The organism is Rhizobium sp. H4 (assembly GCF_003013335.1).
Taxonomy (GTDB): domain Bacteria; phylum Pseudomonadota; class Alphaproteobacteria; order Rhizobiales; family Rhizobiaceae; genus Rhizobium; species Rhizobium sophoriradicis.
Genome location: NZ_PSOW01000016.1, coordinates 1 through 55,037 on the forward strand (window position 1 = coordinate 1; position 55,037 = coordinate 55,037).

At 61.9% G+C, this 55,037-nt stretch carries 59 protein-coding genes and 1 pseudogene; 33 read left to right on the forward strand and 27 right to left on the reverse strand.

Annotated elements, in window-relative coordinates:
* Nucleotides 1-104: pseudogene (locus C4N04_RS22885) on the forward strand (IS5/IS1182 family transposase); the annotation flags it as partial.
* 293 nt (nt 105-397) lie between these two features.
* Here C4N04_RS22885 and C4N04_RS22890 read toward each other — a convergent pair.
* The 5 genes from C4N04_RS22890 to ccmA form a co-directional block, all read right to left on the reverse strand.
* Complete coding sequence (locus tag C4N04_RS22890; RefSeq protein WP_038691844.1) at nt 398-1,003, reverse strand: DsbE family thiol:disulfide interchange protein; 606 nt, start codon at nt 1,001-1,003, stop codon at nt 398-400.
* Nucleotides 1,000-1,167: a heme exporter protein CcmD gene (ccmD, locus tag C4N04_RS22895; protein ID WP_009991495.1), complete on the reverse strand. Its 168-nt coding sequence runs from the start codon at nt 1,165-1,167 to the stop codon at nt 1,000-1,002. The genes C4N04_RS22890 and ccmD overlap by 4 nt, the downstream gene beginning before the upstream one ends.
* 3 nt (nt 1,168-1,170) lie before the next feature.
* Nucleotides 1,171-1,932 (reverse strand): heme ABC transporter permease, encoded by a 762-nt coding sequence (locus C4N04_RS22900; protein ID WP_038691842.1) that lies wholly within the window; start codon nt 1,930-1,932, stop codon nt 1,171-1,173.
* A gap of 46 nt (nt 1,933-1,978) precedes the next feature.
* Entirely contained in the window at nt 1,979-2,638 is a 660-nt protein-coding gene (ccmB, locus tag C4N04_RS22905) for a heme exporter protein CcmB (protein ID WP_038691840.1), read from the reverse strand.
* Between the two features lie 242 nt (nt 2,639-2,880).
* Nucleotides 2,881-3,528, reverse strand: coding sequence for a heme ABC exporter ATP-binding protein CcmA (gene ccmA / locus C4N04_RS22915; RefSeq protein ID WP_106797112.1), 648 nt, complete (start codon nt 3,526-3,528; stop codon nt 2,881-2,883).
* Between the two features lie 262 nt (nt 3,529-3,790).
* Between ccmA and acnA the strand changes: the two genes are divergently transcribed.
* The 3 genes from acnA to C4N04_RS22930 all read left to right on the forward strand — a co-directional run bounded on the left by acnA (nt 3,791) and on the right by C4N04_RS22930 (nt 8,147).
* The gene (acnA, locus tag C4N04_RS22920) at nt 3,791-6,481 is read left to right on the forward strand and encodes an aconitate hydratase AcnA (protein ID WP_038691836.1); all 2,691 of its coding nucleotides are present in this window, start codon (nt 3,791-3,793) and stop codon (nt 6,479-6,481) included.
* A 235-nt stretch (nt 6,482-6,716) separates the two neighbouring features.
* The gene (locus C4N04_RS22925; RefSeq protein WP_106797113.1) at nt 6,717-7,457 is read left to right on the forward strand and encodes a thioredoxin family protein; all 741 of its coding nucleotides are present in this window, start codon (nt 6,717-6,719) and stop codon (nt 7,455-7,457) included.
* A gap of 288 nt (nt 7,458-7,745) precedes the next feature.
* On the forward strand, nt 7,746-8,147 hold the full coding sequence (locus C4N04_RS22930; protein WP_009991293.1) for a DUF2794 domain-containing protein: 402 nt from the start codon (nt 7,746-7,748) through the stop codon (nt 8,145-8,147).
* A 6-nt stretch (nt 8,148-8,153) separates the two neighbouring features.
* On the opposite strand, the gene C4N04_RS22935 is transcribed toward C4N04_RS22930, so the two are convergent.
* The 4 genes from C4N04_RS22935 to C4N04_RS22950 form a co-directional block, all read right to left on the reverse strand.
* On the reverse strand, nt 8,154-8,714 hold the full coding sequence (locus C4N04_RS22935) for a GNAT family N-acetyltransferase (RefSeq protein ID WP_106797114.1): 561 nt from the start codon (nt 8,712-8,714) through the stop codon (nt 8,154-8,156).
* 109 nt (nt 8,715-8,823) lie between these two features.
* Entirely contained in the window at nt 8,824-9,552 is a 729-nt protein-coding gene (locus C4N04_RS22940) for a Bax inhibitor-1/YccA family protein (protein WP_077992203.1), read from the reverse strand.
* 180 nt (nt 9,553-9,732) lie between these two features.
* Nucleotides 9,733-12,276, reverse strand: a complete 2,544-nt coding sequence (locus C4N04_RS22945) for an ABC transporter permease (RefSeq protein WP_106797115.1) — start codon at nt 12,274-12,276, stop codon at nt 9,733-9,735.
* Entirely contained in the window at nt 12,273-12,980 is a 708-nt protein-coding gene (locus tag C4N04_RS22950) for an ABC transporter ATP-binding protein (protein WP_038691826.1), read from the reverse strand. Before C4N04_RS22950 ends, C4N04_RS22945 begins: the two co-directional genes overlap by 4 nt.
* 71 nt (nt 12,981-13,051) lie before the next feature.
* Between C4N04_RS22950 and C4N04_RS22955 the strand changes: the two genes are divergently transcribed.
* Entirely contained in the window at nt 13,052-13,696 is a 645-nt protein-coding gene (locus C4N04_RS22955; protein ID WP_038691824.1) for an arylesterase, read from the forward strand.
* A gap of 68 nt (nt 13,697-13,764) precedes the next feature.
* The gene (thpR, locus tag C4N04_RS22960; RefSeq protein ID WP_004676889.1) at nt 13,765-14,358 is read left to right on the forward strand and encodes an RNA 2',3'-cyclic phosphodiesterase; all 594 of its coding nucleotides are present in this window, start codon (nt 13,765-13,767) and stop codon (nt 14,356-14,358) included.
* On the opposite strand, the gene C4N04_RS22965 is transcribed toward thpR, so the two are convergent.
* A complete protein-coding gene (locus tag C4N04_RS22965) occupies nt 14,265-14,765 on the reverse strand; it encodes a low molecular weight protein-tyrosine-phosphatase (RefSeq protein WP_096769710.1) in 501 nt (166 codons plus the stop codon). The genes thpR and C4N04_RS22965 overlap by 94 nt on opposite strands.
* A 35-nt stretch (nt 14,766-14,800) precedes the next feature.
* Between C4N04_RS22965 and C4N04_RS22970 the strand changes: the two genes are divergently transcribed.
* Both C4N04_RS22970 and C4N04_RS22975 read left to right on the forward strand, forming a co-directional pair.
* On the forward strand, nt 14,801-15,106 hold the full coding sequence (locus C4N04_RS22970; protein WP_038691822.1) for a 4a-hydroxytetrahydrobiopterin dehydratase: 306 nt from the start codon (nt 14,801-14,803) through the stop codon (nt 15,104-15,106).
* A 94-nt stretch (nt 15,107-15,200) separates the two neighbouring features.
* Complete coding sequence (locus tag C4N04_RS22975; RefSeq protein WP_038691820.1) at nt 15,201-15,593, forward strand: YkvA family protein; 393 nt, start codon at nt 15,201-15,203, stop codon at nt 15,591-15,593.
* Between the two features lie 14 nt (nt 15,594-15,607).
* Here the strand turns inward: C4N04_RS22975 and C4N04_RS22980 are convergent, their stop codons facing one another.
* Entirely contained in the window at nt 15,608-16,168 is a 561-nt protein-coding gene (locus tag C4N04_RS22980) for a sigma-70 family RNA polymerase sigma factor (RefSeq protein ID WP_106797116.1), read from the reverse strand.
* A gap of 336 nt (nt 16,169-16,504) precedes the next feature.
* Here C4N04_RS22980 and C4N04_RS22990 point away from each other — a divergent pair, with 336 nt between their 5' ends.
* The 5 genes from C4N04_RS22990 (at nt 16,505) to C4N04_RS23020 (ending at nt 21,688) form a co-directional block, all read left to right on the forward strand.
* Nucleotides 16,505-17,014, forward strand: a complete 510-nt coding sequence (locus C4N04_RS22990; protein ID WP_038691818.1) for an invasion associated locus B family protein — start codon at nt 16,505-16,507, stop codon at nt 17,012-17,014.
* Nucleotides 17,015-17,620: 606 nt separating this feature from the next.
* Nucleotides 17,621-18,850, forward strand: coding sequence for a 23S rRNA (adenine(2503)-C(2))-methyltransferase RlmN (gene rlmN, locus C4N04_RS23005; protein ID WP_039622678.1), 1,230 nt, complete (start codon nt 17,621-17,623; stop codon nt 18,848-18,850).
* A 93-nt stretch (nt 18,851-18,943) separates the two neighbouring features.
* The gene (locus C4N04_RS23010; RefSeq protein ID WP_106797117.1) at nt 18,944-19,897 is read left to right on the forward strand and encodes an ABC transporter substrate-binding protein; all 954 of its coding nucleotides are present in this window, start codon (nt 18,944-18,946) and stop codon (nt 19,895-19,897) included.
* Nucleotides 19,898-20,018: 121 nt separating this feature from the next.
* Entirely contained in the window at nt 20,019-20,897 is an 879-nt protein-coding gene (locus tag C4N04_RS23015; protein WP_096762043.1) for an ABC transporter permease, read from the forward strand.
* Nucleotides 20,894-21,688, forward strand: a complete 795-nt coding sequence (locus tag C4N04_RS23020) for an ABC transporter ATP-binding protein (RefSeq protein ID WP_039622672.1) — start codon at nt 20,894-20,896, stop codon at nt 21,686-21,688. The genes C4N04_RS23015 and C4N04_RS23020 overlap by 4 nt, the downstream gene beginning before the upstream one ends.
* 69 nt (nt 21,689-21,757) lie before the next feature.
* On the opposite strand, the gene C4N04_RS23025 is transcribed toward C4N04_RS23020, so the two are convergent.
* Both C4N04_RS23025 and C4N04_RS23030 read right to left on the reverse strand, forming a co-directional pair.
* On the reverse strand, nt 21,758-22,399 hold the full coding sequence (locus C4N04_RS23025; protein ID WP_038691812.1) for a LysE family translocator: 642 nt from the start codon (nt 22,397-22,399) through the stop codon (nt 21,758-21,760).
* 162 nt (nt 22,400-22,561) lie between these two features.
* A complete protein-coding gene (locus tag C4N04_RS23030; protein WP_096762120.1) occupies nt 22,562-23,413 on the reverse strand; it encodes an SDR family NAD(P)-dependent oxidoreductase in 852 nt (283 codons plus the stop codon).
* A gap of 175 nt (nt 23,414-23,588) precedes the next feature.
* On the opposite strand from C4N04_RS23030, the gene C4N04_RS23035 reads away from it, so the two are divergent.
* Both C4N04_RS23035 and C4N04_RS23040 read left to right on the forward strand, forming a co-directional pair.
* Nucleotides 23,589-24,812, forward strand: coding sequence for an argininosuccinate synthase (locus C4N04_RS23035; protein WP_096769811.1), 1,224 nt, complete (start codon nt 23,589-23,591; stop codon nt 24,810-24,812).
* A gap of 181 nt (nt 24,813-24,993) precedes the next feature.
* Nucleotides 24,994-26,292 (forward strand): mechanosensitive ion channel domain-containing protein, encoded by a 1,299-nt coding sequence (locus C4N04_RS23040; protein WP_106797118.1) that lies wholly within the window; start codon nt 24,994-24,996, stop codon nt 26,290-26,292.
* A gap of 62 nt (nt 26,293-26,354) precedes the next feature.
* Here the strand turns inward: C4N04_RS23040 and C4N04_RS23045 are convergent, their stop codons facing one another.
* Together C4N04_RS23045 and C4N04_RS23050 are read right to left on the reverse strand one after the other, a co-directional pair.
* Nucleotides 26,355-27,566: an adenylosuccinate synthetase gene (locus tag C4N04_RS23045; RefSeq protein WP_106797119.1), complete on the reverse strand. Its 1,212-nt coding sequence runs from the start codon at nt 27,564-27,566 to the stop codon at nt 26,355-26,357.
* Between the two features lie 56 nt (nt 27,567-27,622).
* Complete coding sequence (locus C4N04_RS23050) at nt 27,623-28,525, reverse strand: hypothetical protein (protein WP_096769704.1); 903 nt, start codon at nt 28,523-28,525, stop codon at nt 27,623-27,625.
* Between the two features lie 165 nt (nt 28,526-28,690).
* On the opposite strand from C4N04_RS23050, the gene C4N04_RS23055 reads away from it, so the two are divergent.
* Nucleotides 28,691-29,359: an NUDIX hydrolase gene (locus C4N04_RS23055; protein WP_010061317.1), complete on the forward strand. Its 669-nt coding sequence runs from the start codon at nt 28,691-28,693 to the stop codon at nt 29,357-29,359.
* A 63-nt stretch (nt 29,360-29,422) separates the two neighbouring features.
* On the opposite strand, the gene C4N04_RS23060 is transcribed toward C4N04_RS23055, so the two are convergent.
* Entirely contained in the window at nt 29,423-30,391 is a 969-nt protein-coding gene (locus tag C4N04_RS23060; RefSeq protein ID WP_106797157.1) for a DMT family transporter, read from the reverse strand.
* A 280-nt stretch (nt 30,392-30,671) separates the two neighbouring features.
* On the opposite strand from C4N04_RS23060, the gene C4N04_RS23065 reads away from it, so the two are divergent.
* The gene (locus C4N04_RS23065; protein ID WP_106797120.1) at nt 30,672-31,586 is read left to right on the forward strand and encodes a LysR family transcriptional regulator; all 915 of its coding nucleotides are present in this window, start codon (nt 30,672-30,674) and stop codon (nt 31,584-31,586) included.
* Nucleotides 31,587-31,712: 126 nt separating this feature from the next.
* On the opposite strand, the gene C4N04_RS23070 is transcribed toward C4N04_RS23065, so the two are convergent.
* Nucleotides 31,713-31,940, reverse strand: a complete 228-nt coding sequence (locus tag C4N04_RS23070) for a DUF2798 domain-containing protein (protein WP_038691800.1) — start codon at nt 31,938-31,940, stop codon at nt 31,713-31,715.
* 252 nt (nt 31,941-32,192) lie between these two features.
* On the opposite strand from C4N04_RS23070, the gene C4N04_RS23075 reads away from it, so the two are divergent.
* The 3 genes from C4N04_RS23075 to C4N04_RS23085 all read left to right on the forward strand — a co-directional run bounded on the left by C4N04_RS23075 (nt 32,193) and on the right by C4N04_RS23085 (nt 33,978).
* Nucleotides 32,193-32,600 (forward strand): organic hydroperoxide resistance protein, encoded by a 408-nt coding sequence (locus C4N04_RS23075; RefSeq protein WP_106797121.1) that lies wholly within the window; start codon nt 32,193-32,195, stop codon nt 32,598-32,600.
* Between the two features lie 93 nt (nt 32,601-32,693).
* Nucleotides 32,694-33,134: a DUF6130 family protein gene (locus C4N04_RS23080; RefSeq protein WP_077992174.1), complete on the forward strand. Its 441-nt coding sequence runs from the start codon at nt 32,694-32,696 to the stop codon at nt 33,132-33,134.
* Between the two features lie 202 nt (nt 33,135-33,336).
* Nucleotides 33,337-33,978, forward strand: coding sequence for a LysE family translocator (locus C4N04_RS23085; RefSeq protein ID WP_039622665.1), 642 nt, complete (start codon nt 33,337-33,339; stop codon nt 33,976-33,978).
* A gap of 1 nt (nt 33,979) precedes the next feature.
* Here C4N04_RS23085 and C4N04_RS23090 read toward each other — a convergent pair whose 3' ends face one another.
* On the reverse strand, nt 33,980-34,411 hold the full coding sequence (locus C4N04_RS23090; RefSeq protein WP_077992172.1) for a hypothetical protein: 432 nt from the start codon (nt 34,409-34,411) through the stop codon (nt 33,980-33,982).
* Between the two features lie 206 nt (nt 34,412-34,617).
* On the opposite strand from C4N04_RS23090, the gene C4N04_RS23095 reads away from it, so the two are divergent.
* The 4 genes from C4N04_RS23095 (at nt 34,618) to ppa (ending at nt 40,074) form a co-directional block, all read left to right on the forward strand.
* Nucleotides 34,618-36,705 carry a M3 family metallopeptidase gene (locus tag C4N04_RS23095; RefSeq protein WP_077992166.1) on the forward strand — a complete coding sequence of 696 codons (2,088 nt, stop codon included), beginning with the start codon at nt 34,618-34,620 and terminating at the stop codon, nt 36,703-36,705.
* Nucleotides 36,706-36,862: 157 nt separating this feature from the next.
* Nucleotides 36,863-38,683, forward strand: coding sequence for a translational GTPase TypA (typA, locus tag C4N04_RS23100; RefSeq protein WP_038691791.1), 1,821 nt, complete (start codon nt 36,863-36,865; stop codon nt 38,681-38,683).
* Nucleotides 38,684-38,881: 198 nt separating this feature from the next.
* On the forward strand, nt 38,882-39,388 hold the full coding sequence (locus C4N04_RS23105) for a GNAT family N-acetyltransferase (RefSeq protein ID WP_009988773.1): 507 nt from the start codon (nt 38,882-38,884) through the stop codon (nt 39,386-39,388).
* A gap of 149 nt (nt 39,389-39,537) precedes the next feature.
* Entirely contained in the window at nt 39,538-40,074 is a 537-nt protein-coding gene (gene ppa, locus C4N04_RS23110; protein ID WP_009993316.1) for an inorganic diphosphatase, read from the forward strand.
* A gap of 4 nt (nt 40,075-40,078) precedes the next feature.
* On the opposite strand, the gene C4N04_RS23115 is transcribed toward ppa, so the two are convergent.
* Nucleotides 40,079-40,390, reverse strand: a complete 312-nt coding sequence (locus C4N04_RS23115) for a DUF167 domain-containing protein (RefSeq protein ID WP_096762036.1) — start codon at nt 40,388-40,390, stop codon at nt 40,079-40,081.
* Complete coding sequence (locus C4N04_RS23120) at nt 40,387-40,677, reverse strand: YggT family protein (RefSeq protein WP_009993319.1); 291 nt, start codon at nt 40,675-40,677, stop codon at nt 40,387-40,389. Before C4N04_RS23120 ends, C4N04_RS23115 begins: the two co-directional genes overlap by 4 nt.
* Nucleotides 40,678-40,817: 140 nt before the next feature.
* Between C4N04_RS23120 and C4N04_RS23125 the strand changes: the two genes are divergently transcribed.
* Nucleotides 40,818-42,059 carry an MFS transporter gene (locus C4N04_RS23125; protein ID WP_106797122.1) on the forward strand — a complete coding sequence of 414 codons (1,242 nt, stop codon included), beginning with the start codon at nt 40,818-40,820 and terminating at the stop codon, nt 42,057-42,059.
* A gap of 30 nt (nt 42,060-42,089) precedes the next feature.
* Here C4N04_RS23125 and C4N04_RS23130 read toward each other — a convergent pair whose 3' ends face one another.
* The 6 genes from C4N04_RS23130 to hemC form a co-directional block, all read right to left on the reverse strand.
* Entirely contained in the window at nt 42,090-42,839 is a 750-nt protein-coding gene (locus tag C4N04_RS23130) for a glutamine amidotransferase (protein WP_199852497.1), read from the reverse strand.
* Nucleotides 42,826-43,311, reverse strand: coding sequence for a TerB family tellurite resistance protein (locus C4N04_RS23135; protein ID WP_010056848.1), 486 nt, complete (start codon nt 43,309-43,311; stop codon nt 42,826-42,828). Before C4N04_RS23135 ends, C4N04_RS23130 begins: the two co-directional genes overlap by 14 nt.
* A 17-nt stretch (nt 43,312-43,328) precedes the next feature.
* Nucleotides 43,329-44,936: a heme biosynthesis protein HemY gene (locus C4N04_RS23140; protein WP_106797124.1), complete on the reverse strand. Its 1,608-nt coding sequence runs from the start codon at nt 44,934-44,936 to the stop codon at nt 43,329-43,331.
* 4 nt (nt 44,937-44,940) lie between these two features.
* Nucleotides 44,941-46,209 carry a COG4223 family protein gene (locus C4N04_RS23145; RefSeq protein WP_199852498.1) on the reverse strand — a complete coding sequence of 423 codons (1,269 nt, stop codon included), beginning with the start codon at nt 46,207-46,209 and terminating at the stop codon, nt 44,941-44,943.
* Nucleotides 46,210-46,277: 68 nt separating this feature from the next.
* Entirely contained in the window at nt 46,278-46,985 is a 708-nt protein-coding gene (locus C4N04_RS23150; RefSeq protein ID WP_106797126.1) for a uroporphyrinogen-III synthase, read from the reverse strand.
* Between the two features lie 7 nt (nt 46,986-46,992).
* Entirely contained in the window at nt 46,993-47,922 is a 930-nt protein-coding gene (gene hemC, locus C4N04_RS23155; RefSeq protein WP_077992151.1) for a hydroxymethylbilane synthase, read from the reverse strand.
* A 72-nt stretch (nt 47,923-47,994) separates the two neighbouring features.
* Between hemC and tsaD the strand changes: the two genes are divergently transcribed.
* The 5 genes from tsaD to C4N04_RS23180 are packed head-to-tail and all read left to right on the forward strand — an operon-like array spanning nt 47,995 to nt 51,470.
* Nucleotides 47,995-49,092, forward strand: a complete 1,098-nt coding sequence (gene tsaD / locus C4N04_RS23160; RefSeq protein ID WP_096762031.1) for a tRNA (adenosine(37)-N6)-threonylcarbamoyltransferase complex transferase subunit TsaD — start codon at nt 47,995-47,997, stop codon at nt 49,090-49,092.
* Nucleotides 49,089-50,072, forward strand: coding sequence for an NAD(P)H-dependent glycerol-3-phosphate dehydrogenase (locus C4N04_RS23165; RefSeq protein ID WP_096762030.1), 984 nt, complete (start codon nt 49,089-49,091; stop codon nt 50,070-50,072). Before tsaD ends, C4N04_RS23165 begins: the two co-directional genes overlap by 4 nt.
* A gap of 10 nt (nt 50,073-50,082) precedes the next feature.
* A complete protein-coding gene (locus C4N04_RS23170) occupies nt 50,083-50,376 on the forward strand; it encodes a YciI-like protein (protein ID WP_106797127.1) in 294 nt (97 codons plus the stop codon).
* Between the two features lie 2 nt (nt 50,377-50,378).
* Nucleotides 50,379-50,810, forward strand: a complete 432-nt coding sequence (locus C4N04_RS23175) for an EVE domain-containing protein (protein ID WP_038691769.1) — start codon at nt 50,379-50,381, stop codon at nt 50,808-50,810.
* A 6-nt stretch (nt 50,811-50,816) separates the two neighbouring features.
* A complete protein-coding gene (locus C4N04_RS23180; protein WP_106797128.1) occupies nt 50,817-51,470 on the forward strand; it encodes a methyltransferase in 654 nt (217 codons plus the stop codon).
* On the opposite strand, the gene C4N04_RS23185 is transcribed toward C4N04_RS23180, so the two are convergent.
* On the reverse strand, nt 51,467-51,973 hold the full coding sequence (locus C4N04_RS23185) for a hypothetical protein (protein ID WP_106797129.1): 507 nt from the start codon (nt 51,971-51,973) through the stop codon (nt 51,467-51,469). The genes C4N04_RS23180 and C4N04_RS23185 overlap by 4 nt on opposite strands.
* Nucleotides 51,974-52,389: 416 nt before the next feature.
* On the opposite strand from C4N04_RS23185, the gene sdhC reads away from it, so the two are divergent.
* Genes sdhC through sdhA form a run of 3 tightly spaced genes read left to right on the forward strand, consistent with a single transcriptional unit; the run spans nt 52,390 to nt 55,025 of the window.
* Nucleotides 52,390-52,785, forward strand: coding sequence for a succinate dehydrogenase, cytochrome b556 subunit (sdhC, locus tag C4N04_RS23190; RefSeq protein WP_038691763.1), 396 nt, complete (start codon nt 52,390-52,392; stop codon nt 52,783-52,785).
* A gap of 10 nt (nt 52,786-52,795) precedes the next feature.
* Nucleotides 52,796-53,176 carry a succinate dehydrogenase, hydrophobic membrane anchor protein gene (gene sdhD, locus C4N04_RS23195; RefSeq protein ID WP_010020712.1) on the forward strand — a complete coding sequence of 127 codons (381 nt, stop codon included), beginning with the start codon at nt 52,796-52,798 and terminating at the stop codon, nt 53,174-53,176.
* Between the two features lie 7 nt (nt 53,177-53,183).
* Complete coding sequence (sdhA, locus tag C4N04_RS23200) at nt 53,184-55,025, forward strand: succinate dehydrogenase flavoprotein subunit (RefSeq protein ID WP_106797130.1); 1,842 nt, start codon at nt 53,184-53,186, stop codon at nt 55,023-55,025.
* The last annotated feature ends 12 nt before the right edge of the window (nt 55,026-55,037 follow it).

Consider the following 55,037-nt stretch of genomic DNA (forward strand, 5'->3'; position numbering starts at 1 on the left):
GCCTGTCGCTCATCCGCTATCGCGGCCTGGCCAAGGCCGAAGCCCAGGTGTTGATGACCGCGATCGCCTTCAATATGCGCCGCTGGGTGACGCTGACCAGCTGACCCAAGGGGCGGACTCCGTCCAGCTGCCTGCCAAATCATCAAATTCAGCCACCATCACCCCGCCACACACCGAAGCGGGGCAAGCACAGATGACGGCAATCGCCTGACCCAAGCTGCAACGCCGGTTATGTAACAGTCCCCACAAGGGGGAGGGGCTAACTCGGCGCACTGTATGGCGCCAGGCAGCAACCTCTCTGCGGATGAAACGGTGAGTGGGATATGTCGGAAGCGGCATATAAGTCCCTCCCCCTTGTGGGGAGGGGTTGGGGAGGGGTCTTCTCCCGGAATGAAACTTAAGAAACCGGCTTTCCCAGCGCCTTTTCCATCGCCGGAAACAGCCCTTCGTTCAGGCTGATATCGTCGAAGGGGCCGACGCGTTTGTAGAGGATCGTGCCGTCGGGGGCGACCAGATAGCTTTCCGGAATCCCGTAGACGCCCCAATCGATCGCCGCCTTGCCGTTCGGATCGACGCCGATCGCTCGATAGGGATTTCCGAGTTCGCCTAGGAAACGCAGGGCGCTATCGTTCTTGTCCTTGTAGTTGATAGCGACGATATTCAGCCGCCCGTCCTTCGCCAGTTCCTTCAAGATCGGATGTTCGTCCCGGCAGGGCAGGCACCAGGAGGCGAAGACGTTGACCAGGGTCAGCTTGCCTTTGATGGCGGCATCGGTCAGCGCCGGCAGGTTGGCGCCCTCAAGCGGCGGCAGGTTCAGCGCCGGCGCCTTGGTCCCGATCAGGGCGGAGGGGATTTCGGCGATGTTCTTGCCGTGGAAATCCTGGTCATAGAGCATCTTTGCGGCCGTCGCGGCAATGCCACCGAAGACGATGAGCGGCAGAAGCGCCAGCGCATAACGGCCAAGCCCGCGCGCCCGGGCCGTGGTTTCGGGCGCCTCGCTCATTCGCCGTCCCCCGCGCGCGCCGAGCGGCGGCGAATGCCGGCGGCTTCGAGCGCCGCGAGTTCGCGGCGCCGCGCCCGGCCGTCGGCCCAGGTCCACAGCGTGACGGCGACCGTGACCAGCGCTGCGAATCCGTAAGAGGCGTAGACATAGAAGGCGTGCGTCACCGGCTATTCCTCCCGGCTCGCCATGCGGGCGGCGAGACGGCGCTGGGCGGCGATGCGGCGGCGCCAGATCTCGTTTCTCATTGCCATGACGTGCAGCGTGAAGAAGAGCAGCGTGAAAGCGATCGCCATGACGAAGAGCGGACGCAGAAATTCCGGATCGATCGCCGGCCCATCGAGGCGCATCACGCTGGCCGGCTGATGCAGCGTATTCCACCAGTCCACAGAGAATTTGATGATCGGGATGTTGACGAAGCCGACGAGGATGAGCACGGCGGAAACACGCGCGGCCTTCGATGGATCGTCGATGGCGCGGCTGAGCGCAATCAGGCCGAGATACATCAGAAAGAGAACGAAGACCGAGGTCAGCCGCGCGTCCCAGACCCACCAGGTGCCCCACATCGGCTTGCCCCAGAGCGAGCCGGTGACGAGCGCCAGTAAGGTGAAGGCGGCGCCGAGCGGGGCTGCGGCCTTGGCCGAGACATCGGCCAGCGGATGGCGCCAGACCAGCGTGCCGATCGCAGAGCAGCTCATGACCGTGTAGCACATCATCGAAAGCCAGGCCGAGGGCACGTGGACATACATGATGCGCACGGTCTCGCCCTGCTGGTAATCGCCTTCGGTCGCAAAGCTCAGATAGAGGCCGGCCGCGAAACAGAGGGCGGTCATGCCGGCCAGCCACGGAAGGGCGCGCGCCGCCAGCGCCAGAAACCGCGTTGGGTTGGCGAGATCGCTAAATTTGCGGATGGCTAGGCTCGTTTCGCTCATGCCGCTTCCTTACCTTGATCCGGCTAGTCCCGCAATCGAATGACATTCAATCCGACGTGTTTCGCAGCGCGAGCGCAGCGGCGGCCGGGCCGATCACCGCGAAGAACAGCGTCAGCGCTGCCAGGATGAGGAAGGGTGGCAGGAAGGGGGCGGGATCCTCGACCGCGGCATAGGTGGCGCTGACGCCGAAGATCAGCACCGGGATGGTCAGCGGCAGTACCAGGATCGAGACCAGCAGGCCACCGCGCGGCAGGGCGACGGCAACGGCGGCGCCGACGGCGCCGATGAAGGTGATGGCCGGCGAGCCGACAAGCAGCGTCAGCATGGTGGCAGCAATCGCCGTCTCGTCCATGTTCATGAAGAGCCCGAGCAGCGGTGAGGCGATCACCAAAGGCAGGCTGGTCGCCGTCCAGTGGGCGAAGCATTTGACCAGCACGGTGAGGACAAGCGGTGTTTCCTGCATCAGCATCAGGTCGAGCGACCCGTCGTCGCGCTCGGCCTGGAACAGGCGGTCGAGGCCGAGAAGGGCGGCAAGCAGCGCGCCGATCCAGACGATGGCTGGGCCGATGCGCGAGAGCAGCTTGAGATCCGGGCCGACGCCGAACGGGATGACGGCGACGATCGTGAGGAAGAACAGCACGCCGATCAGCGCGCCGCCGCCGGCGCGGATGGAGAGTTTGAGATCGCGGAGGAAGAGGGCGGTCATCTAGGGGCGGCTCTCTACATGTGTGATGGATGGTGCGGCACCCCCCTCTGCCCTGCCGGGCATCTCCCCCACAAGGGGGGAGATCGGCTGGGGGCGCCCTCTTGCCCCAATCAAACGCCACGGATGGCGACAGCCGCTCGGCGCACGACCAAGATTTCGCGGGGCCGGTGCATCTTGCCGATCTCCCCCCTTGTGGGGGAGATGCCCGGCAGGGCAGAGGGGGGTAGCGACATCGCAAACCATCATCCCCACACCCCCTGATCCACGCCGGCAAAGCCCGTCATCTTCAATTCCTGCATATTCTTCAAGCCCAGGGGCTGATGCGTCGCCGCCAGCGCGATGCCGCCTTTTGCCAGATGCGCTTCGATCAAGCCGGAAAGCAGCCGGTCGGCGCTGGCGTCGAGTGCCGCCGTGGGTTCGTCGAGGATCCAGATGGGGCGGTGGGCGACCAGCAGCTTTGCGAAGGCGAATCGGCGCTGCTGGCCGGCGGAGAGATAACCGAAGGGAAGGTGGGTTATTCCCGAAAGGCCGACGGCTTCGGCTGCCTCCTCAGGGGATAGGCCGGCAGGCGCTTCCGTTTCGTCAAGAAAGGCGCGCCAGAAATCGAGGTTCTCTGCAACCGTAAGTTCATTCTTCATCGCATTTCGATGGCCAAGGTAGTGGCTGACCTCGCCGGGATGCCGGCCCTCCCGGCTGCCGTCGCCATGAAAGATGACAGTGCCCTTTTCCGGCCTCAACAGACCGGCGACAACGCGCAGCAAAGTGGACTTTCCGGATCCATTTCTCCCCGTCAGCACAAGCGCCTCGCCGGCTGCCAAGTGAAAGGAAAGATTAACGAAAATCAAATCGTCACCGCGCCTTGCGGCCAGATTTTCGGCGGTGAGATGCATGCATCGGTTCTTTCTTCGTTGCGGCCTGCGGAGGGGTCAAAAAATGTCCGATTTTGCTCGGTTCCGGGTATGGCAAGTTTTTAGGAAATTATCTATAAGACCTGCAACCACGCCAGCGGTCGGCGTGAATTTCATCCTTGCGCCGAACTTGGAGCGTCTGCTCCACGTGCGGACAGCGGAAATGGCCGTACCCGCATCCTGATGTGCATTAAGTGCATAGGCGTTCGCACGACTGTGTTGGCTATCAGAAACGGGGTCTCTCGTGTCTAAATCTCTTGACAGTTTCAATTGTCGTTCCACGCTTTCCGTTGGTGGAAAGGACTATGTCTATTACAGCCTGCCCAAGGCTGAGGCAAACGGTCTGCCCGGCGTCTCGAAGCTGCCCTATTCGATGAAGGTGCTGCTCGAAAACCTGCTGCGCTTCGAAGACGGTCAGTCGGTCACCAAGGAGCATATCCTGGCCGTCGCCGAATGGCTGAACAATAAGGGCGCGGTCGAAAACGAGATTGCCTATCGCCCGGCGCGCGTGCTGATGCAGGACTTCACCGGCGTTCCCGCGGTCGTCGACCTTGCCGCCATGCGCGACGCGATGGTGTCGCTCGGCGGCGATCCCGAGAAGATCAACCCGCTCGTTCCAGTCGACCTCGTCATCGACCACTCCGTCATCGTCGATGAATTCGGCACGCCTCAGGCTTTCGCCAAGAACGTCGAGTTGGAATATCAGCGCAACGGCGAGCGCTACCGCTTCCTAAAGTGGGGCCAGCAGGCCTTCAAGAATTTCCGCGTCGTGCCTCCCGGCACCGGCATCTGTCATCAGGTCAATCTCGAATATCTCGGCCAGACCGTCTGGACCAAGGAAGAGGACGGCGAGACGATCGCCTATCCCGATACTTGCGTCGGCACCGACAGCCACACGACGATGATCAACGGTCTTGGCGTTCTCGGCTGGGGCGTGGGCGGTATCGAAGCGGAAGCGGCGATGCTCGGCCAGCCGGTTTCGATGCTTCTTCCTGAAGTCATCGGCTTTAAGCTGACCGGCAAGCTGAAGGAAGGCGTCACGGCGACCGACCTCGTTCTGACCGTCGTGCAGATGCTGCGCAAGAAGGGCGTTGTTTCGAAATTCGTCGAATTCTTCGGCCCCGGCATGGACAATATGCCGCTCGCCGACCGCGCGACGATCGGCAATATGGGTCCGGAATACGGCGCCACCTGCGGCTTCTTCCCGGTTGACGGCGAAACCATCAACTACCTCACCATGTCCGGCCGCACGCATGACCGGATTGCGCTGGTCGAAGCCTATTCGAAGGCCCAGGGCATGTGGCGCGAAGGAGACGGTTCCGACCTCGTCTTCACCGACACGCTGGAACTCGACCTCGGCGATGTCGTGCCGTCGATGGCCGGCCCGAAGCGTCCGGAAGGCCGCATCGCGCTCGAAAACATCGCTTCCGGTTTCGCCGGCTCGATGGATGCCGATTACAAGAAGCCCGGCCAGCTTACTAACCGCTATGCGGTCGAAGGCACTGATTTCGATCTCGGCCATGGCGACGTGGCGATTGCCGCCATCACCTCATGCACCAACACCTCCAACCCGTCGGTGCTGATCGCTGCCGGCCTTCTCGCCCGCAACGCCGTTGCCAAGGGCCTGAAGACCAAGCCGTGGGTGAAGACCTCGCTCGCTCCGGGATCGCAGGTCGTCGGCGAATATCTTGCTAAGTCCGGCCTGCAGGCCGATCTCGACAAGCTCGGCTTCAACCTCGTCGGCTTCGGCTGCACCACCTGCATCGGCAATTCCGGCCCGCTGCCGGCGCCGATCTCGAAGACGATCAACGACAAGGGCCTGATCGTATCGGGCGTGCTCTCCGGAAACCGTAACTTCGAAGGCCGTATTTCGCCTGACGTTCAGGCGAACTACCTCGCTTCGCCGCCGCTCGTCGTCGCCTACGCGCTTGCCGGCACGGTGCAGAAGGATCTGACCAACGAGCCGATCGGCGAGGACCAGAACGGCAACCCGGTCTATCTCAGGGATATCTGGCCGACCTCTGCGGAAGTCCAGGAATTCATCCTGAAATACGTCACCCGCGAGCTTTACGAAAGCAAGTATGCCGACGTCTTCAAGGGTGACGTCAACTGGCAGGCCGTTCAGGTTCCGCCGGGCCAGACCTATGCCTGGGACGACAATTCGACCTATGTCCAGAACCCGCCCTACTTCGTCGGCATGGGCAAGAAGGGCACCGGCGTCGCCGACATCAAGGGTGCGCGCGTCCTCGGCCTGTTCGGCGACAAGATCACTACCGACCACATCTCGCCGGCCGGTTCGATCAAGGCGGCATCGCCGGCCGGTGCCTATCTCATCGGTCATGACGTTGCCGTTGCCGACTTCAACCAGTACGGCACGCGCCGCGGCAACCATGAAGTGATGATGCGCGGCACCTTCGCCAACATCCGCATCCGCAACCACATGCTCGGCCCGAACGGCAAGGAAGGTGGCTACACCATCCACTACCCGTCGAAGGAAGAGACCTCGATCTACGACGCGGCGATGCAGTACAAGCAGGAAGGCGTGCCGCTCGTCATCTTCGCCGGTGTCGAATATGGCAACGGCTCCTCGCGCGACTGGGCGGCCAAGGGCACCAACCTGCTCGGCGTCAAGGCGGTGATCGCCCAGTCTTTCGAGCGCATCCATCGCTCGAACCTGGTTGGCATGGGCGTCATCCCCTTCGTCTTCGAAGAGGGCACGACCTGGCAGAGCCTCGGCCTCAAGGGCGACGAACTCGTCACCATCGAAGGCCTCGACAAGATCAAGCCGCGCGAGCGGAAGATTGCCAAGATCACCTATAGCGACGGCACCGTTAAGGACGTTCCGCTGCTGTCGCGCGTCGATACGCTCGATGAGGTGATCTACCTCAACAATGGCGGCATTCTGCAGACGGTCCTGCGCGATCTCGCTGCCTGATTGTTAAGAGCCTGACATGATCAGGGCCGCCGGAGAGCAATTTCCGGCGGCTTTTCTTTTGCGGCGGCGGCATTCGAGCGGGCTCACGATGATTTGTTTTCTGCGGCTTCCGGTCGTGCTGCGTCTCACCCGTTCGTGACTTTTCGTTTGGACCCGGAAGGATTATTCGTACGTTCATATCTCAGAGCCTCCGGTTACCAACACGCTGGCGACGCTGAAAAAGAGGTGCAGGTGAATGTTCCCCCGTTTGTTGATCCCGCTATTGGCCGGTCTTGCTCTCGCAGGGCCGCTGAATGCCGAAGACGGCACGCCGAAAGGCGTCGTCGAGCTGTTCACGGCGCAGGGCTGCTCCTCCTGTCCGCCGGCTGATGCGGCTTTCCGCAAGCTGGTGAACCAGGGAAATGTCATCGCGCTCGCATATCACGTCGATTACTGGAATTATCTCGGCTGGGCCGATACGCTGAGCTCGAAGGAAAACACCGAGCGGCAATACGGCTATGCCAGGACGATGGGCCGCAGCAACGTCTACACGCCGCAGGCCATCGTCAATGGACGCGGCCACCTGGCCGGCTCCGATTTGAACGGCATCAACAGCAGGATCGACACCTATAGCGGCGAAGGGAACGGGTTGACCGTTCCTATCAGCGCATCGATGCGCGGCGACGAGCTGGAAATCAAGATCGGGGCGGGACAGGGCAAAGCCAATGTCGTGATGGTTTATTTCGACAAGGAAAAGACGATCGATGTCGAAAAAGGCGAGAACAGCGGAAAGAAGCTCTCGTATCTGCACAGCGTCACCAATGTCGAAACGGTCGGCATGTGGGATGGCAAGGCGACCAGTCTGACGCTGCCGGCAACCGTCCTGCAGCGGCCGCAGCTCGAGGGTTGCGCTATCCTGCTGCAGTCGGCGACCGCGGACGGCGATCCGGCCGCGATCCTTGGCGCGACCGTGGTGATGGCGGGCAAAAATATCTGAGTTGCATCCGCTTGCGGATGAAGGTCCGGGCGGCCCGGCTGAGCGTATTCGGGGCTGGGGTTAAGGTCGATACGCTCCGCCGGGCCCTTTGGCGCGCTGGCGCCAAACCGGGATGCATAATTCTCCTGCAAATGAGGCGCTGTTTTGACTGAAATGCGGCGCTGCCGAGAAAGCGGCGACCTGTCCACTGTCGGCTGCGACTGAATGTGACGGGCCGCACTCTTGCAATTTGTGGCGGCTCGGGCAAACTGTCATTCCCCTGTCACAAGCGGAGGCCTCGGGAGACTGATGACAGATCAGCCGGATTTGCGACACGGCGGAAACCGCTCCGTCGACAATAGTTCCTCAGTCGTCGTCGATCTCAGGGAATACAAACAAAGCAAAGATCCGCTGCCGGTGACTTTCCATAGGCGCGAACTCGACGCGATCCTCTGGATCTACGGCCGCATGGTCGGTGAGGGTGAATGGCGCGATTACGCCATCGATCACCTGAAGGACAAGGCGGTGTTTTCCGTCTTCAAGCGCTCCGGCGAAATGCCGCTCTTCCGAATCGAAAAGAACCCGAAGCTCGCCGCCAAGCAAGGCGCCTATTCCGTCATCAACGTCAACGGCATGATCCTGAAGCGCGGACACGAGCTGAACCTAGTCCTCAAGGTCTTCGACAAGGCCTTGAAGCTGGTCGATCAATAAGCCTCATCAGCCGCCGGCGAACAGCGTGCCGGGATAGACGGATGGATCCGGATCGGTCGTCATGCCCTCGCCGAGGCTGCGCTGCATGAGCATCGTGTCAAGCCAGCGGCCGTGCTTGTAGCCTGTGCCCTGCATCAGGCCGACCTCCACGAAGCCGGCCTTGAGATGAAGCGCGATCGAGGCGGGGCTCGCGCCGCCGATGACGGCCACCATCTGACGAAAACCAAGGGCGGTGCAGCGGTCGATCAATTCGCTCATCAGTGCTTTGCCGATACCGCGGCCGCGGGCTTCGGGCGCCAGGTAAATCGAATCCTCCACCATCCAACGATAGGCCGGGCGGGTGCGAAAGGCCGAGGCATAGGCGTAGCCGAGGAAGTTTCCGTCGTCATCGGCTGCGGCGATATAGGGATATTGCTGGCCGATGATGGCGGCAAAACGCTGCAACATCTCGGCCTCGGAGGGCGGCGCAATCTCGTAGCTTGCAACGCCGTTCAGGACGGAGTCGCGATAGATCCCGGTAATGGCGGGGATATCGGCTTGAGAGGCGTCGCGCAGAAGGAAGGACATCGGGCAGTTGGTCCAGCGGCGGGGCGGAGCTCCTCTAAAACCATCCCTGCGAAAACGGCGCAACAAAAAAGGCGGCCGAAGCCGCCTTTTTCGATCGTGATGGACCTGCTTATTTACGGTTGCCCATGAACTGCAGCAGGAACATGAAGAGGTTGATGAAGTCGAGATAGAGCGTCAGTGCGCCCATGATCGCCTTGCGGCCGGCAACAGCGACGTCATCGGCTTCGTAGTAGAGCTCCTTGATCCGCTGCGTGTCGTAGGCGGTGAGGCCTGCGAAGATCAGTACGCCGATCACCGAGATGGCGAACTGCATCGCCGACGATGCCAGAAAGATGTTGACGATCGAGGCGATGATCAGGCCGAAGAGACCCATGATCAGGAACGAGCCCATTGCCGACAGGTCACGCTTCGTCGTGTAGCCGTAAAGCGACAGCGCGCCGAAGGAGGCGGCGGTGACGAAGAAAGTCTGAACGACGCTCTGACCGGTATAGATCAGGAAGATCGACGAGAGTGACAGACCGACGAGCGCGGCATAGATCGCGAAGGTCGTCTGGGCGGCGCTCACCGACATCCTATGGATCCGGAAGCTCAGGAAGAACACCAGAGCCAGCGGCGCCAGAATGACCACCCATTTCAGCGGGCTCAGGTAGATCGCCTGGCCGAAAGCGGTAATCTCGCCATTGGCGAAAGCGAGCTGGAACGACAGATATGCGGCCACACCGGTGATCGCCAGACCCAGCGCCATCAGGTTGTAGACCTTGAGCATATAAGCGCGCAGGCCCTGATCAATCATCTCGCCGGTCTGAGCGCGGCTTTGATAGTTACGAAGATCAGCCATAGTTTCCTCTTACAAGCTCCGATGGAGATACGGTGTCGGGGTTTTCGACCCGGGCGCCGCTGCGGAGCTCCAGCATGCCTGCAGACAATATGAGGCCTTCGCCCCTCGCAAACAAGAGGCTTGCAAAGGCCCGGCCGGTTAAATCGCCGTAAGGTGAAGGGTTTGGGCGTCGCTATCCGGTCAAAGCTCGCGCAGGACGGGCGCCGCCTTCTGGCCGAGGATGCGCCAGGTGCCGATGAGGCCGATGCCGACGGTCAGGACGAGCGCCGTCACCAGCGTCAGCCCCGCCACATCGGGCAGAAAGGCCGAGGGCAGCCGCATGATGCGGGCGACGATGAACCAGGCGGCGGCGGCGCCGGCGATTAGCGCGAAGATCGCGGTTGCGAGCCCGAGGATCAGATATTCGTAACTGAAGGCGCGGATCAGCATGGCCCGGGTGGCGCCGAGCGTCTTCAGCACCACTGCATCGTGGGTGCGCGCCCGGTTTCCGGCGGCAAGCGCCCCGGCAAGGACGAGGATCGAGGCGATCAGGGCCACCGAGGCGGCGGCGCGGATCGCGGTCGCAAGCTGCGCAACGAGCTGGTTGACGATATCGATCGCGTCCTTGACGCGCACGCTGGTGATCGTCGGATAGGTGTTGGTGACGGATTTCAGGATCGCCGCATCTTCGGCCGGCGTCGAGGCGGGATCGGTCAGGGTCGCGAGCCATGCGTGCGGGGCGCCGCGGAAAGTGTTCGGCGAGAAGACCATGACAAAATTGATCGATAGCGATTCCCACTGGACGCGGCGCAGATTGGCGATCTTGGCGGTGATGTTGCGGCCGAGCACATTGACGGTGACGGTGTCGCCGATCTTCAGGCCGAGTTCATGCGCCTCTTCCGAGGAGAAGGAGACGAGCGGCTCGCCGCTGTAATCCTTGTCCCACCAGCTGCCTTCGGTCAGCGCGGCATTTTCCGGCAAAGTGTCGGCATAGGTGATGCCGCGATCGCCGTTCAGCACCCAGCGGCCGGCGGCCGGCACGTTCATCTTGCTGACATCCTCGCCGTTGAAGGCGACGATGCGGCCGCGCAGCATCGGCACCTCCATGAACTTGCCCTTCGGCGCCTGCGCCTGGACGAGATTGCGGAATGCGTCGACCTCGGCGCTCTGGATATCGACGAAGAAAAAGTTCGGCGCGCCCTCGTTCATCCGGCCGGTCAGCTGCTGGCGCAGGTTTCCGTCGATCAAGGTCAGCGTCACCAGCAACGCCAGGCCGAGGCCGAGCGACAGCACCACCGAGGGCGTCAGGGCGCCGGGACGGTGGATGTTGCCGATCGCAAGCCTGAGCGCCGGCGAGTTGACGCGCGGGCTGCGGCGCGCAAGCCAGGCGATCAGGGCGGCGACGAGGCGCAGCACGACAAAGGCGAAGACGATCGCACCGACGAAAACGACGGCGATGAAGCGATCATAGGCGGTGAGGACGGCAAGGCCGGCAAGCGCTGCCATGAAGAGGGCGGCCAGCAGGATATAGGGCCAGGACGGCAGGCGGCGGGCCTCGAAGCCCTGCTCGCGGAAGAGCGCCGTCGCCGGCACTTCGCGGGCATGGCCGAGCGGCAGGATGGCGAAGGCGAGCGTTGTCAGGATGCCGAAGAGCGCCGCTAGCAGCAGGGCGCCGGGATAGAGCGTCGGCGCTGTGGACACCGGCAGGAATTGCGCCAGGAACTGCGCAGCGAAGATCGGCGATAGGGCGCCGACGACGAGGCCGATCATGATGCCGCCAAGGGCGATGATGGTGATCTGGAACAGATAGATTAGCACGACGACGGCGGCCGGCGCACCGAGGCATTTGAAGCTGGCGATGGTGGTGCGTTTGGAATCGAGGAAGGCACGCACCGCATTGGCGACGCCGACGCCGCCGACGATCAGCGCGGTCAAGCCCACCAGCGTCAGGAACTGCGAGAAGCGGGTGATGTTTTCGGTAAGCGAGGGCGCGGCCCGGTCGCTGGTGCGGATCGCCCAGCCGGCGGAGGGGAATTCCCTTGAGGCGCGCGCCTGGATGCCCGATATCGCGCTCCTGTCCTCCAGCCGGATCTTGTAGGCATGTTCGACCAGGCTTCCGGTCTGGATAAGGCCCGAGGCATCGAGCGCCTGGCGGCTGACGAGCAGGCGCGGCGCAAAGCCGAAGCCTTCGGAAAGGGCGTCCGGCTCGGTCTTGACAGTGCCGGTGATGCTGAGTTTGACATTGCCGAGCAGCAATTCGTCGCCGACCGCAAGGCCAAGCCGATCGAGCAGCAGCGGGGCTGCGACCGCGCCATAGGTGCCGCTTTGGGCCGAAAGCAGGGCTGCGAGCGGATAATTTGGCTCGGCCGCGAACCTGCCATAGAGAGGGTAGGCGTCGTCGATCGCTTTGACTTCGACAAGCGCCTGGTCGGAGCCGTCGGGCCTCCGAGCCATCGAGCGCAGACCTGTCGACACCGAGACGGTGCCGAGACTTTCGAGGAACCCCATTTCCTGCGGTGTGGCCTCGCGGTTGTTGAGCTCAAAGCGGACGTCGCCGGCCAAGAGCTCCTGCCCCTGCGAGGCGATCGTGTCGGTGATCGACTGCGAAACCGAATTGACGGCGGCAATCGCGCCTGTGCCGAGCGCGATGCAGGCTAGGAAAATGTAAAAGCCGCGAATGCCGCCGCGGAGCTCACGGAGCGCCAGGCGAAATGCAAGCGCGGTGCGCGGCGTAATCATTCTCATGCGATTGCCGCCTCGCTGCGGCGGGCGGCGCTGTCGCCTTCGATCTGGCCGGAGCGGACGCGAATCTGGCGCGAGCAGCGGTTGGCAAGCGAGACGTCATGGGTGACGAGCAGCAGGGTCATGCCGCGTTCGGCCTGTTTGGAAAACAAGAGGTCGGCGATCTGGCGGCCCGTCTCGGTATCGAGATTGCCGGTGGGCTCGTCGGCGATCAGCAAAGCGGGCGAGGGGGCGAGCGCCCTTGCGATCGCCACGCGCTGCTGTTCGCCGCCGGAAAGTTGGCCCGGATAGTGGTTCAACCGTTCGCCGAGGCCGACGGAATTCAGCTCGCGATGGGCGATTTCGAAGGCGTTGCGGACATTGGCGAGCTCCAGCGGCACGGCGACGTTTTCCAGCGCCGTCATGTTGGCGATCAGGTGGAAGGACTGGAAGACGATGCCGATGTTGCGGCCGCGGAAATCGGCGACCTCGTCCTCGCTAAGCGCATGGAGCGGTGTATCGTTGATGTTGATTTCACCGCTGTCGAGCTTCTCCAATCCGGCAAGCACCATCAGCAGGGTGGACTTGCCGGAACCCGAAGGGCCGACGATGCCGACGGATTCGCCGGCTGAAATATCGAGGTCGATGCCCTTCAGCACATGGACGGAAGCGGCGGCGCTGCCAAGGGTCAGATCGGCGCTCTTCAACTCGATGATGGTTTTTGCCAAGGAAATCGCCCTATATAAATCTCTAACCGAATGGCCGCGTGACGGCACCTCGCCAATCTAGGGAAGCCAGAATGAGATTTAAAGTTGCCGCGCTTCAATTCACCGTCATCGCCGTCTCGCTGATTTTTGCCGGGGCCGCCGCTGCCCGAACGATCAATCTCGTCGGGTTCGGGGACAGCCTAATGGCGGGCTACCAGCTGGCGCCCGGCGAGGGTTTCCCCGAAAAGCTGCAGGCGGCCTTGAAGGCGAAGGGGCTCGACGTTGCCATCGCCAATGCCGGCGTGTCGGGCGACACGACGACAGGGGGGCTTGCCCGCATCGACTGGTCGGTGCCTGACGGAACCGACGGCGTCATTCTGGAGCTCGGCGCCAATGACGCGCTGCGCGGCATTCCGCCGGAGGAGAGCGAGAAGAATCTCGACCGTATGATAAGTCGCCTGAAGGAGCGCGGCATCGCTGTGTTCCTCGTCGGCATGATGGCACCGCCGAACATGGGTGCGGACTATGCGGAGCGCTTCAATCCAATTTATCGGAAACTTTCGGAGAAATACGAAGTTCGGCTGTATCCCTTCTTCCTCGACGGGGTGGCGCTCGATGCGGGGCTGAAACTCGAAGACGGAATGCATCCGAATGCGAGAGGTATCGACGTCATGGTCGAAAAGATGGAAGCCGATGTCACAAATTTCGTCGGGACGATTTCTACTGTGAAGAAATAGGGGCTTGCGCGCTCATTGATTGCGTGATTCCGTGTAAGCACCTGTAAAAGATTCGGGGAGTGCTCGTTATGCCGAGACTGTTTACCGCCCTCGAAATTCCGCGCAATGCGGCGATGAGCCTTTCATTGCTGCGCGGTGGCCTCCCCGGAGCACGATGGATCGATGTGGAGAATTACCACATCACGCTGCGCTTCATCGGTGATGTCGACGGCCGCACGGCCGATGAAATCGTCGAACGCCTCGATCGGATCGACCGGCCCGAATTCCAGTTCCGCCTCGAAGGCATCGGTTCCTTCGGCTCGAAAAAACCGCATTCGGTCTGGGCCGGCGTCTCGCAATCGCCTGAGATGTACGCCCTGCAGGGTGAGATCGAGCGCATCTGCCAGCGCATCGGCCTGCCGCCGGATCCGCGCAAATTCATGCCGCATGTGACGCTGGCCCGGCTCAAGTCCTCGCGGCTCGACGATGTCGTGCAATATCTGGCCGGGCGCGGCAACTTCCACACCGCGACCTTCACGGCGCCACGCTTCGTGCTGCTTTCGTCGCGCGAATCGGTGGGCGGCGGACCCTACCTGACAGAGGAAGTGTTCCCGCTGCACGAGGCACGTTCGACGCCGAGCGCTTCGAGCAGGCTGCTGCAGCCGGTCAAGAGCCTGGTATAGATCAGCTCGAAACCATCAGGGCCGCCATAATAGGGATCGGGAATATCCTCTCCGGTTCCAAGCGCGGCATCTCCGAAGAGCCGGATGGTCGCCTCGGGCGGCGCGATCTTTTCGAGCGCCGCCACATTATCGCGGTCCATGGCCAGGATCAGATCGAAATCCCTATAATCGCTGGAGCGGATTCGGCGGGCGCGTTGCCCGGATATATCGATACCGTGGCTTTGCGCGGCGGCGATCGAACGCCGGTCGGGCGGCTCGCCTTCATGCCAGCCGCCGGTGCCGGCGGAATCGATGGTGAAATGGCCGGTCAGGCCAGCCTCGGTGACGAGGTGGCGAAAAATTCCCTCGGCAAGCGGAGAACGGCATATATTGCCCATGCAAACGAAGAGGACACTGATAGGCGTCATCGGTAGACCTGTCGGAAGAACAAGAGGAGCATGGCATGAAATGGGAAAGACTGGAACGGGCAGCGGTCGAGGCGGAACTGGCGGGCCTTGCCGGCTGGGCGCTCAATGACGCGGCCTCCTCGATCTCCAAGACATTCAAGTTTTCGAATTTCATCGAGGCCTTCGGCTTCATGACGGAGGCAGCGATCACGGCCGAGAAGCTCAACCATCATCCCGAATGGTTCAACGTCTATTCCAGGGTCGATGTGACGTTGAACACGCATGATGCCGGTGGGCTGACGGAGCTGGATTTCAAGCTCGCCAAGGCGATGGAGAAGGCGGCAGCGCGACGTCCGCGCTGAAGGCGAGGTCGATTGAAAGGGGCCGATTGAAAGGGGTCGATTGAAAGCCTGGGCGCCATCACCATATGTTGGCAGGGACGAAAGGAAGTCAGGGATGGACGAGGTCAAATTCGGGGAAATCCTGCTGCCGGGCGACGAAGACACCCAGAGCCGGCGGGAGAAGACGGTGCGGCAGAAGTTCTGGCCGACCTTCCGCCGGGCCGTGCGGCAGATCCCGTTCTCGCGCGATGTCGTCGCCGGCTTCTACTGCGCGCTCGATCCACAAACGCCGACCAAGGTGCGCGGTGTGCTGCTCGCAGCACTCGCCTATTTCGTCATGCCGGTCGACATGATCCCGGATATTTTCGCCGTCATCGGCTTTTCTGACGACGTCGCCGTGCTTTCCGCCGCCTTCGCCATGGTGCGCGGCCATATCCGGCCAGGGCATTACGACGCGGCGGACCGCGTCCTCGCCGACCCACCCGCGGATACGATGAAAACCATTTGAAGGGCCGGCGCGCTTCAGCCGAGTTCCTGCTCCAGCACCTTGCGGAGTTTGCCGAAGGCAAGCCGGATACGCGATTTCACCGTGCCGAGCGGCAGCCCGGTCGATTCAGCGATCTCGGCGTGCGATTGGCCGAGAAAAAAGGCGGCACGCAGCATGTCGCGCTGTTCCTGCGGCAGTTGGCCGACCGCGGCACGGATCTTCGCGTCGCGATCGTCATTGACGATGATGTCTTCGGCGCCGATGTCGGCCGGCGGCTGCAGGGCCGGGTCCGTCTCGTCGAAAAGGCGGGCGTCGGCGCGGCGCTGCAGGTCGATCCGGCAGTTGCGGGCAATGCGAAAGAGCCAGGTCGAGAGTGAAGACCGCGTGGCGTCGTAGAGATAGGCCTTGTGCCAGAGCACGATCATGATCTCCTGAACCAGCTCCTCGGCCTCGCCTGATGTCATCTTCCGGCGCATCAGCCAGGCCTTCAGACGCGGGGCGAAATAGTCGAACAGGATGGAAAAGGCCTGCTGGTCGCGATCGTCTGCGACAGCCTTTGCGAGGGCAGCGAAACGCCGTCTTTCCTCGGCATCCATGTCGTCTCACGAGCCCCCTGCGGCGAAAATTTCGTCCCGGATTTCCAAAGTCTTAATGAGGTACAACGGATTTTTGAAAGGTCAAACTCTTGCCTGAATCTTTGTGTCTTAGATTCACCCGAACGGCCGGCCGGTGCCATCGGCGCACCGGCATCGCAGCCGATTTCAGCAAGGGGCAAAAGTCGTGGTCGAGCTGAAATGACACAGGCACATACAAATCGCAGCTGTTGTTGACCATTTGGTAACCTGAATTAAGTCAAAATAAAGCAGATCGTGATTAAGCGCCGCCCGCTCTGATCGCTTCGGGCCTTGAATCGCAAGAACCGGCAGGAATCCATGTTTGTAAAAAGTATCGTATCCGCCCTCGCACTCACCCTTGGTATGGCCGGAGTTGCGACAGCGCAGCAAGCCGCGCCGACCCGCATTCAGCAGTTTCAGGCATGGGGCGCCTATTCCTACAAGTCGGGCGCCAGCACCGTCTGCTACGTGCTGTCCGTGCCGACGGCAAAGCAGCCGGCAAGCGTCGACCACGGCGACAATTTCTTCATCGTCTCGCAGCGCCCCGGCCAGAACATCTCCTACGAACCGCAGGCGATGATGGGCTATACGGTGAAGGAAAATTCGAAGATCAATGTCGTCATCGACAACAAGACCTTCGTGATGTTCACCAAGGACAAGGCCGGCTGGGTCGAGAATGCGGCTCAGGAGCCGGCCCTCGTCGCGGCGATGAAGACCGGTCATTCGATGACTGTCAATGCCGTCTCGCGCAAGGGAACGGGCACGTCCTACAGCTATTCGCTCTCGGGCATCTCGGCGGCGCTGAAGCAGATCGAAGGTTGCAAGTAAGCACCTTTTTACCCAACGGAATTTCGAGGGCCGGCCTTGCGCCGGCCCTTGCTGTTTTCCATTTCTAGAGCCTTTCCTGGTTAGATTGAAGCATTCTGTTGGCTCAAACGGAGTCGGATGGTCGACCGGCCGGCGCGCGTCGTAGCCCGGCTCTACGGCCAAGCCGGCCGGTCGATCAGCCGGCCCGTTTCAGCCAACCCTCCCGCAGATTTGCCTGGCAAATCTGCAAGACTGAAAAACGCCGGACGCACTGACCGCTTCGCCACGGCGAAGCGCTGCGGCCGGTCGGCCGGGCATCTTTCCGCCAGGATCAGAGGCGATCGGCTCGGACGTACCATGGGGTATGCCCATCGCCAATCGCCTCTGCCCTGACGAAAACCTGCTCCGGCAGAATGCTTCAATCTAACCAGGAAAGGCTCTATAGTGACGGGCCGGCAAAATGATGCTAAAGGCCGGGCCAACAGCGGACAGATCGCGACATCAGTCGCCGTTCCGCCATTCAATTTCTGCCAATGTGCCGTCATGCGCCTCACCTCTTCCGGCTTGTTCCTGAAGTCCGCGGGGCTTGCGGGGCGGTTACGTGTTCGAATTCGGGATCTAAAGACCATGTCCGTCATGGATGCGATTGATGTCACCAAGCCGCAGGCGCCGAACGTTTCTTACGGCGCCGAAAAGCCTTCCCTGATCGGGCTGTCGCGCGAGGAAATGGCGGCGGCGCTCAGGGAAAGAGGCGTGGCCGAGAAGCAGATCAAGATGCGCGTCGCGCAGCTCTGGAACTGGATCTATGTGCGCGGCGTCTCCGATTTCGATCACATGACGAATGTCGCCAAGGATATGCGCGAAATGCTGAAGCAGCATTTCACCATCGCGCGTCCCGAGATCGTCGAGGAGCAGGTCTCCAACGATGGCACCCGCAAATGGCTGCTGCGCTTTCCCCCGCGCGGTGCCGGCCGCCCGGTCGAGATCGAAGCCGTCTATATTCCGGAAGAGGGCCGCGGCACGCTCTGCATTTCCAGCCAGGTCGGCTGCACGCTCACCTGTTCCTTCTGTCACACCGGCACGCAGCGGCTGGTGCGCAACCTGACGGCGGAGGAAATCCTGTCGCAGCTGTTGCTTGCCCGCGACCGGCTTGGCGACTTCCCGGATCGTGAAGCGCCGCAGGGCACGATCATGCCTGCCGAAGGCCGCAAGGTCAGCAATATCGTGATGATGGGCATGGGCGAGCCGCTCTATAATTTCGATGCCGTCAAACAAGCCCTGCTGATCGCCACCGATGGCGACGGCCTGTCGCTGTCCAAACGTCGCGTGACGCTTTCCACCTCGGGTGTCGTGCCGGAAATCTTCCGCACCGGCGAGGAGATCGGCGTCATGCTGGCGATCTCGCTGCATGCGGTGCGCGACGATCTGCGCGATATTCTGGTGCCGATCAACAAGAAGTATCCGCTGAAGGAATTGATCGACGCCTGCAAGGCCTATCCCGGCCTTTCCAATGCGCGGCGCATCACCTTCGAATATGTGATGCTGAAGGACGTCAATGACAGCCTTGAAGACGCCAAGGGGCTGATCAAGCTCTTGAAGGGCGTGCCGGCGAAGATCAACCTCATTCCGTTCAATCCCTGGCCCGGCACCAACTACCAGTGTTCCGACTGGGAGCAGATCGAGAAGTTCGCCGATTTCATCAACTCGGCCGGTTATGCCTCGCCGATCCGCACGCCGCGCGGCCGCGATATTCTTGCTGCCTGCGGCCAGCTGAAATCGGAGTCCGAACGCATGCGCAAGACCGAGCGCCTGGCCTTCGAGGCGATGATGATCGCCAACCACGGCGCCGATGACTGATCAGCAAGTTTGATCCTCGCTACAATTCTCCTGCATTGATTTAAGCATGCGCTTTTCCTAATAGTGCCGCCAAAATCATTCAGGAGGACACCCATGCGCCCGATTCTGCTCGCTCTTGCCGCCACTTTGGCTCTTTCCCTGCCCGCCAAGGCCGATAACGTGACCGTTGCCGTAACTGCCATCGTCGAGCATCCGGCGCTGGATGCCGCCCGCAAGGGCGTTCTCGATGTGCTGACGGCCGCCGGCTACAAGGAAGGCGAGAACCTGAAATTCGTGTTCGAATCGGCGCAGGGCAATCCCGCCACGGCAGCCCAGATCGCCCGCCAGTTTGCCGGCGACGAGCCGAATGTTATCGTGCCGATCTCCACGCCGTCGGCCCAGGCCCTGGTCTCCGCAACGCGCGACATTCCCGTCGTCTTCACGGCCGTCTCTGATCCGCTTGGCGCCCAGCTCGTCAAGAACATGGACAAGCCCGGCGGCAACGTCACCGGCCTTTCCGATATGTCGCCGGTCGCCGAGCACCTGGCGCTGATCAAGGAAATACTCCCGAAGGTGAAAACGATCGGCTATCTCTACAATTCAGGTGAGGCGAATTCGGTTTCGCTGCTCGCCCTGCTGAAGACCGAAGCCGAAAAGGCCGACCTGACGGTTGTGGAATCGGCGGCCACCAAGTCGGCCGAAGTTCAGGGGGCGGCGCGCGCCCTCGTCGGCCGCGCCGATGCGATCTACATTCCGACCGACAATACGATCATTTCCGCGCTCGAAGGCGCCGTCGCAGTCGCCGAAGAAAGCAAGCTGCCGCTCTTTACCGCCGATACGGATTCGGTTTCGCGCGGTTCGGTCGCCGCTCTCGGCTTCAACTACTATGACGTCGGAAAGCAGACGGGCGAAATCGTCGTGCGCGTGCTGAAGGGTGAAAACCCCGGCGATATCGCGGTCAAGACCGCCGCCGGCAGCGATCTCGTCGTCAACAAGGCGGCTGCGGCCAAGATGGGCGTCACCCTGCCGGAGAGCGTGCTTTCGCGCGCCAACAAGGTCATCGAATAATCGGCCGCAGGTCCATCGGCCATTCGCATTCAGCCGCTCTCGTTTGCACGGGGGCGGCTGAAGTATTACAAGGCTGCGGTTTCGCGACGGGCGGAACGGTAACAAAAAGGGGCTGAAAGCCTTGAGCCAAATCGCATTCTGGGGGGCCGTCGAGCTCGGCCTGGTCTATTCCTTCGTCGCTCTCGGCGTCTATCTCGCCTTCCGCGTCCTCGATTTTCCCGACCTGACGGTCGACGGTTCCTTTCCGCTGGGTGCAGCGGTGACGGCCGTGCTGATCATTGCCGGCGTCAATGCCTGGCTTGCTGCCTCGGTTGCCATGGCGGCCGGTGCCGCCGCCGGCATGGTGACGGCCCTGCTCAACGTGCGCTTCAAGATCCTCAACCTGCTCGCCTCGATCCTGACGATGATCGCGCTGTTCTCCGTCAATTTGAGGGTGATGGGCAAACCAAATGTCGCCCTTATCAATGCCGATACGATGATCAGCCCGTTCTTCGGCCATGGCCTGCGCGATTTCTACGTGCGGCCGCTCTTCGTCGGCGTTCTCGTCATCGTCGCGCTCGTCCTGGTCTGGCGCTTTTTGGAAAGCGATGCCGGGCTTGCCATGCGCGCGACCGGCGCCAATGCGCGCATGGCCCGCGCCCAGGGCGTCGATACCAGCCGGCAGATCTATCTTGGAATGGCGATCTCGAATGCGCTGGTGGCCTTGGGCGGTGCGCTGTTTGCCCAGACCAACGGCTTTGCCGACGTCACCTCGGGTGTCGGCACGATCGTCGTCGGACTTGCGGCGGTCATCATCGGCGAGACATTGCTCGGGCGCCGCGGCCTGCTGATTGCGCTCATCGGCTGCGTGCTCGGCTCGATCCTCTATCGCATCGCCATCCAACTGGCGCTGTCGAGCGACGTTATCGGCCTGCAGGCCTCCGACCTCAATTTCGTGACGGCGGTGCTGGTCACCGTGGCGCTCATCCTTCCCCGCCTTCGCAGAGGTGCCGCATCATGATCAGCGTCAAAGATATCAAGGTCGTTTTCGGACGCGGCACGCCGCTGCAGAAGCAGGCGCTGAACGGCGTCAGCCTGACCATCGAGCAGGGCTCCTTCGTCACCGTCATCGGCTCGAACGGCGCCGGCAAATCGACGCTGCTCGGCGTGCTCGCCGGCGACGTCCTGCCGAGCGAGGGGCAGGTGCTGATCGGCAAGAATGATGTAACGCGCAAGTCGACCGCGGCACGCGCCGGCTTGGTGGCACGCGTCTTCCAGGATCCGCTGACGGGAAGCTGCGGCTCATTGTCGATCGAGGAGAACCTCGCTCTGGCGGCCCGCCGCGGCGAGAAGCGCGGGCTTGTGCCGGCGCTCGGCGGCAAGAGGCGCGATTATTTCAAAGAGCGGATCGCCGAACTCAATCTCGGGCTGGAAAACCGGCTGAAGGACCGCATGGATCTGCTCTCCGGCGGGCAGCGGCAGGCCGTTTCGCTCGTCATGGCGACACTTGCCGGTTCCGAGGTGCTGCTGCTCGACGAACATACGGCCGCGCTCGATCCCGGGATGGCCGAGTTCGTGATGAACCTCACGCAGAAGATCGTTGCCGAGCGCAAGCTGACGACGATGATGGTAACGCATTCCATGCGCCAGGCGCTGGATTACGGCCACCGCACGATCATGCTGCATGGCGGCGAGATCGTTCTCGATGTGGCGGGCGACAACCGAAAGAACCTGCAGGTCGAGGACCTGATCGCCATGTTCCGCAAGATGCGCGGCCAGACGCTGGATGATGATGCTTTGCTGATCGGCTGAACCCGACAGCGTGCTGATTGGCTGAGACGTCAGCGGGACTGATCGGCCCCAAATTTAGGCCGACCGCGGTTATCTCGCCTGGGTGAGCAGGATCTTGGCGGCGAAGATCGAGAAGACGCCGGCAAAGGTATAATCCATGCCGCGCAGCACCTTTCTGTTGCTCTGCAGCCAGGAAGCCAGCCAGTCGGCGGCAAAGACGACGGCGGCATTAACCGGCATGCCGATCAGGATGAAGCAAAGCCCAAGGAAAAGCAGCTTCTGCGTGACGGCCGGGTCGCCCGCACTGACGAATTGCGGCAGGAAGGTCATGAAGAAGATGATGACCTTGGGGTTCAAGAGATTGACCCAGAAGCCCGACGAGATGTTGGAGAGGGCGGTGCCCCTCTTATCCTCTACCTTGGCGACAGTGAGCTTCGAGCCGAAACGGATCGCCTGCATGGCGAGCCAGAACAGGTAGGCGGCACCGCCGGTTTTCAGGATCAGGAAGGCGGTCGGCGAGGCGGTGATCAGCGCCGAAATGCCGAAGGCAACCAGCATCGTGTGGACGACGATGCCGAGGCTGGTGCCGACGACGACGAAGAGGGCCGCCTTTTTGCCCTGGGCCAGCGAACGGCTGATCGACAGGGTCATGTCGGGCCCCGGGGTTGCCGCGAGCAGCAGCGTAGCGGCGGCGAAAGCCAGAAGGGTCGGCAGGCTGGGCAGGAAATCCATGGGCGTACTCTGAAAGCCGGGAAGATCCGACGATTTCTTACCCGGCCTTCAGAAAAATTACCAATCAAACCTTGTCATGCGCGTCGCACTAAACTTGATTCATGCAAAGCGCGTTCGCTGCTTGGTTCATGCATGTCATTATCCCGGGCGACTGAGCGCCGATCATTTCTGCTCCAGGAAGGCCTTGAACTTGTCGGCATAGTCCTTGTGCCAGCGCGACAGCGGCGGCCGGTTCTCGATGATGTCGCCCATTGCCCAGGCCATGCGGCGTTCGTCGACTGAACGCGCAACGTCATTGTCTGGGCAGAGGATATAGAAATCGCCGCGTTCGAGGCTTTCCACCATGAATTCAACCGTCTGCTCCGGCGTCCAGGCGCCGGCGGGTTTTTCCGCGCGGTCGCCCTTGGTAAGGCCGGTGAAGACGAAGCCGGGGATCAGCAGATGGGCGGAGATCTTTCCGCCTTCGATGTTGCGCAGTTCGTGCTGGAGCGCCTCGGTAAACACCTTCACGCCCGATTTCGAGATATTGTAGGCCGGATTGCCGGGCGGCGTGGTGATGCCTTGTTTCGAGCCGGTGTTGATGATGAGGCCTGGCTCGCCATGCGACAGCATCTTAGGGCCGAATGTGCGTGTGCCGTTGATGACGCCCATCAGGTTGACGGCAAAGATGTGGTCCCAGCCCGCCTGCGGGCTGAAGATCGAGGTCTCCGGGCCGATGCCGGCATTGTTCATCAGCACGTGCACGCGGCCGAAACGCTGGAGCACCGCGCGCTCCAGCGCCTCCAGGGAGTCCCGGCTGGCGACGTCGGTCTCGACCGCCATGACATCTTCTTCGCCAGCAATGGCCTTGAGTTCGTCGGCGGCTGTTGCCAGCCGATCGCCGCCGAGATCGGCGATGACGATGCTCATGCCGCGGCTGGCAAAATATTTCGCCGCCGCCAGGCCGATGCCGGACGCGCCGCCGGTCACGACCGCAACATTGGATTTCTTGAAAATGTCTTGAATATTCGTCACGGGCAGCCTCACCTCGAGCATTGTTCGGACGTTGGCGAATATGGGCTCCGCTTTCGCCCTGTCAAATGGTATCGCACCGGTGGCTTCGCACTTGCCCTTGCGTCACGCGTCAATCTCGCTAAAAGTGCCGCGACACCGGGTTTTCGCCGGCCTTTATGCAACGGACCTCATCATCATGGCATCATACAAAGACGTGAAGAAAGTCGTGCTCGCTTATTCCGGCGGTCTCGACACCTCGATCATCCTGAAGTGGCTGCAGACCGAACTCGGCGCCGAAGTTGTCACCTTCACTGCCGATCTAGGCCAGGGCGAAGAGCTGGAGCCGGCGCGCAAGAAGGCCGAGATGCTCGGCATCAAGGAGATCTACATCGAGGACGTGCGCGAGGAGTTCGTGCGCGATTTTGTCTTCCCGATGTTCCGCGCCAATGCCGTTTACGAAGGCGTCTATCTGCTTGGCACTTCGATCGCCCGGCCGCTGATTTCCAAGCATCTGATCGATATCGCCCGGAAGACCGGCGCCGATGCGATCGCCCACGGCGCGACCGGCAAGGGCAACGACCAGGTTCGTTTCGAGCTGTCCGCCTATGCTTTGAACCCCGACATCAAGATCATCGCGCCGTGGCGCGACTGGGCTTTCAAGAGCCGCACGGAACTGCTGGCCTTCGCCGAACAGCATCAGATCCCGGTCGCCAAGGACAAGAAGGGCGAAGCGCCGTTCTCCGTCGACGCCAACCTGCTGCACTCCTCCTCCGAGGGCAAGGTTCTGGAAGACCCCGCGCAGGAGGCTCCCGAGTATGTGCATATGCGCACGATCTCGCCCGAGGCGGCACCCGATAAGGCAACGGTGATCAAGGTCGGCTTCCGCAAGGGCGACGCCGTCTCGATCAACGGCGTCGAGATGTCGCCGGCGACGCTGCTGGCCACCCTCAATACCTATGGCCGCGACAATGGCATCGGCCGTCTCGACCTCGTCGAGAACCGCTTCGTCGGCATGAAGTCGCGCGGCGTCTACGAAACGCCAGGCGGCACGATTCTGCTTTCGGCGCATCGCGCCATCGAGTCGATCACGCTGGACCGGGGTGCGGCCCATCTCAAGGACGAGATCATGCCGCGCTACGCCGAGCTGATCTATTACGGTTTCTGGTTCTCGCCGGAGCGCGAGATGCTGCAGGCGCTGATCGACAAGAGCCAGGAGCATGTCGAAGGTGAAGTGACGCTGAAGCTCTACAAGGGCAATGTCATGGTCATCGGCCGCGAAAGCGAAAGGTCGCTCTATTCCGACAAGCTCGTCACCTTCGAGGACGATCAGGGCGCCTACGATCAGAAGGACGCGGCCGGCTTCATCAAGCTCAATGCGTTGCGCCTGCGAACGCTCGGCAAGCGCAATCTCGCGAAGTAATCACAGGTTCGCTTTCGAACCGGATATGCGCCCGCCGGCTCTGCCGCGCGGGCGTTTTCGTGGACGCAGCGGCAATCGATCTCAAAACGTCTGAGTTCACCGGATGCCTCGCGTGGGGATAATTGAACAAAAATGGTGTCGACGCCTTTATCTGCCTTGAAGGGCTACAAAGGCCGGAACCATGGATGTCAGGCAGACAATCGACGCGTTCGAACAGTGGTTCCGAACGTTTGTCTTCAGCGAATGGACGCTCTACCAATTCGGGATTGTCGCCGTCGGTTACGTCGCAGCGTCGTTCCTGGCATCACGCACTGAGCCCGCGTTGGAAGCGAAAGCCAGGCGCATCAAAGGCAATCCGGACCTCTTGCGCGTCATAATCGCTTTCATGCGGCGCTTGAAGTGGCTCTTTCTTGCGGTATGGCTGTGGCTTGCAAACATCGCTCTCACTCAAAACACCTGGCCGTCGCAACGGTGGCTCGTCTCGACTGCCCTGACGCTGACGGCGGCGTGGTTCATCATCTCCGTACTGACCAAGATTATCCATAATCCCACCTTGTCGCGTACGGTCGCAATCGTCAGTTGGAGTTACGTCGCGTTGTACGCGCTCCGGCTTGACGGTCCGGTGCTCTCCGCGCTCGATGGCCTAGCCGTCAATCTGGGGGCTGTGCGTCTTTCACTCCTTCTTGTGCTGAAAGCGGTCGTCTTGGCCGTCGCGCTCATCTGGGTAGCGGTTCTCGTCGGCAATGTCCTGTCCCGTTGGGTGCAGAGGTCGGGCGATCTTTCGCCATCGATCAAGGTCCTGATCAGCAAGTTCATAAAAATCGGCTTGATCATGATCGCCGGCGCAATTGCCTTGTCAGCGACCGGCATCGACCTTACCGCATTGACCGTTTTTTCCGGCGCAGTCGGCGTCGGAATAGGCTTCGGCCTTCAGAAAGTCGTATCGAACTTCATCTCGGGGATCATCATCCTGCTCGATAAATCCATCAAACCTGGCGACACGATCACGCTCGGCGATACTTTCGGTTCGATCCGCGATTTGCGCTCGCGGTTCGTCTCGGTCATCACCCGTGACGGCAAAGAATACCTGATCCCCAACGAAGACTTCATTTCCCAACAGGTCGTCAACTGGTCGTTCTCCAGTGACTACGTCAGGATCGATGTCGACTTCGGTACGGCTTATGACAGCGATCCCCATGAAGTCGCCAGAATCGCAATCGCGACTGCCTCTACGGTGGATCGCGTAGCCAACGATTACCGGGCGCCGGTATGCTGGCTTACCTGCTTTGGTGCTTCATCGCTTGATTTCCGGCTCCGCTTCTGGATCTCCGATCCCGCAAATGGTCTGACGAATGTCAGGGGCCAGGTGCTGATGGCGCTGTGGGACGCGTTCAAGCAAGCCGGCGTGTCGATCCCGTTCCCGCATCGGGAAATCATCATGAGGACGCCTGTCGAGATCAAGCAGTCGCGCCAGGACTAAGCGGGGATATTGAGCCCGCCGGCAAATGCCGGGCCGGGCAGGTCCTTTTATTGCTGCATTGACTAGGCGACGGCTGCTTCGAGATAGAGCCTGACGTCACGGCGACGCGGTCCCCAGCTCTCGGCCGAGAGCGGCAGGCCGACGAAGTCGGCAATATCAGGGGCGGCCTTGGCGGGATCAAGCCGTATTTCTTCATCTTGATCGGTGACGGCAAAGCCGTCTTCCGTCTGATCGAGACAGGTTACCGCCAGCCCGGCTTTGACCGCAATACCGCCGCGATCCGACGTCAGATCATCTGCGATGGCCTTGCGGAGCGTAAAGAGATCGAGCGGGGCGAGCCTCAGGCTACCTTGCCATTCGTTCGGCGCGTTGGTGGGGTCGACGACATTGACGCCGGGGAGCGTTGGAACCTCCCCCTTGAGCGGCCCCGCACCGTGGCGGGTGGTGTAGCAGCGCGTCGCATACACCGCGCCCAACTCTGTGACACCGGCTTCGGCGGCGATCGCGAGTATATTTGTTAGCCCAGTATTCGAACGCGTGACGTGAGGAAATACGCCACGGTTCTGATCGAGGCATAGGCCTTGTGCCGCCTCGAAGATGACGGATGCGCGTTCGCACAGCCGTCGGTCGGGCCAGAGGGTGACGTGGTCGAGATAGGCGGCGCAATCCGCCTCGAAGCCGGCGATGGTGATTTCGTCAGCTAATACGGCAGCCAGTTCTTCGGGTAAGGCGGTGATGCCGAGCGCGGCGAGCCGTCCAGGCACCCAGCTGTCGCGGATCGAAACAAGACGGGCGTGCAGATCGGGGCGGAACAGATCCTTTGTCGAAAGGGCGAATTCGGGCTGCAGGTTGCGCTCGATCGTCTCGCCGAAGCCGAGGCCGCAGCTTCCGTGGCGGGCAGTGCCCCGCGCCAGTTCCACGGCCTGGTTAATCAGGACGTCGAAAGGCGTGGTGATCAGGGCGCGCGGGTCGCTGCTGATCTGAGGCTTCGCACCCCGCTCATTGAGGGCGGACAACTCGTCGAGAAACAGCATCGCGTGAGCGACGAAGAAGCGGCTGAAATGCGTGGCGGCCCCGGCAAAGCTGCCCGAGCCGATATGGTGGAAGACATGGCGGCGGCCGGCGGGATCGACCACGGTGTGGCCGGCCTGAGCACCGCCATTGCTGCGAACCACCACGGCCCCCGGCGTGGCTGCGGCAAGGCGGTCGACCATCAGCCCCTTGCCTTCGTCGCCATAAAGCGCGCCGATCACGGCCTGTGCTTGGATACTCATTATTCTGCTCCTCAATGGCCCCGGAGCGTCGCGCCGGGGCAATTAGAGTACCTGGCTTAGAAGAATGGCAGCAGGCGCCGGCTTGGGCGTTCGCCGATGGCCTTGGCGACCACTGCCGCCGCCGCGTCCGGCCAGCTGGCGGCCACATCGGCGGCCTCGCGGCCTTCGGTAATTTCGATGATGGAAACCACCAATTCGGCAATGCGCCTGTGATCATCGAGTACGAAGGTGCGGCCGGGCAGCAAGGGTTGCCAGCTCTGCAGCACCCGGCCGAGCCGCGTGGCCGCATAGCCTTCACGGATGACGATGTGGAAGACTTCATAGGATCTCTGCGCCATCGCAAGACATTCTTGTGCGCTCAGGCCGCGCGGCGGTTCGACGCCGAAGATGCGAGCGATCTGGTCGGCGGCCAGGCCGTTGTGAACCGGCTCGTCACCGATGGTGAAGAGATAACCCTTGCGGCCGCGTCTTTCGAAGGCATCGGTCGAGGTTTTGAGGGCTGCCAGGAGGTGAGCGGCGCTATAGCTTTCGCCGTCATTGCCACCGCCATTGCCCTCCAGCCACAAGGCGCGGATCTGGCTGGCAAGCGAGATGTCAGCTTCGAACTGGGTGGCCTGCAGCGGTGCCGCATCGGTGAACGCGTCTCCGACCGCTGCCACCATAATGTGCGGATCGGATACCGGCCGGCGATCGTAGATCTCCGATGTCAGGGTAATGAGCCCGCCGCGCATCAGCTCGTGGGCGATCATGCCCATCGATCCGGTCACATCAGCGGCCAGAATAATCGGAGTCGATTGCAGGTTGTAGGTGCTGTCGCGACTCTCTCGAGTGGAAAAGCGCGCCGGATCGAACCGCGGATTGATGCCGGTGGCGCCGAATACTTCGGCTCGACTGCGGCCATCCACATGGCGTGCGTTATAGGCCGCCCAGTCGGCCGTGCTGAAACGTCCCATCCCCATGACATACTCCTTTGCTGTTGCTTGGTGGGCGGGCGCGGCTCTTTGTCCGCTGTCCCGTTACTCCCTATATAGAATTGCAATTTGCATTTTGCAAGTTGCTATTTGCAAATTGTCATTCTTTCGATTGGCCGCTATGAGGGCTAAGAGGACGGCAGGAACATAGAGATGGCAGAGGCTGAATTCGCACGACCGATCGTGACGGTCGACATCGTCTTGCTGACGCTGCACGAGGGAAAGCTATGCGTGGCGTTGCTTCAGCGTCCTGCCGAGCCGTTTGCCGGCGTTCCGGCGCTGATCGGCGGCTATGTGCACACAGACGAGGACGCCGACGCCGAGGCGGCGGTCCGGCGCATCCTCAATTCCAAGGCCGGGCTCGAGGGCATATTCTTCGAGCAGCTCCGGACCTTCGCATCGGCGCGACGAGATCCTCGCGACTGGTCGGTGTCGATCGCGTATTTTGCGCTGGTCCCGCGGGGAGCTTTGGAAGGCAGCGCCAGTCTGCTGGAGTTGCGGCCAGTCGAAGCCGCTGGCAAGCTGCCCTTCGACCACAATGAAATCGTGGATGCCGCGTTGGCGCGGCTGCGCGGCAAGGGCGCCTATTCGACCATTCCGGCGAGGCTGCTTCCCGTCGTCTTTACGATGTCGGAACTGCAGGCGATTTATGAAACGGTGATGGGCGAACGGTTGGACCCAAGTGCCTTTCGCCGCAAGATCAACGATCTGGATCTGCTCGAAGTCGTCGAGGGCGAAAAGCGACAGACCGATCGGGCCCGGCGACCGACGACGCTCTACCGCCTGAAAACACCGGTTGCCGTGTTTGACCGAAGAATTTGAACGGATCAGTCGGCCCAACTCGCCGAAGGGCGATGGGCTGAATGTCGCCCTACGCCCAGCAGGTCACTCATGCGCAAGCGATATCTTTCCCGATGCAAATTGGCGGTCGTAGAAAATCCTCACTGACAGAACAACGCCGGCGATCAGGACAACCACCCCAGCGACTTCGATCGGGGTTGGCCAACGAGCATGCACGACAAGTCCCCCGATGACACCGAAGGCTGTTTCCGAAACGATCAATTGCGCAGCCAAGGCAACGGGCAGGCTTCGTGATGCAATGTTCCAGGCCCAGACGCCGCCTACCGTTGCCAGCAGCGCGAAAGATGCACCCCAAACATATAAATTGCCGGCGGCGCTCCAGCCGAATCCCAATGCTGGGAGCTGGAACAGATCCATCGCGGCGCCGACCGGATAGAAGGCCAGCATCAAGACGCCACCGCCGGTCAATATCAGGGCCGACCACACACCGGAGGGCACTTCCGGTCGGGCGGCGAGGGCAGCCTGATTGGCGAGAGCGAACCAGACCCAAAGTCCCACGGCAGCGAGCGCCAGTGGCACGCCTACCCACAAGGATCTGACGGAATTCAATCCTTCAGCCGTGAATGCCGTGCCATTGACGAGAACAAGGCCGACCAGCACCAGCGCCAAAGGCATCATAAGGGAGCGCCACGGCAATGATCCCTCACGCTGATTGCCAATGACCATCAATACGATCGGCACCAGACCGAGAAAGGCCGGAGCGATGACGGGGCCGGCAAAGACGGCCGCTCCCGTGACCGTCAGGAAGTAACCGACATATCCGACGAAGGCGAGCCAGATGGCCTGCAGACAGTTCCGCAGCGTAAGATGGCGCGTTGCACCTTTCTGCGAAAACAGAATGTAAAGCCCGACGAGAGCCGAGACGACATGACGGACGAGCGCAAAATCAAAGGTGGAATAGTCACCGATGATGAAGGGCACAACAAAGTTGAGCGAAAACGCGAAAGCCGCAAAGAGAGCGGCCGACACGCCGACATAGAAGAGTCTGTCCACAATGTTCACCCTTTTGAAGTTGCGTCACTGTACCTTTGATCTTCGTGAGGCCCGGCAGCTTTGATTGGCAATCGGGCGGGACACTTGATCGAATGGGTGAAAATTTACCGGCCACAGGCATGGGCTGGTACCCAGTGAAAGTGAGAGCCACCCTCTCGATGCGCTTGGGATCGGCAGACTATCTGCGTCGTCGGGGCCCGAGGCGAATGGCCAAACCGCCTATCCAGCAGAACCGATTTCTCCTATCCTGAACATCGAGGCTTCTAACCGTCGGGGCATTATGGATCGGCTTGATGCAATGCGGGTTCTGCTTGCGGTGGTTGATGCCGGGAGCTTGTCGGCAGGTAGCCGTAAGCTGAACTCACCGTTGCCGAGCGTCAGCCGTAAGGTCGCCGATCTGGAGCGATACCTCGGCACCAACCTCATCATCCGAACGAGCCGCAACCTGCAGCTCACGGATGCCGGTCGCGATTATGTCGAGGCGGCGCGCAAGATTATCGCCGATCTGGAGGAGGTCGAACGCAGGGCGTCGGGCGAATATCAGATGCCGCGGGGACTGCTGACCATCACGATGCCGATCGAGTTCGGCCACCGCTATGTTCTGCCGATCGCACTCGACTTCATGAACAAGCATCCAGAGGTGACGCTGAATGTTCTTTCGCTCGACCGCTCCGTTCATCTGGTCAATGAGCAGGTCGATGTCGCCATTCGACTTGGTGAGTTGGTCGACAGTTCGCTTTACGCCGTGAAGGCCGGCGAGTTCCGTCTGCTGACCTGCGCCAGCCCGGCCTATCTGGAACGGCATGGCATTCCCCAATATCCCACCGAGCTTGCCGATCACGATGGCATCATGTTCCACAAGCGGTCGTTCTTTTGGAGTTTCGAGATCGGCGGAAAGTCCGTGGAGGTGTTGCCACGGAGCAGGATCGAGGTGAACACGGCGGCCAATTGCGTTGACGCCGCGCTGAATGGGGTCGGGATCGCCCGCCTGTTCGACTACCAAGTTCCGGAGGAGGTGTCCTCGGGCGCGCTCGTGCAGATCTTGAAGGACTATGACGGCGAGCCCAAGCCGATCCACATCGTCTATTCGCGTCAGGGCTTGCTTGCACTCAAGGTGCGCGCCTTCATCGATTGGGCGCTCCCCCGGCTTCGCGCGGCCTGCGGCAGCTATGGCGATGCGCCGTCACCGAAATGAAGCGTCCACTTCTTTGACTACGGCCGCGGGAAGCGTGGCCATTGTCATATTGATGGTTGCTCTTAGAGCATGATGCTGAAAAGTGTGAGCGGTTTTCGGACGACATCATGCTCTAACTCTTTAGTTCTAGACGTCACGGATGACGCGATCGACCTGAGCCTGAAGGCGAGGACCGATCAGCAGGATGGTGGGAATGACGATAAGATAGGCAATGCTCCAAGAGCGGAGCCACGTCAGGACGAACCCCTTCGAGAAGCCCAGATTGAGCGCGAGCAGCGTGAAAGAGATCAGGCCTGTCGTTACGACACCCATCGACAGAGCGAAGACGATCTTGCGTTTAAAATGCGTGTTCATGTCGGTCTCCCGGACGTATGTGAAAGCGGGATCGCTTCAGCGGTCGCGATTTCGGTTGATGCCCTGAAGATCGCGCAACTCCGGCGCCGGCGGTAGCGAGAGAAAACGAGAGGCTCACTCTCGCTTCTGCTCACTACCGGACCGGTCTTGCGAAGCTCATCTTCCCTGTCATCGCAGTCCAAGGCCCATTGATCCTGGGCGCGCAAGTCGGCCGCTGCAATCTCGCGGGCTGAAATCCACAAGGAGTATCGAATGTCGACAGTCATCTACACAGGCAAAACCAGCACCACCGGCGGTCGCGACGGCGCGTCGCGCAGTTCCGATGGACGTCTCGACGTGACATTGTCCCCTCCCGGTTCTTCGGGCGCGGGCACCAATCCCGAGCAGCTCTTCGCTGCGGGCTGGTCCGCCTGTTTTCTCGGCGCGATCGGAAGAGCCGCCGCGGAGCGTCGGCTTCGCGTGCCCGCCGACGCTGTTATCAATACCGAGATCGACTTGGTCTCGAATGACGACGGCTATGTGCTCCAGGCGCGGCTGAATGCGAAGCTGCCGGGCATCGACCCGGATCTCGCCAAGTCCCTGGTCGAGCGTGCTCACCAGCTCTGCCCTTATTCCAAGGCCACCAGCGGCAACATCGCCGTCGAGCTCAACGTCGCCTGACCGGTTTTCGATCAAGGCCTTCCAACCCGATATCGCGCCGGCGCACCGAGAAGATGTGGGCTAGGACCGGCGCGAACACCAGAGGATATTATCATGACCACGATCACAAGAACGCTCGCAACAGCAGCTTTGCTGCTGGCCGCCGTCACACCCATCCAGGCGCAAACGGCTACGCAGTTCCTTCCCATCAAGAACGAGCCCGCACCCAAACTCGTCGTAGATCAGCCGCTTGCGGGACCGCTCGCCAGCCGCGCGGTGGCCATCATTCCCTATCGAACCGAGAATTTCCGCATCCTGCCAATCTTTGGCGCCAGCGCCAGCGACGTCTCGCCGAGGGCCGGTCACCTTCATGTCAGCATTGACGACCTGCCTTGGCGGTGGGCCGATGCGGGCGGCACCGGCGCAATAGTAGTTACCGCCCTGCCGCCAGGTGAGCACAAGGTGCTCATCGAAATGGCCACACCGGAACATGAAGTGCTGGGCGGAAAGGTCGTGAAGTTTTCCGTACCGGCAATCGACAGCACGCAACACTAAAGCACGTCGCGATCTTTCAGTTTCGCTACCCGCGCTTTAGCTAGGTCTTTATTTTCTCGCATGTCGTTATCGCAAAACCGCTGGGTACCTTTGCGCTTTAGAGGCCAATTCGGTGGTGGCTACTTGAGCCGGAAGCCGTTGCCATGCCCTTGACGGATGCCGGGGATGACTTACTCTGCCTCAAGCACCCTCGGAGCATTCCATGACGCAGTCCCTGCTGTTCGGCGCCTTCCTGGCGGCGCTTTTCTACGTGCTCATCCCCGGACCCGCCTTCCTGCAGCTGCTCGGCATCGGCGCCGGGCAGGGGCGTAAGGCCGGGGCCTTCTTCATGATGGGGCACCTGGTTGGGGATCTGATCTGGTCGTCGCTGGCGCTGATCGCGATCGTCGGCGCGAAGACGATCGGGACTTTCGTCTTCGATCTGCTCGGCCTCGCCTGCGGTTTCTATCTTGCCTGGATCGGCTGGAGCGCGGTCAATGCCAGGCCGAAAGCGGAGGGGCAGCCGCTTGTCATGGTCGAGCGGCCGTTTCGCCGCGGCCTGATCTTCGGCGTCACCAATCCGAAGGGTTATCCGGTGGCGCTCGCCACATTCACCGCGCTGGTCGCCGGCTCCGCCGGCGCGCTCCATTTCGAGGCGTTGCCGGTGCTTCTCGGCGTGTCCTTCGTCGGTTTCGTGACGGCCGACATCATCCTGATCGGCATTATCGGCGCCGGCGTGGTGCGGCGCTTCTATCGCGCCCACGAACGGCTGATCGTGCGCTGCTCCGGCGTCCTCTTCATGGGCTTTGCCGCCCAGGCGCTATGGCACGCGACGCCCGGCCTCATCGGCTGGCGCAAGGCCTGATTCAGCCATCCAGGAAATTGACGATCGATTTCAGCGTCTGAACTTCGTTGGGATCGCCGATCGACATGGCGACCTGCAGCTGGTTTTTGTAATAATCGAGGAAATTGAAGCTGGTGCCGTCGGTGACACTGGAGAGGTCGAGGATGTTGCCGAGCGGATCGATCGCGTGCATCGGCAATGGCTCGGAGATCGCGGCATAGGTGTTCTGATCGATCAGACCGCTGTCGAAGCTTTGGCGCGCATAAGTGCGCAGCTCTCCGGGGCTGACCGCAGTAAAATCAGGCCCCTCGTCGGGATTGTCTTCGATCTGGAACGAGACGGGGGCCGGAGCTTTGATCTCGATGTGAATATCGGCAGTCTTCGAATTTTTTGCGTTATTAGGGTTGTTTTTAAATAGCAAACTCTGAGAAGACCGCAGGGAAAAAATTTCCATGTCGCATGTCCCCTGGCAGGAAGATCGCCGGAAAACTAGCGCTTGTGCATGATTCGCGTCAATCGTTAACAATTGGTTAATTTGCGCGCGACGAAGCTTGTCCACCAATTTGGCTGACGTGCATCAGGTGGCCGCCGCAACATACCAATTCCATGGCGGCTCTCCTATATTGAACCATCCATTCGCATACCAAAAGGAATTCTCCCATGCCTTCTCCCCATGATTTCAATCCGGCGCTCACCAATTGGGACGGTCTCCACGGCCTGCCGCGTTTCAACGCCATCGACGATGGCGATTTTGCTGCCGCCTTCGACGCGGCGCTGGCCGTGCACGAAAGGGAAATCGACGAGATCGCCGGAAACAGCGATGCCCCGACCTTCGACAATACGGTCACGGCGCTGGAGATTGCCGGCGATGCGCTGTCGCGCGTCTCGGCGCTGTTCTGGAGCAAGGCTGGGGCGCATACCAACGATGTCATTCAGTCGCTGGAGCGCGAGATTTCGCCGAAGATGTCGCGCCACTATTCGAAGATCGGCATGAATGCCGCGCTGTTCGCCCGCATCGACACGCTCTGGGAGAACCGCGAGAGCCTCGGCCTGACGCTGGAACAGAAGCGGGTGCTGGAACGCCATTGGAAGGGCTTCGTCAAATCGGGCGCCAAGCTTGAGAAGGCCGAGCAGGAGAAGCTTGCCGCGATCGACGAAAGGCTTGCCGGCCTCGGGACGCAGTTCGGCCAGAACGTGCTCGCCGACGAGAACGCTTGGGCGCTGGTACTTTCCGACGGCGCCGAACTCGACGGATTGCCGGAATTCCTGCGCGATGCGATGGCGGCGGCGGCGCGCGAGCGCGGCGAGGAGGGCAAATATGCCGTGACGCTGTCACGTTCGGTCATCGAGCCGTTCCTCACCTTCTCGGAGCGTAGGGATTTGCGCGAGCAGGCCTTCAAGGCCTGGGTGGCGCGTGGCGCAAACGGCGGGGAAACGGACAACCGCAGCGTCATCAAGGAAACGCTGGCGCTGCGCCAGCAGGTGGCGAGCCTGCTCGGCTACGGCAATTTCGCCGAGCTGAAGCTCGACAATACGATGGCGAAGACGGCGGATGCGGTGAACGGCCTGCTGAAAGCGGTCTGGGCGCGGGCGGTGAAACGCGCCGGCGAGGAGGAGATCGACATTGCGACGCTGATCGCCGAGGAGGGCCGGAACCATGAGGTGATGCCCTGGGACTGGCGCCACTATGCCGAAAAGATCCGGACGCGGAAGTTCGATTTCTCCGAGGCCGAGCTCAAGCCCTACCTGCAGCTCGAAAAGATCATCGACGCCTGCTTCGATGTGGCCAATCGGCTGTTCGGCATCCGTGCGATCGAGATGAAAGGCGTGCCGGCCTATCATCCCGATGTCAGGGTTTTCGAAATCAGGGACCGTGACGACAGGCTGGTCGCCCTCTTCCTCGGCGATTACTTCGCCCGCAGCTCGAAACGATCAGGCGCCTGGATGAGCTCGCTGCAGTCGCAGCACAAGCTCGAACTGAAAAACGGCCGCCATGGCGAGTTGCCGATCATCTACAATGTCTGCAACTTCGCCAAACCGGCCGAGGGCAAGCCGGCGCTGCTGTCGCTCGACGACGCCCGCACATTGTTCCACGAATTCGGCCATGCGCTGCACGGCATGCTTTCCAACGTCACCTACCCCTCGGTGTCGGGCACCGGCGTCTCCCGCGATTTCGTCGAATTGCCCTCGCAGCTCTATGAGCATTGGCTGACGGTGCCCGCCATCCTCAAGGAATATGCCGTGCACTTCGAAACCGGCGAGCCGATGCCGCAGAAGCTGCTCGACAAGGTGCTGGCCGCCCGCACCTTCAACGCCGGCTTCAACACCGTCGAGTTCACCTCGTCGGCGCTTGTTGATATGGCCTTCCATACGCGCGAAGTGGTCGAAGACCCAATGGCGGTGCAGGCCGAGGTGCTGGCCGAGATCGGCATGCCGAAATCAATCGTCATGCGCCACGCGACACCGCACTTCCAGCATATCTTCTCCGGCGGCTATTCGGCAGGCTATTATTCCTACATGTGGTCCGAGGTGCTCGACGCCGATGCCTTCGCCGCCTTCGAGGAGACGGGGGACGCCTTCAATCGCGAGATGGCGCGCAAGCTGAAGGAAAATATCTATTCCGTCGGCGGCTCGGTCGATCCGGAGGACGCCTACAAGGCCTTCCGCGGCAAGCTGCCGAGCCCGGATGCGATGCTTGTCAAAAAGGGACTTTCGACCTTCGAGGAATTGACAGGCAGCGACGCCTAAGACAATTTGATGACAGACTGTGATGCGGCGGGGCGACGGCCTTGCCGCAGCTTTTGCGCGTTCCCCTCTTTCGCAAACGCAAAAAAAACTGTATGGACGCCCCAAACCAATAGGCGCGTCCTCAAGAGCGTGCGCCGCAGCCTCAGAGATTTCACATATGGCACTTCGCAATATCGCGATCATCGCGCACGTTGACCATGGCAAGACGACCCTGGTGGATGAGCTTCTCAAGCAGTCCGGCTCGTTCCGCGAAAATCAGCGTGTCGCTGAACGCGTGATGGACTCGAACGATCTCGAAAAAGAACGCGGCATCACCATTCTCGCCAAGGCAACCTCGGTCGAATGGAAGGGTGTCCGTATCAACATCGTCGATACCCCCGGCCACGCCGACTTCGGCGGTGAAGTCGAGCGCATCCTCTCGATGGTGGACGGAGCGATCGTTCTCGTCGATGCCTCCGAAGGTCCGATGCCGCAGACGAAGTTCGTCGTCGGCAAGGCGCTGAAGGTCGGCCTTCGCCCGATCGTCGCGATCAACAAGATCGACCGTCCGGACGGTCGCCATGAAGAAGTCATCAACGAAGTCTTCGACCTCTTCGCCAATCTCGACGCGACCGACGAACAGCTCGACTTCCCGATCCTCTACGGTTCGGGCCGCGACGGCTGGATGAACGTCAATCCCGAAGGTCCGAAGGATGAGGGTCTTGCGCCGCTTCTCGACCTGGTGCTCAAGCATGTTCCGGAGCCGACCGTCGAGGAAGGCCCGTTCCGCATGATCGGCACGATCCTTGAAGCCAACCCCTTCCTCGGCCGTATCATCACCGGCCGCATCGCATCGGGCTCGATCAAGCCGAACCAGGCCGTCAAGGTTCTCGGCCAGGACGGCAAGCTGATCGAAACCGGCCGAATCTCCAAGATCCTCGCCTTCCGCGGCATCGAGCGCACTGCGATCGATGAAGCCCATGCGGGCGACATCGTCGCGATCGCCGGCCTCTCCAAGGGTACCGTTGCCGACACCTTCTGCGATCCGGCCGTCTCTGAAGCCATGAAGGCGCAGCCGATCGACCCCCCGACCGTGACCATGTCCTTCATCGTCAACGACAGCCCGCTGGCCGGCACCGAAGGCGACAAGGTGACCTCACGCGTCATCCGCGACCGTCTCTTCAAGGAAGCGGAAGGCAATGTTGCCCTGAAGATCGAAGAAGCCGAAGGCAAGGATTCGTTCTACGTCTCCGGCCGCGGCGAACTTCAGCTCGCCGTGCTCATCGAAACCATGCGTCGCGAAGGCTTCGAGCTTGCCGTGTCGCGGCCGCGCGTCGTCATGCACAAGGATGAAAGCGGCCAGCTGCTCGAGCCGATCGAAGAAGTCGTCGTCGACGTCGACGAAGAACATTCCGGTGTCGTCGTGCAGAAGATGTCGGAGCGCAAGGCCGAAATGGTCGAGCTGCGTCCGTCGGGCGGCAATCGTCTTCGCCTGCGTTTCTATGCACCGACCCGCGGCCTGATCGGCTACCAGTCGGAGCTGCTGACGGATACGCGCGGCACGGCGATCATGAACCGCCTGTTCCACGACTACCAGCCCTATAAGGGTGCGATCGGCGGCCGCGTCAATGGCGTGCTGCTCGCCAACGCAGCCGGCGAAGCCGTCGCCTATGCGATGTTCAACCTGGAAGATCGCGGCCCAATGATCATCGAGCCGGGCGAAAAGGTCTATGCCGGCATGATCATCGGCATCCACTCGCGCGACAACGACCTTGAGGTCAACGTCCTGAAGGGCAAGCAGCTCACCAACATCCGCGCCGCCGGCAAGGATGAAGCGGTCAAGCTGACGCCGCCGATCCGCATGACACTTGATCGCGCGCTGTCCTGGATCCAGGACGACGAGCTGATGGAAGTGACGCCAAAGAATATTCGTCTGCGTAAGATGTATCTCGACGCAAACGATCGCAAGCGTTTCGAAAAGTCCAAAGCGGCTCTCTGAGGGCCTGGAAATATGCCTTGATAACCCCGGCCACTGAGCCGGGGTTTTTTATTGTGCGCTGCGTCGATTCCGACTTGTGACAATCGTTAAAAAAGCGTTAAATTTTGCCTGTCGTCCACATGTTAAGTCTGTGGGCAATCGGGCCGAATGCGTCATCGCGTATGGTTAATTGCCCTCGGCAGGACCAGAGTAAACGTTATGAAGACGTTGTCGATCGATGTCCGGCGGGCCGAACCGCACGATGCCCGAGCCATTTCGGAAACCCACAGGCTTGCCTGGCAGCACACCTATGCGGGGATTATTCCGCATCGCGCCCTGACGCAGATGATTGAGAGGCGCGGCGAAAACTGGTGGCGCAAGGCAACGCGCGGACCTGCGACATTGCTGGTTCTCGATGTCGCCGGCACGGTCGCCGGCTATGCGACGCTCGGGCTCAACCGCGCCCGCGCCCTGCCGCAGGAAGGCGAGATCTACGAGATCTATCTTCGCCCTGAATATCAGGGCATCGGTCTCGGCCGTATGCTGTTCGGCGAGGCGCGCCGGCTGTTGAAGTCGCTCGGCTGCAACGGGCTGGTTGTCTGGTGCCTCGAGGAAAACGAGACCGCCAGCCGCTTTTACCGCCATCACGGCGGGATCGATTTCTGCGAAGGCATGGAAAATTTCGACCACAAGCAGTTGAAGAAAATCGGCTTCATCTGGAACTGAGCCGCCCAGCCTGCAGTCCGCTCATCTCCTACTAGAATTTTGATGTGGTTGGCTGCCGACGTCATCACGCATTGGTGATCTCCAATGTTGCGTTGCCGCATGAAACTGATTATCTGGCTGCGAGCAATTCAACCTCGCAGGAGTTTCGTATGCGCATCGACGCCGTTTCCATCGGTAATAATCCCCCTGAAGACGTCAACGTTATTGTCGAGGTTCCGGTCGGCGGTCATCCGATCAAGTATGAGATGGACAAGGACGCCGGCACGCTGGTCGTCGACCGCTTCCTCTATACGCCAATGACCTATCCGGGCAATTACGGTTTCGTGCCGCACACGCTGTCGGAAGACGGTGACCCGATCGACGTGCTGATCGCCAGCACCCGCCCGCTGGTTCCGGGTTGCGTCATCAACGTGCGCCCGATCGGAGTCCTGAAGATGGAAGACAACTCGGGCAAGGACGAAAAGATCATTGCTGTGCCGTCGCCGAAGCTGACGCTGCGCTATGAGAAGGTGAAGGATTATACCGACCTTCCCGAGATCACGCTGAAGCAGATCGAGCACTTCTTCGAGCATTACAAGGATCTGGAGCCCGGCAAGTGGGTGAAGATATTCGGCTGGGGCGATTCCGGCGAAGCCGGCGCCCTTATCCTCGAGGCCATCGAGCGTGCCAAGAAGGCGAAAGGCTGATCGTTCAGCCTGAAAGTTTTTCGAGCTTTTGTGCCAAATCCTCCGGGTCACCCTCGATCCGGAGGATTTTTTTGCGCGCGGTTTCGCCGGAAACGAGGCTGACGCTGGATTTGGCAACGCCGACCGATTTGGAAACGAGCGCGATCAGCGCCTTATTGGCCTTTCCCTTTTCCGGAACGGCGGTGACGCGCGCTTTCAGATAAGTCTCGCCTTCGCTGTCCGTCTCAATGCCATCGAACGCGTCTCGCCCGCCATTCGGCGTCAGCCGAACAGTCAGGCGCAGATGATCAGCGAAGAGCCTCCAGGGAGGGCTCAAGAGACCAGCGGATAAACGGTGGTCCAGAGGAAGGTGCGCAGAAAGAAGATGATCACCAGCAGGATGATCGGTGAAATGTCGATGCCGCCGAGGTTCGGCAGCCGACGACGGATCGGCTTCAGCACCGGCTCGGTGACATTATAGAGGAACATGCCGACCGAATTGACGAACTGGTTGCTGGAATTGATGACGTTGAACGCATAGAGCCAGGAGAAAACGGCGCTGGCAATCAGGATCCACGTATAAATATTCAAAACCAAATCAATGGTTTGAAACAAGGCAAACATCGTCGTCTCCAATTGGTTGTTGACAGACATGTAGACATTGGCAACTAAACGAGCAAGTGCCGTGTGGGAACGCAGGGCAAATCATGTTTAACGGGCGGCCTTTGCAACCATTTCGGCGCCCGCTTCCTCGGACAAGGCTCATGTCGTTTTCGCCCACCGAAGACCGTTTTGCCGCGTTCCGGCATTCGTCTTACACCCGCTTCTTCTTTGCCCGTTTTCTGCTTTCTTTCTCGCAGCAGATCGTCAGCGTCGCCGTCGGCTGGCAGATGTACGATCAGACGGGCAAGGCGATCTATCTCGGCCTGATCGGCCTGGTGCAGTTTTTGCCGTCGCTGCTGCTCATCCTCGTCACCGGTTCGGTGGCCGACCGGCACAATCGCCGGGCCATCGCAGCGCTATGCTCGCTGGTGAGCGCGCTCTGCGCGCTGGCGCTGCTCATCATGGCGGCGACCGACACTTTCGCGCCCTGGCCGGTCTTTGCGGTGCTTTTGATCTTCGGCATCGAACGCGCCTTCATGTCGCCGGCGGTGCAGTCTCTCGCACCCAATCTCGTGCCGGAGCATGCCGTTTCAAATGCAATCGCCTGGAATTCATCGTCCTGGCAGCTTGCGGCGATCACCGGGCCGGTGATCGGTGGCCTGCTCTATGGTGTCAGCGCGACGACCGCCTATACAGTGGCGGTGATCTTTTCCATTCTCGGCGCGGGCCTTCTCTTCATGATCCCGAAACCGGAGCAGAAGACGGTGGGTGAGGCCAAGAGCTGGGCGATGATCCTCGGCGGCTTCAGTTTCATCCGCGCCGAAAAGGTCGTGCTCGGCGCGATCTCGCTTGATCTCTTCGCCGTGCTGCTCGGCGGCGCCACGGCGCTGATGCCGATCTTCGCCCGCGATATTCTGACGCTCGGCCCTTGGGGCCTCGGATTACTGCGCGCCGCTCCCGGGCTCGGCGCCATCGTCATGGCGATCTTCCTCGCGGCCTATCCGCTGAAGCACCGCGCCGGCCTTTATATGTTCATCGGCGTTGCACTGTTCGGTGTCGGAACCATCATCTTCGGCGTCTCAACCAGCACCGAGGTCTCGATTGCCGCACTCGCCCTGATGGGGGCGGCCGACATGATATCGGTCTATGTGCGTGAGAGCCTGATCGCGCTCTGGACGCCGGATCACCTGCGTGGCCGGGTCAATGCGGTCAACATGGTCTTCGTCGGCGCGTCGAACGAGCTCGGCGAATTCAGAGCAGGCACGATGGCATCGATCTTCGGCGCGGTGCCGGCAGTCGTCATCGGCGGTATCGGAACGCTGGCGGTCGCGGCGATCTGGGCTTCGAGTTTCCCGAAACTGCGCCGGATCGATTCCCTCGACGCGCCCAGCGCATCGGCATAGACTAGAGCGCGGCTGCCGGGCCGCGGCGGTCTATGCGGAAAGGCTGATCGGGGCTTTCACCGTCTTGCCTTCGAAGACGATATCGAGAAATTCGGTCAGCCAGGCTTTCAGCGGCGCGTCGAACAGCATGCGGCCTTCGAGATGTTCGCGGCCTTGCTGAGCGTTCGGCAGGATGAAGCGATGGGCGCCGTGGACGACCCAGCGATGCATCATCACCCGGGTAAGTTCGGCATGGAACTGTAGACCCCAGGCATTGCCTTCGTAACGGAAGGCCTGGTTCGGGTAGGCATCGCCTTCGGCCAGCAGATCGGCGCCGTGCGGCAGCTCGAAGCCTTCGCGGTGAAAATGATAGACCATCTTCGGCCAGTGCATCAGCAGGCGGCCCTTCTCGGTCGGGTGCAGCGGATACCAGCCGATTTCCGTCGAGCCATCGGAATTGGATGCCACCTTGCCGCCGAGATGACGCACCAGCATCTGGGCACCGAGGCAGATACCCAGAAAGGGACGTTTCTCCCGTAGCGGAACCTCGAGCCAGTCGATTTCCTTCTTGATGAAGTCATCCGGATCATTGACGCTCATCGGCCCGCCGAAGATGACGGCGCCGGCATGGCCTTCGAGAGTCTTCGGTAGAGCCTCGCCGAGGACCGGGCGACGGATATCGAGGCAGTAGCCTTTTTCGACCAGCAATTGGCCCACACGGCCGGGGCTGGACCGCTCCTGATGCAGGACGATGAGGATCGGGCGCAGGTCGCGGTTCGTGTTTTGCTCAGTCGGCATCATCTTGTGCAACCTGGACATCCGTGACCCTTGCGGCGGCCTCCTGCCGTTTCTGGATGCGTTCGCGTGAGGAGACCCCGAGCAGATCGGCGATCCGCCAGATGACGTGGTCCTCCATCTCGCTGCGCTCGCCGTCGGCATAAACGATGTCCCAGAGGATGCCGATCAGTTCCAGCCGTTGCTCGGTGTTGAGATGGCGCTTCAGGTCGGCGGTGAAGCGATAATAGTCGACGGCGGAGCTTTCGGCTTCGAGGCCGGCGGCCATCAAAGCATCGAGCTGCTTGCCGTCGAGCGAATACTGCTCCTTCAAGAGCTTGCGTAGCCGCTTCTTTTCGCTGGCCTTGATCTGGCCGTCGGCCTCCATGACCTGCATACAGAGTGCTGCCACTGCGATGCGCGGATCATCGGGAGCAAAGCCTTTTTTTGGACGGTCGGCGGTGAGATTTTGAAAAAATGCCTGAAAGCGTTCGAACATGCGGTTGTCGTTCCATTTCAGAAAAGGCGGAGCCGTGTCTTGGGGTCCGGTTCCGCCCTGGAATCGCGAACGCCGGGATCATCAGGCAATCCGCCGAAAAAGGGCTTTGCTTCGTTCGGTGCCGGCGCTTTATCGCCGGCGATCGGTTCGACGGGCTTCGGCTTTGCCGGCGCCGGCGCGGGGCGCACAGCCTCGGCGATCGTCGCGGCCCGTTCCAGCTCGATGATGCGGTGATCGTTGACCGGGCTTTCCGGCCTGACGTCACGCAGAGGCGGCAGGGTCTTCAGAGCGTTTTCGATCGCGGCGGGCGCCGAACCGTCTTCGAGCCGACCTTCGATCTGGCCGAATGGCGCCTTCCATTCGAAGGCGTCAATGCGGCCCGTCACCGGCGATACCGGCAGCCATTTGTCGGAGACGAAGCCGTCCGCCACCCAGGCGGGATCGCGCGGAGCCTTCAGCGCCTGGGCCAGCCAGTGGCGCACGCGGCCCTGATCGCCGGTCTCGGCCTCCTCGATGTCGGCAAGCAGCAGGAAGGCGGCTTCGCGCGGCTCGATGCGCGCCGCCGCTTCCGCCTTGGCCCGAGCCTTGGCGAATTCCTGCGCGTCGAGCGCGGCCTGGGCGACAACGAGGAGGGATTCGACATTGTTCGGGCGCAACGCCTCCAACCGCTCGGCGCGCTTCAGGCGGTCGAGCGTGGAATCGCCGCTGCGGGCTCTGACATAGGTCTGGCCGATCTCGGGATGCGGCGCCGATTTCCATGCCTGTTCGAGGATCGAAGCGGCCTTGCGCAGGCCGTTTTCGCGGAACAAGGCCTTGGCGGCAATGAGGGCGGCCGGAACAAGGCCGGCGGCGAGCTTCAGCGCCTGCAGCGCGTCGTCGCGAGCGCCGGCCGGGTTGCCTTCCAGCCGCTCGCCGGCGCGCGCCGTCAGCAGCACGGCGTGTAGGCGGTTGGCTTCGGTCTTTTCGACGACGCGGGCGGCCTTCTGCTGCTCGAGCAGCCGGATCGCATCGTCCCAGTTGCCGGCCTGGCTGCGATATTCGAGCGTCGCCTGAGCGGCCCAGGGCAGATAAGGCGCGTTGTCGGCGGCCTTTTCGGCATATTGGCGGGCGGCCTCGTTGGCGCCGAGACGGCGGGCCTCGAGATAGAGGCCGCGCAGGCCAAGCTCGCGTGTTTCCGGATCGTTGGCCATGGCCTCGAACTTGGCGCGCGCCTCATCGTGGCGGCCTTCGATCAGCGCAGCCTGAGCCTCGAGCAGGTTGATCAGCGGCTCCTGATCGGCGCGGATGAGACCGCGCGAGCGCGCCGCCATCTTGCGGGCGAGAGTGGCATTGCCGGCGCCGGCGGCGATCAGGCCCGTCGACAGCGCCTGATAGCCGCGGTCGCGCTTGCGGGCGCGGAAATAGCGCGTGACGGAATGCGGCGAAGTCCAGATCAGGCGAACGAACCACCAGACGATCATCACGGCGGCAATCAGAGCGATGATCGCGCTGACGGCGACGATCAGCTTCGTCTGATAGATCTGACCCTCCCAGATCAGCGAGAGATCGCCGGGGCGATCGGCAAACCAGGAGAAGCCATAGGCGAGAAGCAGCACCAGGACGGCGAAGACGACGAGTCTGATCATGCTCTCACCCCTCCTTGCCCGTGCCGGCGACGGCCTTCGACAGCGCCCCGCCGACCAGCTCCTCGACGCGGATGCGCGCCTCCAGCGACTGCTTGAAGGCGGCGGAGGCCTGCTTTCCGGGAGCCGGCAGAGCATTCCATTCGGCGGAAGCACCGGACAGATCGCCGTTCTTCACTTTGTCCTCCAGGCGGGCGGCGATGGCTTCGACGCTTTCGCCCTCGATATTGCCGACGGGACGCACGGTCACCAGCGACTTGGCGCTCGCCATTAGTCGGTCCGACCAGCTCTGGTTCGGATCCGGCTGATTGACGGCCTCGACGATCGCGGTGGCAATGTCAGGAACCTGACGCACGAGCTCGGCGCGTGAGGGAATGCCGGTCTCGGCAAAGCTGCGCAGGTCGGCGACGGCAGGATCGTCGGGAGCGACGCCGGCGAAAGTATCAAGTTCGGCGAGGAAAGGGCCGCCGCGATCGATCGCCGCCTTGAGGGCGGCTGCCGCGATCGCCCGGGCGACGGCGACATCCTGGCGCGGTTCGTTCAGCTTCTTTTCGGCCTCGTCGAGGCGCTTGGCGATATCGGCGCCATCGCTCGTCTGCTGCTCGGAGGACTGGGCAAGTGTGGCCCGCAGCTGCTCGACCTGGCCGCTCAGCTCCGCAATCTTCTGGTTGAGCGCCTCGACATTTGCCGGGTCGCCTGTCGGCGCCGCCGCGGCGTTCTTCGCAGCCGTTTCCAGCGCCGCAATGCGCGTCTCAAGCGCGCCGTCATCCGTGCTTGCGGGATTGGCGGCAAGGTTGGCGACGGTCTGTTTCAAGCCGTCGATCTCGCCGGAGAGATCGGCGATCTCAGGCGAGGCCGTCTGCGGCGCCGATGAGCCCGGAAGGTATCCGGCATATTGGATGGTGCCTGCGCCAAGCAGCGCCACGAGACCGCCGAAGATGCCGGCGGCGATGAGACCGGAGGCGCCGGCGCCTTTTGACGCGGGCTGTTCGGCAGACGACGTGAAGGAAGGTTCGGCGGCCGCCGTGGTTTCCTCCGGCGCTTCCGCCTCCGGCTCGCTCTGAAGCTCGGGCTGCGACGCCGCTTCGGTTTCGGGCGGCAGATCGGCATCGGCGGCGGTGCTGTCGGCCTCGCCGGCATCAGTGTCCACCGGCTTTTCGGTATCGGCTACGGAGGCGAAATCCTGAGAATCGAGGTCGATCGTGACCGGCTCGTCGGCGCTCTTGGAATGGCGTGGCGGGGTTCCCGATACCATAAGGTCCTCTTTATCCTGCATTGCAACGAAACTAGACAGTGATGCTAGTTAAGGGAAGAGGTTAGATCAAATTTGGGCAGCTGGAGCATTCAAAGCAGCGACAAAAGGCTTATCTCATCCGGCATCGAGGGAATCGCCACAGTCTCTTTCAGGGAGGCCGGAATCGCCTGCGCTACCGCCTCGCTGAGGCAGAGAAGGCGGATTCCGCCCTGTTCCGACAAAGCCGATCGCAGCTCTGCCAGCTGAAAGAAATCCTCGGCCGTCTGCCGGGAATAGAACAGAACGGCATCCAGGCGATGGCCGGAAAAAATCGCCTTGATGTCGGCCGGGCCGGGAGCGACCGGCAGCATGCGATAACATTCGGCGACGGAAAAGCGGATGCCGAGTTCGCGCAATCTGCCTTCGAAGGTTTCTGCGCGCGGCCTGCCGGCGAGGTAAAGCAAGTCCTCCACGCTTTGGGCGCCGACGAGATCGGCGAGATCGCGGCCGTTGCCCGAAGATGCGGTGACGGTTCGGAAGCCAAGGCGCCGCGCCGCTTGCGCCGTCGTCTCGCCGACCGCAAAAATCGGGCGGTCTAGGTGCGGACCAAGTGTCTCGCCGAGAGCCGACAGGACCCTCATGGCTTCGGCGCTGGTCACCGCGATCGCTCCGCGGGTGGCGGCAAGCGCGCTGGCGGCTGCGGAACTGTCATGTTGTGGCCGACGCAGTGGCAGTAGCAGCGGCTCGTGGCCCATGTCGCGCAGACGTTGAGCGGTTTTCTCGGCCGAATGTGCGGGGCGGGTGACGAGCACGCGCATGACTGCTTCAGTGCCAGTCGTCGAAGAAGGCGCTGCCAGCCCTTGCGCGCACGTCCTGGCCGGCGCGGGTGCCGAGCGCGGCCGCATCGCGACGGTGTCCGTCGGTCGTCACCGCATGCTGGCTGCGGCCGTCGGGCGTGATGATGAGGCCGGAAAAGCGGATGAGGTCGCCCTCGCAAACGGCATAACCGCCGATCGGCGTGCGGCAGGAACCGTCGAGAGCGGCGAGGAAAGCGCGTTCGCAGGAAACGGTGTCGAAGGTCGCGGCATCGTTGACCGCCGCCAGCAGATCGTCGATCCTCGTGTCGCCGATCCGGCTTTCGATGCAGATCGCCCCCTGCGCCGGCGCCGGCGGGAAAGTGTCGGGATCGAGGATATCGGTCAGCACTTCGACCTTGCCGAGGCGTTTGAGGCCGGCGAGCGCCAGCAAAGTCGCATCAACCTGACCTTCTTCGAGCTTGCGCAGCCGGGTTTCGACCGAACCGCGGAAGGTTATGACGTTGATGTCGGGCCGCATGCGGCGGATCAGCGCCTGCCGGCGCAGCGACGAAGAGCCGACGGTGGCGCCATGCGGCAGGTCGATCAGCTTGGGCGCGGTGCGGCCGACGACGGCGTCGCGGATATCCTCGCGTGGCAGATAGGCGGCGAGATGAAGGCCGTCCGGCAGGTGCGTCGGCATGTCCTTGGTGGAGTGCACGGCGAAATCCAGCTCGGCCGAGACAAGCTTCTGTTCGAGCTCCTCGGTGAAGAGGCCCTTGCCGCCTATCTCGGCAAGCGACCGGTCGGTGATGCGATCGCCCTTGGTCGACAGCACGACGATCTCGAACATCTCTTCGGGCAGGTGATGCGCCGCCATCAGCCGGTCGCGGGCCTCATGCGCCTGGGCGAGCGCCAGCGGGCTGCCCCGCGTACCGATCCGGAAAGGTTTTGTTTGCATCCGCTCTGTTCCGTTGTTACCGGAATTCTCGTAAACGGGTTTCGGTTCCATCGCAATCAACGAACAGGCCTCATGGTTCCCTTTCTGCGCATCCTCGGCATCGAAACAAGCTGCGACGAGACCGCCGCCGCGGTTGTCGAGCGCCATGCGGAGGGGCATGCCAATGTGCTGTCGGACGTCGTGCTTTCCCAGCTCGACGAGCACAGCGCCTATGGCGGTGTGGTGCCGGAGATCGCCGCGCGCGCCCATGTCGAGGCGCTGGACGAGCTGATCGAGGAGGCGCTGAAGCGCGCCAAAGTGTCGCTGGCCGATGTCGACGCCATCGCCGCCACGTCAGGCCCCGGGCTAATCGGCGGGCTGCTGGTGGGATTGATGACCGGCAAGGCGATCGCCAAGGCCGCCGGCAAGCCGCTCTATGCGGTCAACCATCTCGAGGGCCATGCGCTGACGGCGCGGCTGACCGACGGGCTTTCCTTTCCCTATCTGGTGCTGCTCGTCTCCGGCGGCCATACACAGCTCATCCTGGTGCGCGGCGTCGGACAATATCAGCGCTGGGGCACGACGATCGACGATGCGCTCGGGGAAGCCTTCGACAAGACGGCAAAACTGCTCGGCCTGCCCTATCCCGGCGGCCCGGCGGTGGAACGCATGGCGCGGGACGGCAACGCCGGTCGCTTCGATTTTCCGCGGCCACTGGTCGGCGAGACGCGGCTCGATTTCTCCTTCTCCGGCCTGAAGACGGCGGTGCGGCAGACGGCGCAGGAGATCGCGCCGCTCAGCGATCAGGACGTGTCGGATATCTGCGCTTCGTTCCAGCGGGCGATTTCACGCACGCTGAAGGACCGCATCGGCCGCGGTCTGCAGCGGTTCAAGACGGAATTTCCCGTCATCGGCGAGAAGCCGGCGCTCGTCGTCGCCGGCGGCGTCGCCGCCAATCTCGAACTGCGCGGCACGCTACAGGCGCTGTGCGACAAGAACGGCTTCCGCTTCATCGCGCCGCCGCTCAGTCTCTGCACCGACAATGCCGTGATGATCGCCTGGGCAGGCCTGGAGCGGATGGCCATAGGTATTGCGCCCGATCCGCTCGACGTGCAGCCGCGCTCGCGCTGGCCGCTCGACTCCAAGGCGGAGACACTCATCGGTTTCGGAAAGAGAGGGGCCAAGGCATGAGCGAAAAGATCGCCGTTGTCGGATCAGGGGCTTTCGGCACGGCGCTCGCCGCCGTTATCGCTCTTACCGGGCGGAGCGCGGTGACGCTCGTCGGGCGCGATCCGTCGCTGATCGCCGATCTGAAGGCCGAACGGCTGCATGATGCGGTGTTGCCCGGCATCCCGCTGCCCGAGTCGCTGGAGTTTTCGGCCGAGGCGGATGCGATCGCCGGCGCCTCCATCGTGCTCTTTGCCATGCCCTCGCAAGCCCAGGCCGACGCCGCGCGGCAATATGGTCCCTACCTCTCTGACGATGCCGTCGTTGTCAGCTGCGCCAAGGGCATCGAGCGGGCAACCGGCAATCTCCTGACCGACATGCTGGAACGCGAACTGCCCGACCATGCGGTCGCGGTGCTTTCCGGCCCCGGCTTCGCCGCCGATATCGCCAAAGGCCTACCGACGGCGATGGCGATCGCGGCCGGTGACATGGAGACCGCGGAGCGGCTGGCGCAGGCGATCTCCGGCCGGACCTTTCGGCTCTATGCCTCCGACGATCGGATCGGCGTGCAGCTCGGCGGCGCTCTGAAGAACGTTTTGGCGATCGCCTGCGGCATCGTCGAGGGCGGCGGTATCGGCGATTCGGCGCGTGCGGCGCTGATTGCGCGCGGACTTGCGGAAATGTCACGCTTCGTCGTTGCCAAGGGCGGGAAGGCGGACACGGTGCGCGGGCTTTCCGGTCTCGGCGATCTGGTGCTGACGGGAACGAGCCATCAATCGCGAAATCTGCGCTTCGGCATCGCGCTCGGACGCGGCGAAAAGGTCGATCCCTTGCAAGGGGCGCTGGTGGAAGGCGCACTTGCCGCCTCCGTCGCCGCGCGCCTTGCGGCGGAACTTTCGATCAGCATGCCGATCACCGATGCCGTTTCCGCCATCATCGACGGCAAGCTCGACATATCTGACGCCATCGAGCAGTTGATGACGCGTCCAATCACCACCGAATAGGAGAATAGACATGCTTTTCGCCCTTCTCTGCAAGGACAAGCCGGGACATTTGAACGTCCGCATGGAGACGCGGCCGACGCATCTCGAGTATCTGAACGGGCTGAACGCTGCGGGCACGTTGAAGATTGCCGGCCCATTTCTCGATGACGAGGGCAAAGCCTGCGGCAGCCTGATCGTCGTCGAAGCGGAAACGAAGGACGCTGCACTTGCGCTTGCCGATGCCGATCCTTACGCCAAGGCCGGCCTGTTCGAAAGCGTCGAGGTCCAAGCCTTCAACTGGGTCTTCAACAAGCCGGAGGCGTAAGCATGGCGCACTGGCTCTATAAATCCGAACCCGCCTCCTGGTCCTGGGAGCAGCAGAAGGCTGCCGGTGAAAAGGGTACGGAATGGACCGGCGTTCGCAACTATCTGGCGCGCAACAACATGCGGGCGATGCAGCTCGGCGACAAGGGTTTCTTCTATCACTCCAATGACGGGTTGGAGATCGTCGGCATCGTCGAGGTCTGCGCTTTGTCGCATCCCGATTCCACCGCCAAGGGCGATCCGAAGTGGGACTGCGTCGATATCCGCGCGGTCATGGACATGCCGAAGCCGGTGACGCTGAAGGACGTCAAGGCGAGCGAGAAACTTGCCAAGATGTCACTCGTCACCTCGATGCGCCTTTCGGTGCAGCCGGTGACCGATGACGAATGGGCCGAAGTCTGCCGCATGGGCGGGCTCGACAATCCGCCGCGCTGACGACCTTTGAAAACCGATCCGGAAGCCTTCATCCGCGTCAATACCAGCCTGATGGCGCCGCCGCATGTGCCGGAGATTTCGCTTCATCTCGCCAGCGAGGCGCATGAGCTCTGGCTGAAGACGGAGGAGGAGCTGGAAGCGATCGGCCTGCCGCCGCCCTTCTGGGCTTTTGCCTGGGCGGGCGGGCAGGGACTGGCGCGCTACCTCCTCGATCACCCGGAGATGGTGCGCGGCAAGCGCGTGCTGGATTTTGCCAGCGGCTCCGGCCTCGTCGGCATTGCAGCTGTCATGGCCGGTGCGCGTGAGGTGACGGCCGCCGATATCGATCCCTGGGCGGAGACGGCGATCCGGCTGAACGCCGAGGCCAACGGCGTCTCTCTCGGATTTACCGGCGCCAATCTTATCGGACAGGATATCGACGCCGATATCGTGCTTGCCGGCGACGTCTTTTACGACCGTGCCTTCGCCGATGCGCTCGTTCCCTGGCTGACGAGGCTGACGGCGGAAGGCATATTGGTTCTGGTCGGCGATCCCGGGAGAAGCTATCTGCCACGGGAACAGCTGGAATTCTGTGCGACCTATCAGGTGCCGGTGACGCGCGCGCTGGAGGACAGCGAAATCAAGAAGGCGACGGTCTGGCGCTTCGGGTCAATATCTTAAGGCCGGATCACGCAGACATTGGCCTCGTAGCTGCAGGGATCGTCCTGGATGGCGACGTCGATGACCTTCGCTTTCGGCGCCAGCGGCACCGGCCGGGCTGAGGGATAATACCCGTAGCCATTGCCGCCGACATAAGTCCCGCCATCGATCTGATAGGCATAGGCGCCGGCATAGGTGTCGCCGCCGTCGCCACCCGGCGGCTGCGGCGCGATGATGATTAGGCTGCTGCGGGCGACGCGATTCGTCGCCGCGGACGAAAACTGCTTCAGGAACGGCATCCGCTCCCTGCCGTGTCGGCGAATATAGGCGCTATCGAAACGGATGCCGCGATCACGCCAGCCGAGGCGTTGGCCGAGAAACAATCCGTTGTGCAAGGCGTGGCGGTGGCCAAGGAAGCGATGATCGGCGAAGCGATGATCGAGACGGCGCTCGCCGGCGGCAACAGGCAAGGCGACAAGCGCGGCGAGTGCAAGCAGGGCGACTGCAGACGGACTGCGAAACATGGATGCCGGCCTCCGGAATTCCCGATCATTAACAAATCGTTAATGCCAGATTGCGCCAAAAGCCGTTGCTTGTCCATGCGCATGGGGAGAGCGGCATAAATATTGAGCCGAAAAGACCAGGTTGCTGAGCGCGGTTCAGCTTTCGCCGAAGTGCAGATAGGCTCTAACCTTTTGTTCTTACGCAATTCCGGGCGGAAAACCGCGTCGCAGTTTTTCTGAAACTGCTCTCACCCGCAAACTTAGGGGTAACCCGAATCGATTAAATTAAAAGCAGACAGCGATTGTGCTTGTCGTCGGGCTTTCCGGTGAGTAAACGTCGCAATTGATGCAACGCACACAGAGAATTTTGTCATTCGTGTGGTTGACTGAGCATGCTCCGAAATCCGGGAGCGCAGAGAAGCCGCCGCGAGGTTCTGATGGCGAACGTGACAAATAACCGGCCCCTATCGCCGCATCTGCAAATTTATAAACCTATTCCCACCATGGTCATGTCGATCGTTCACCGCATTACCGGCGGTGCGCTCTATGTCGGCACGCTGCTCGTCGCCTGGTGGCTGATCGCGGCGGCAAGCGGCCAAGCGTCGTATGATTGGGCCAACTGGGTGCTCGGCAGCCTTCTCGGCAAGCTCGTGCTGCTTGGCTACACCTGGGCATTGCTGCACCACATGCTCGGCGGTTTCCGCCACCTCATGTGGGACCTCGGCTATGGTTTCGAGAAGGAAGTCTCGACCAAGCTCGCCATCGCCAACGTCATCGGGTCGCTCTGTCTGACCGTACTGGTCTGGGTGATCGGCCTCCTCATTCGCTTCTGAAGGTCCTCTCATGGATATGCGCACCCCCCTCGGCAAGGTTCGCGGGCTTGGCTCCGCCAAGGAAGGCACGAGCCATTTCTGGCGTCAGCGGCTGACCGCCGTCTCCAACATTCCGTTGATCCTCTTCTTCGTCATCTTCATGATCGCCTATGCCGGCGCGCCCTATGCGGATGTGGTTCGCGCCCTGTCGAACCCGTTCGTCGCCGTCGTCATGGGCCTGATGGTGATCTCGGGCGTCATCCATATGAAGCTCGGCATGCAGGTCATCATCGAGGATTACGTGCATGGCGAATTCGGCAAGATCGCGCTGCTGATGCTGAACACGTTCTTCGCGATCGTGATCGCCGGCCTCTGTCTCTTCGCCATTCTGAAAATCGCATTCGTAGGATAAGCTCGCTATGGCACCGACTTCACCCGCCCAGAATGGCAAGGCCTACCAATATGTCGATCACTCCTATGACGTGATCGTCGTTGGCGCCGGCGGCGCCGGCTTGCGCGCGACACTCGGCATGGCCGAGCAGGGTTTCCGCACCGCCTGCATCACCAAGGTTTTCCCGACTCGTTCGCACACGGTCGCGGCCCAGGGCGGTATCGCCGCCTCGCTGCGCAACATGACGCCGGACAGCTGGCAATGGCACCTTTACGACACGGTCAAGGGTTCCGACTGGCTCGGCGACGTCGACGCCATGCAGTATCTCACCATGGAAGCGCCGAAGGCGGTCTATGAGCTCGAGCATTACGGCGTGCCGTTCTCGCGCAACGAGGAAGGCAAGATCTATCAGCGGCCGTTCGGCGGCCACATGCAGAATTATGGCGAAGGCCCGCCGGTGCAGCGCACCTGCGCCGTCGCCGATCGCACCGGCCACGCCATCCTGCACACGCTCTACGGCCAGTCGCTGCGCAACAATGCCGAATTCTTCATAGAGTATTTTGCGCTCGACCTGATCATGTCAGAAGACGGCAGCCGCTGCACCGGCGTCGTCGCCTGGTGCCTTGATGACGGCACGATCCATCGCTTCGCCGCCAAGATGGTGGTGCTGGCGACAGGCGGCTACGGCCGCGCCTATTTCTCGGCGACCTCTGCCCATACCTGCACCGGCGACGGCGGCGGCATGGTGGCGCGCGCCGGCCTGCCGCTGCAGGACATGGAATTCGTGCAGTTCCATCCGACCGGCATCTATGGTTCGGGCTGTCTGATCACCGAGGGCGCGCGCGGCGAAGGCGGCTACCTCGTCAACTCCGAGGGTGAACGCTTCATGGAGCGTTATGCGCCTTCGGCCAAGGACCTTGCCTCGCGCGACGTGGTTTCACGCTGCATGACGCTGGAGATCCGCGAAGGCCGCGGCGTCGGCAAGAACAAGGATCACATCTTCCTGCATCTCGACCATCTCGATCCGGCCGTTCTGCATGAGCGCCTGCCGGGCATTTCCGAGAGCGCCAAGATCTTCGCCGGCGTCGACGTCACACGCGAGCCGATCCCGGTCCTGCCGACCGTCCATTACAATATGGGCGGCATTCCCACCAACTATTGGGGCGAAGTGCTGAACGCCGACAGCGCCAATCCGGAGCGGATCATTCCCGGCCTGATGGCGGTGGGCGAGGCAGGCTGCGCTTCGGTGCACGGCGCCAACCGCCTCGGCTCCAACTCGCTGATCGACCTCGTGGTCTTCGGCCGGGCTGCTGCGATCCGCGCCGGCGAGGTGATCGACCGCGCAGCGCCGATCCCGCATCTGAACGTTTCGGCCTGCGACAAGATCATGGACCGCTTCGACCGTCTGCGCTACGCCGGCGGCGGCACGCCGACGGCTGACCTGCGCGAGAAGATGCAGCGCGCCATGCAGGAAGACGCCGCGGTGTTCCGCACCCAGGAATCGCTGGAATCCGGCTGCCGGCGCATCTCGGCGATCTGGCAGGAAATGCGCGACATCAAGGTCACCGACCGGTCGATGGTCTGGAACTCAGATCTGGTGGAAACTCTGGAGCTGCAGAACCTGATGGCCAACGCCATCACAACGATCTACGGCGCCGAGGCCCGCAAGGAGAGCCGCGGTTCGCATGCCCGCGAGGATTATACCGAGGGCGCATTCGCCGGCCGCGACGACGTCAACTGGCGCAAGCACACACTTGCCTGGGTCAACGAGGCGGGCGACGTGAAACTCGACTATCGCCCTGTACACACCGCGCTCATCGCGGAAGGCATCGATCCGTACAAGATTGAGCCGAAGGCCCGCGTCTACTGATTTCAAGAGGAA

Coding starts and splice junctions, on each gene's coding strand:
- sdhC (WP_038691763.1), top strand. CDS start 52,390: ATGGCGAACGTGACAAATAACCGGCCCCTATCGCCGCATCTGCAAATT.
- C4N04_RS23105 (WP_009988773.1), top strand. CDS start 38,882: ATGAAGACGTTGTCGATCGATGTCCGGCGGGCCGAACCGCACGATGCC.
- C4N04_RS22955 (WP_038691824.1), top strand. CDS start 13,052: ATGAGATTTAAAGTTGCCGCGCTTCAATTCACCGTCATCGCCGTCTCG.
- sdhA (WP_106797130.1), top strand. CDS start 53,184: ATGGCACCGACTTCACCCGCCCAGAATGGCAAGGCCTACCAATATGTC.
- C4N04_RS22940 (WP_077992203.1), bottom strand. CDS start 9,552: ATGGCTGATCTTCGTAACTATCAAAGCCGCGCTCAGACCGGCGAGATG.
- C4N04_RS23185 (WP_106797129.1), bottom strand. CDS start 51,973: ATGTTTCGCAGTCCGTCTGCAGTCGCCCTGCTTGCACTCGCCGCGCTT.
- C4N04_RS22930 (WP_009991293.1), top strand. CDS start 7,746: ATGACAGATCAGCCGGATTTGCGACACGGCGGAAACCGCTCCGTCGAC.
- C4N04_RS23045 (WP_106797119.1), bottom strand. CDS start 27,566: ATGAGTATCCAAGCACAGGCCGTGATCGGCGCGCTTTATGGCGACGAA.
- C4N04_RS22900 (WP_038691842.1), bottom strand. CDS start 1,932: ATGAGCGAAACGAGCCTAGCCATCCGCAAATTTAGCGATCTCGCCAAC.
- C4N04_RS23085 (WP_039622665.1), top strand. CDS start 33,337: ATGACGCAGTCCCTGCTGTTCGGCGCCTTCCTGGCGGCGCTTTTCTAC.
- C4N04_RS23010 (WP_106797117.1), top strand. CDS start 18,944: ATGCGCCCGATTCTGCTCGCTCTTGCCGCCACTTTGGCTCTTTCCCTG.
- sdhD (WP_010020712.1), top strand. CDS start 52,796: ATGGATATGCGCACCCCCCTCGGCAAGGTTCGCGGGCTTGGCTCCGCC.
- thpR (WP_004676889.1), top strand. CDS start 13,765: ATGCCGAGACTGTTTACCGCCCTCGAAATTCCGCGCAATGCGGCGATG.
- C4N04_RS23065 (WP_106797120.1), top strand. CDS start 30,672: ATGGATCGGCTTGATGCAATGCGGGTTCTGCTTGCGGTGGTTGATGCC.
- C4N04_RS23070 (WP_038691800.1), bottom strand. CDS start 31,940: ATGAACACGCATTTTAAACGCAAGATCGTCTTCGCTCTGTCGATGGGT.
- C4N04_RS23165 (WP_096762030.1), top strand. CDS start 49,089: ATGAGCGAAAAGATCGCCGTTGTCGGATCAGGGGCTTTCGGCACGGCG.
- C4N04_RS22945 (WP_106797115.1), bottom strand. CDS start 12,276: ATGAGAATGATTACGCCGCGCACCGCGCTTGCATTTCGCCTGGCGCTC.
- C4N04_RS23080 (WP_077992174.1), top strand. CDS start 32,694: ATGACCACGATCACAAGAACGCTCGCAACAGCAGCTTTGCTGCTGGCC.
- C4N04_RS22935 (WP_106797114.1), bottom strand. CDS start 8,714: ATGTCCTTCCTTCTGCGCGACGCCTCTCAAGCCGATATCCCCGCCATT.
- C4N04_RS23020 (WP_039622672.1), top strand. CDS start 20,894: ATGATCAGCGTCAAAGATATCAAGGTCGTTTTCGGACGCGGCACGCCG.
- C4N04_RS23140 (WP_106797124.1), bottom strand. CDS start 44,936: ATGATCAGACTCGTCGTCTTCGCCGTCCTGGTGCTGCTTCTCGCCTAT.
- C4N04_RS23170 (WP_106797127.1), top strand. CDS start 50,083: ATGCTTTTCGCCCTTCTCTGCAAGGACAAGCCGGGACATTTGAACGTC.
- ccmB (WP_038691840.1), bottom strand. CDS start 2,638: ATGACCGCCCTCTTCCTCCGCGATCTCAAACTCTCCATCCGCGCCGGC.
- C4N04_RS23040 (WP_106797118.1), top strand. CDS start 24,994: ATGGATGTCAGGCAGACAATCGACGCGTTCGAACAGTGGTTCCGAACG.
- C4N04_RS23150 (WP_106797126.1), bottom strand. CDS start 46,985: ATGCGCGTGCTCGTCACCCGCCCCGCACATTCGGCCGAGAAAACCGCT.
- C4N04_RS23050 (WP_096769704.1), bottom strand. CDS start 28,525: ATGGGGATGGGACGTTTCAGCACGGCCGACTGGGCGGCCTATAACGCA.
- C4N04_RS22980 (WP_106797116.1), bottom strand. CDS start 16,168: ATGGATGCCGAGGAAAGACGGCGTTTCGCTGCCCTCGCAAAGGCTGTC.
- C4N04_RS23055 (WP_010061317.1), top strand. CDS start 28,691: ATGGCAGAGGCTGAATTCGCACGACCGATCGTGACGGTCGACATCGTC.
- C4N04_RS23120 (WP_009993319.1), bottom strand. CDS start 40,677: ATGTTTGCCTTGTTTCAAACCATTGATTTGGTTTTGAATATTTATACG.
- ppa (WP_009993316.1), top strand. CDS start 39,538: ATGCGCATCGACGCCGTTTCCATCGGTAATAATCCCCCTGAAGACGTC.
- C4N04_RS23175 (WP_038691769.1), top strand. CDS start 50,379: ATGGCGCACTGGCTCTATAAATCCGAACCCGCCTCCTGGTCCTGGGAG.
- C4N04_RS23025 (WP_038691812.1), bottom strand. CDS start 22,399: ATGGATTTCCTGCCCAGCCTGCCGACCCTTCTGGCTTTCGCCGCCGCT.
- C4N04_RS23130 (WP_199852497.1), bottom strand. CDS start 42,839: ATGATGCCGACTGAGCAAAACACGAACCGCGACCTGCGCCCGATCCTC.
- C4N04_RS22990 (WP_038691818.1), top strand. CDS start 16,505: ATGTTTGTAAAAAGTATCGTATCCGCCCTCGCACTCACCCTTGGTATG.
- C4N04_RS23135 (WP_010056848.1), bottom strand. CDS start 43,311: ATGTTCGAACGCTTTCAGGCATTTTTTCAAAATCTCACCGCCGACCGT.
- C4N04_RS22965 (WP_096769710.1), bottom strand. CDS start 14,765: ATGACGCCTATCAGTGTCCTCTTCGTTTGCATGGGCAATATATGCCGT.
- C4N04_RS23075 (WP_106797121.1), top strand. CDS start 32,193: ATGTCGACAGTCATCTACACAGGCAAAACCAGCACCACCGGCGGTCGC.
- C4N04_RS23090 (WP_077992172.1), bottom strand. CDS start 34,411: ATGGAAATTTTTTCCCTGCGGTCTTCTCAGAGTTTGCTATTTAAAAAC.
- C4N04_RS23035 (WP_096769811.1), top strand. CDS start 23,589: ATGGCATCATACAAAGACGTGAAGAAAGTCGTGCTCGCTTATTCCGGC.
- C4N04_RS22925 (WP_106797113.1), top strand. CDS start 6,717: ATGTTCCCCCGTTTGTTGATCCCGCTATTGGCCGGTCTTGCTCTCGCA.
- tsaD (WP_096762031.1), top strand. CDS start 47,995: ATGGTTCCCTTTCTGCGCATCCTCGGCATCGAAACAAGCTGCGACGAG.
- typA (WP_038691791.1), top strand. CDS start 36,863: ATGGCACTTCGCAATATCGCGATCATCGCGCACGTTGACCATGGCAAG.
- C4N04_RS22890 (WP_038691844.1), bottom strand. CDS start 1,003: ATGAGCGAGGCGCCCGAAACCACGGCCCGGGCGCGCGGGCTTGGCCGT.
- C4N04_RS22970 (WP_038691822.1), top strand. CDS start 14,801: ATGAAATGGGAAAGACTGGAACGGGCAGCGGTCGAGGCGGAACTGGCG.
- rlmN (WP_039622678.1), top strand. CDS start 17,621: ATGTCCGTCATGGATGCGATTGATGTCACCAAGCCGCAGGCGCCGAAC.
- C4N04_RS23125 (WP_106797122.1), top strand. CDS start 40,818: ATGTCGTTTTCGCCCACCGAAGACCGTTTTGCCGCGTTCCGGCATTCG.
- C4N04_RS23145 (WP_199852498.1), bottom strand. CDS start 46,209: ATGCAGGATAAAGAGGACCTTATGGTATCGGGAACCCCGCCACGCCAT.
- C4N04_RS22975 (WP_038691820.1), top strand. CDS start 15,201: ATGGACGAGGTCAAATTCGGGGAAATCCTGCTGCCGGGCGACGAAGAC.
- hemC (WP_077992151.1), bottom strand. CDS start 47,922: ATGCAAACAAAACCTTTCCGGATCGGTACGCGGGGCAGCCCGCTGGCG.
- ccmA (WP_106797112.1), bottom strand. CDS start 3,528: ATGCATCTCACCGCCGAAAATCTGGCCGCAAGGCGCGGTGACGATTTG.
- C4N04_RS23095 (WP_077992166.1), top strand. CDS start 34,618: ATGCCTTCTCCCCATGATTTCAATCCGGCGCTCACCAATTGGGACGGT.